The following is a 57,671-nucleotide window of genomic DNA, read 5'->3' as shown; positions in this document are numbered from 1 at the left end:
GGGCAGGGAAAAGGCCACTTCCAAGGGAGTATTATATACACTTCAAATGATTTGTGATTTAAAGGGGATTCCTATTGAAGGCATGCGGGTAATCATTCAGGGATTCGGGAATGTTGGCAGTCATTTAGCGTTATATTTACATGAAATGGGAGCTAAGGTTGTCGGAATTGCGGATGAGCTTGGAGGCTTATATGATCCGGATGGCTTGGATATTCCTTACCTTTTGGAGAATAGGGACTCTTTTGGGGTTGTTTCGAACTTATTCAAAGATTCATTATCCAATCAAGAACTGTTGGAAAAAGAGTGTGATGTGCTGATTCCCGCAGCTATAAGCGGAGTGGTGAATAAAGATAATGCAAAACGATTAAAATGTGAAATCCTGATTGAAGCAGCAAATGGGCCGACAACAAAGGAAGCGATTAAGATTCTCGATGATAAAGGTATAGTGCTAGTCCCGGATATTTTGGCGAATTCAGGAGGGGTGATAGTCTCGTATTTTGAATGGTGCCAGAACAACCAAGGTTATTACTGGACGGAAGAGCTTGTGGATGAACGATTGAAGGAAAAGATAACGGCCAGCTTTTTGAATGTCTACCATACTTCACAAAAATATTCCGTGAACATGAAGGTGGCTGCTTATATTGAAGGGATTCGCAAAATAGCAGAAGCATCCCAGCTTCGAGGTTGGGTCAGATTCTGAGCGAATTAGGGCTTACAAGAAAGGAGGCAATCCGTTGAATTTTGATATTCTTTCCGAAAATAAAGAAAACCAGGCTATTCATCATTATTGCTTATTGTCACAAGATTATAGATATGATGTGACCATTGTATACTCGGCCCAGTTTTTCGGTAAAGCAATGGTGACTTCCATGCAAAGCGGAAGAATGATCCTGCTTTGTGCCAATGATATTAATTTAGATCAGTACTGGGCTCCGACCCTTGGGATTGAACAAGAAGATATACATGAGTTCCAAAACTTTCTCAAGTTGGTCTTACAAACCCCATTTCATTTAGAAGAATACTGAAGGAAGGAATGATGTAAATGTACGTTGATGTGATTCTTAGCCCATGTGAAGGCAGGATTGAAAAAATTTCAATATCCAAAAATTCCAGATTTTACGAATGGGAACAATTATTTCAGATAAAGAAGGCAGATGGACGTGTGGAAATCATTGATATTGGTGTCAGCGGGAAAATAGAATCATTGGAGGTATTGGAGGGTGAACCAGTCGTGGCCGGCGAGGTCCTCGCCTATTTTAAAGAAGATTTATTTGTGACCGGCAGCGATTAATATAAAAACGAAAAAGAAGATGAAATGATTCATCTTCTTTTTCGGCTAATCCGATAATCCTCCACTGCTCTCTTATTCATGTTCCCCTATACCCCAATTTTGCAGAAACCCGATTGCCAGTTTCCATAACATTCTTAATGAGGAAATCAAGTCTTTCATCTGTCAGGTTAAAACTGACAAAACCTATGCTCACCGCACCGTGAACTTCCCCAAAATGGTTCAGTATCGGCACGGCAACAGAACATGTTCCCTCTGTTCTTTCACTGTGGCTGATTCCATGTCCCTTCATTTTAGTCTCTTGCAATATATCCCAAAAATCTGCTCTTTCTTGAATTGGCAGAAGAGCATCCACGATTTTTTTGGCTTGATTATATGGCATATAGGCGAGCATCGCTTTATTGGCAGCCCCAATATGCAAAGGTACTCGTGAGCCAAGCTGGTCATAAACCCGGATTTGGCTTTTTTCACTGTCGATTCGTTCGATTACGAGTGATTCCATTCCTATTGGCTGGCTAAGATAGACGCTTTCCTCCACTTTGTTCATCAGCCTTTCCAGTTCAGGCCTTATTTGGCTGATGTAATCCATTTTGTCATACATACGTAAACCATATTCGAGCCAAATATTCCCCAAACCATATTGTTTGGATTGCCCGTCCTGTTGGATTAATCCATGCAAGGACATCGCTTTTAACAAACGATGCATGGAGCTGACAGGAAGATCACATTCTTGGGAAAGTTCCGTAATTGACAGCCAGTTTTCCGATGAATTGGAAACCAGCACTTTTATAACGTTCATGGCACGGTCGATCGATTGCATAAACAAACCACCTATCTTTCATTACAAGTTGAATAAAACTTTGATTTATTTGAATATTTAAAACATATTGACATTATACCAAAGTTAATTTTATAATAAAAGAAAAATTCCTATTAGCGGAAACGTTTTCCACTATGCGGAAAAGGAGGAGGAGGCAGTGACATATTGTTCGTCCATGTACAAACCATTGGAACGTGTCATTGTAAAACATCCGAAAGAAGCGTTTATTAGTCAAGAGCATTTAAGCCAAGCATGGCGGAACTTCAACTTTGCGGAAGAGCCAGATTTCAACGAAGCACTAAAAGAGTATGGTGACTTTATTTCCATTTTGGAGAAATATGTTCCAAACATCGATTATTTGCCAGCATCTTCGGTAGTCGGCATTGACTCCTTATATGCGCATGACCCGGTCAAATTCACTAGCCAAGGAGCCATCATTTTAAAGTCCGGGAAAGAATTGAGACAGCCTGAAGCTAGTGTATACAAGGAATTTTGTAAGGAAAAGAACATCCCGATTATTGGGTATTTAAAGGGTGATGCGGTCGCGGATGGCGGTGATATCGTTTGGCTTGATGATAAGACTCTGGTTGTCGGACATGGTTATCGTACAAATGCTGAAGCCATTCGGCAATTAAAAGAAATGACCGCTCATCTTGTGGATGAATTCATCGTAGTTCAGCTTCCGCATGATCAAGGAGAGGGAGAGTGTCTCCATCTTATGTCTTTCATCAGCATGGTCGACAAGGATTTAGCAGTGGTTCACTCCCGCCTTATGCCTGTCTTTTTCAGAAAACTGCTGATTGAACGAGGCATACAGCTTATCGAAGTGCCGGTTGATGAGTACTTGACCTTGGGCTGTAATGTTCTTGCCATTGCTCCGCGGGTTTGCCTGTTATCTTCTGGTAACGCTTACACGAAGCAAAAGCTTATTGATGCGGGAGCAACGGTTTATGAGTACAAAGGAACTGAGATCAGCTTCAAAGGCACTGGCGGTCCAACTTGTTTAACCTGCCCGGTGGTGCGTACAAATATTAATGAAGGGGGATTGGAATGAGTCAATTACTATGGGGTACTCCAGAAACGCTCCGTGCCTTGTTATGTGAACTTGTTAGCTGGGAAAGCCGTACTCTTACATTAGGGGAACGGATGTTTCCGTATAAGGTGCAAGATAAATTGAGGGAGCTTGATTATTTTAAAAGGAATCCGGCGCACCTATCGCTTCACGAGGCTGATTTAGGGAGGAATTTTGTCAATGCCTTTTATAAACATCCCGATAGCAAGGAAACCGTTGTATTAATTAGCCATTTTGATACGGTTCATACTGAAGAATACGGTGACCTTGAGACTCTTGCATTTCAACCAGAGGAGCTCACGAAAAAACTTTATGACAGGAAAGATGAACTACCGGAAGAAGCGCGCATTGATCTTGAATCAGGAAAGTACTTGTTTGGTAGAGGAACGATGGATATGAAAATGGGGCTTGCCCTTCATATGGCTATCATCGAAAAGGCAAGCATCGAACAATGGCCGATCAATCTCCTGCTGTTAACGGTTCCTGATGAGGAAGTGAATTCTGCGGGAATGAGGGCTGCAGTTAAAGAACTTGTAGCTTTACGTGATAAACATGACCTTTCCTATAAAATGTTTTTTAATAGTGAACCGTCCTTTTCACAGAAACCGGGCGATAATAGACATTATATTTATTCCGGAACTTTGGGGAAAATCATGCCCGCTGCCCTTTTTTATGGGAAAGAAACTCATGTAGGTGAGCCATTAAAGGGCATGACGGCTAACTATATAGCCTCGTTCCTCACGCAGCTCATGGAGTGGAACACTCTTTTTCTGGAAAGTGATCTTGGTGAGGAAACACCATTACCGGTATCGCTTCAGCAAAAAGATCTAAAACTTCAATATTCAACACAGACACCTTATCGGGCAGCCGCGCTTTATAATGTGTTCATTATGAAAAGAACAGCTGCAGAAATAATGGACCTATTCGAGCAGGTTGCAAACGAAGCAGCGATGAAATGCAATGAATCTTATAAAGAGCTATGTCTGCGTGAACAAATTGAAGGTGTAGGTGAAGTACAAGTATTGCGCTATGAAAAGTTGCTTTCATATGCCGAGGGCAAATTTGGCGGCAGTTTTGTTGAGAAAATAAAGAGTGAAGTTAAAGGAAACATGGATTTGGATGAGCGGGAAAAATCAGTGCGGATCGCTGAAAAATTGATGATACAATGTCAGGAGCTTTCACCCGCCATTGTATTGCTGTTTGCACCGCCATATTATCCAGCCGTCAATACGTCCGATGATCCGCTTATCATGGAATCTGTGAAATTAATGAAGGAAACTGCCATCATGCTTGGTGAAGAAGTCAGCCAAATTCATTATTTTAATGGCCTATGCGATTTAAGCTATGTTCAATATAGTGATGAGTCTGATGGCTGGACGGCTTTTGAAAAAAATACACCAGTCTGGGGCGATACTTACAGCATTCCTTTCTCGGATATGCAAAAACTTCAGGCACCCGTACTTAATGTGGGTCCGTTCGGCAAGGATGCCCACCAGCGTACTGAGCGCCTTCACATCGATAGCGCCTTCGTTCATACGCCCGTCATGCTGGAGAAGTTAATAAAGAGTATGTTTAAGTGTTTGGTTGAGAAGTGATGGTCCGACAGGAGAACAGGATTAAAAGTATAAAACTTTAACTGGGGGTATTTATATGAATGACCTGCCTAATGGTCAAATTACTTCCGAGCCGCTTAATCAGAATAATAAGCCACTTAACCAATTGACGGAGTTACCTGAAAAAGGGATAAATCCTTTTGTATTAATGTTTATCGTAATTGTAATAGTGACGGTTTTAACCTATATCTTACCCGCTGGCCAATATGAAAGAATTGAAAAGGATGGACGAAGTGTAGTCGATCCCACTTCTTTTGAATTCATTGAATCAACACCAGTGGGATTATTGGAAATGTTCAGCAGCATTCACGCAGGGATGATTGAAGGAGCGTCAATTATCTTGTTCGTCTTTTTGTTTGGCGGAGCACTGGGAATCATGCAGGCAACGGGAGCACTGGATTCTTTCATTAAGTTTGTGGCCGTCCGATTCGGAACAAAAGAGAAATTGCTTATTCCGTTGATGGTATTAATCTTCGCATCATTAGGGACACTGATCGGCTCTGCTGAAGATGCATTAGTTTATATCGCAATCATTGTCCCGATGACGATTGCATTAGGCTTTGATGCACTTACAGGTTTTGCGATCGTCATCCTTGGAACATTGGCGACTGGATTCATTTCTGGCATTACGAACCCTTTTAATGTAGGAGTTGCCCAAAGCATTGCAGAACTGCCCATGTATTCGGGAATGGGATTGCGGATCGCTCTTCTTGCAGTGTTTTATGTCGTTACAGTATTGTACATCTATTTCCATGCAATGAAGGTTAAAAGAAACCCTGAACTGGGGGAGTATGGGAAATTCAGGCGTGAAGAACATGCACATATTGATAAAAACTTTAGGATGAGTAAAAGACATAGCGCTGCTTTAATTATTTTATTGGTGAATTTCATCCTATTAGTATATGGAGTTATTAAGTTAGGATGGTATATAAGTGAAATTGGCGGCTTGTTTTTATTAAGCGGGATCATAATGGGCTTAATTGGTGGCTTGACTCCATCAAGGATGGCTAATGGTTTTATTTCAGGGGCAGGCGATATGGTTTCCGGGGCATTGATAATAGGCATTGCACAGACAATCTTGGTCATCATTACAAGTGGTGGATTGCTGGATACGATTTTATATTATGCTGCAGGATTGGTTGAGCAGCTTCCTCCCGCCATAAATGCAATCGGAATGTTCATTGTCCAATTATTTCTTAACTTCATAGTTCCATCCGGAAGTGGACAAGCAGCATTGACGATGCCGATTATGGCTCCATTGGCGGATTTAATGGGTGTGACAAGACAAACGGCAGTGTTAGCTTTCCAATTAGGGGATGGGATCTCGAATATGATATTTCCGACTTCTGGAGTGCTATTGGCTGGACTTGCAGTGGCAGGCATATCATTTACGAAATGGGTAAAATGGGTGTTTCCGTATCTTTTGATTCAGGTTGCGGTAGCGATTATCTTTTTGATCATTGCACAAAGCATACAGTATGGCCCTTTTTAAAGATCTCAAAAGTCTGAATATTGGCACTAAGTGATCGAGGAGGCATTTATGATGAAGACAATACAGGAGACAGTTGTCGATGAAGTGATTTCATGGAGACGTCATTTTCACGAAAATCCGGAGCTCTCTTATCAGGAGCACCAGACTTCTGAATTCATTTATAGGAAATTAAAAACCTTTACAGGATTAGAAGTGACGAGACCTACCGAAACGAGCGTTTTAGCGGTTCTCAAAGGAGCTAAAAAATCTGCCCGAAAATCAAATACCATCACCTTTCGTGCGGATATTGATGCACTCCCGATTCAGGAAGAAGCAGAAATTGAATATAAATCAAAAAATCCTGGGGTTATGCATGCATGCGGACATGATGCACATGCTGCGATGTTATTAGGTGCTGCTAAAGTTCTCTCTGAAAAAAAAGAAGAGATTAATGGAGAAATCAGGTTTATTTTCCAACACGCTGAGGAAGTTCTGCCTGGGGGAGCCCAGGAATTGGTGAAAAGAGGAATCATGGAAGGAGTGGATTATGCATTTGCACTGCATGTTACTCCTTATGAACGAACAGGAACAATATGTTTAAGGGAAGGGGTATTCTGTGCAGCAGCCGATGATTTTGAAATTAAAATTATTGGTCAGGGCGGTCATGCCTCGACTCCGGAATTAACGGTAGATCCGCTACTCATTGGTGCAGAAATTACGACGAATCTTCAACATATCGTTTCTAGAAAAATTTCAGCTCTTAGGACACCCGTCATTTCAGTCACTCAGTTCCATTCAGGTAGTGCGCTCAATGTCATACCTGAATATGCGGAAATCGGTGGTACCATTCGTTCCTTAGACTCTGATAGCCGAGTGAAAGCAAGGGAGTATCTAGAGCAAATCGTTAAGGGGATTTCAGAAACGCATGGGGCAAAATGTGAAATTACTTGGTATTTAGGGTATCCAGCCGTGGTAAATGATAAAGCAGCTGTCGATATTTCAAGAACGGTCATGGAAGGGGTTTTTGAAGAAGATAATATCATCCAGGTTGATGACCCTATGTTCGGGACGGAAGATTTTTCGGCTTTTTCCGAAATCGTACCCTCTTCCATGCAATTTCTAGGCGTTCATAATGATGAGTTTGGAAAAGCTTACCCTTTACACCATCCTAAATTTAAAATCGATGAGAAGGCTTTAGGGTATGGAGTAAGATATTTTGTAGGAATAGCGGATAAACTATGCGGTCATTAAAATATTTGAGAAAGCATTTGGCTGGAAGAGACACCCGTTATAGATTAAGAGAAGCCTTCGGTTGTCTCTTCTCCCTATCATGACTATATTTCTATGGCTTCCACTTCTGGAATAGTTATGTGCAGCAAAGTGATGAAAAGATAATTCATTTAAAGAACAGCTGGTACAAAAAGGTTAATTTCCTACATTTTTAAAAAAATAATCTACCTATTTAGGAGGAATATATATGTTTAAACACGCGATTGTAAGGAAGATTGGAAAAAGTTTTGTAAATGGCTTAACAACATCGGATTTAGGAAACCCGGATTATGAAAAAGCGCTTGTACAACACGGGGCTTATGTAGAAGCATTAAAGCGCTGCGGTGTGAAGGTGACCGTTCTCGAATCGGATGAGAGACACCCTGATTCTACGTTTGTGGAAGATACAGCCGTGTTGACGCCAAAATGTGCCCTTGTAACCAATCCTGGTGCAGAAAGCCGGAATGGTGAGATTAATGAAATGAAAGAAGTTTTAAAGGACTTTTATGACACAATCGAATATATTCAATCTCCAGGTATGTTAGATGGCGGAGATGTAATGCAAGTTGAAGATCACTTCTATATTGGTCTTTCAACGAGAACAAATGAAGCAGGTGCTCTTCAGTTCAAAGATATTATGGCTAAGTATGGTTATGATACGACCATCATTCCCCTTAAGAAGTTCTTTCATTTAAAAACGGGTGTCAATTACCTGGGAGACAATAATTTATTAGTGGCCGGGGAATTCATTGATCACGAGGCTTTTTCTGGCTTCAATCAAATAATCGTAAAACAGGAAGAAGAATATTCGGGTAACTGCGTCAGAATGAACGACTGCGTTATTGTCCCTAAAGGGTTTGAGGGTACAAAGAAAAAAATTGAAGATTTGGGATACATAGTGATTGAAGTGGAGATGACTGAATTTCAAAAACAAGATGGCGGACTTAGTTGTCTCTCTTTGAGGTTCTAAGATAGTTTAGGAGAAGGCAAGGCATAGGCTAATAGATAAGATAAGGAAGTGATTACATGGGGTATGGACTGGAGAATAATAATCAGCTGCAACGCTCAATGAAAAGACGCCATTTATTTATGCTTTCACTCGGCGGCGTAATTGGTACAGGTCTTTTTTTAAATGCAGGCTATACAATTAACCAAGCAGGGGCAGGGGGGGCCCTGGTCGGTTATCTAGCCGGCGGTCTTATTTTGTATATGGTAATGGTCTGCCTTGGCGAGCTAGCCGTTCATATGCCGGTTACAGGTTCTTTCCAGAAATATGCTACCGAATATATAGGGCCTTCCGCTGGTTTCTCTCTAGGATGGATGTATTTCGTAGGTTCAGCCGCAACAGCAGGAGTTGAGTTCACGGCTGCAGGAATATTGATGAAACAATGGTTCCCCAATAGTCCTACCTGGATTTGGTGTGCTGTGTTCATAGTGCTTTTATTTACTTTGAATGCATTAACGACAAGAGGTTTTGCAGAGGCGGAATATTGGTTCGCTGGAATAAAAATCGTTGCAGTGATTTTGTTTATCTTGATTGGAATCGCGGGCATCTTTGGTTTTGTCTCTTTATCTGATCGTCCAACCCCATTCTTTGAGAATTTGGCTCCTTCTGGTCTATTTCCAGCAGGGGGGATTACAATCATCTTTGTGACAATGATGAATGTAATATTTTCTTATCAAGGCTCAGAACTAATAGGAATAGCGGCAGGGGAAAGTGAAAAACCTGAAGAGAATATCCCTAAAGCCATACGAAACATACTATTTAGAATCATTATTTTCTACATTTCGTCCATTATCATCCTTTCCGCCATATTCCCTTCTTCGGAATTAGGCTTATTGGAAAGTCCTTTTGTAACTTTGATGAAGATAGCCGGGATACCTTATGCAGCAGGTATCATGAATTTCATTATTTTGACAGCCATACTTTCTGTGGGGAATTCATGTCTTTATGCATCCACAAGGTTACTTTGGTCGATGGCTCATGACGGAATGGCACCCAAGGTGTTTGGTCTATTATCCAAGAGGAAAGTGCCATTGAATGCCCTTCTTTTTACGATCTGTTTTTCGCTCCTATCGTTATTGACTAGCTTCATTGCGGCGGATACAGTGTTTGTGATACTTATGTCCATAGCGGGTATTTCCGTAACGATCTCATGGATGGGAATTGCTTTATCGCAATATATGTTTAGAAGGAAATTTATAAAAGCGGGTGGTAAAACGGAAGATTTACAATACATAGTACCCTTTTACCCATTTGTCCCGTTGTTTTGTTTAGGCTTTTGTTTGCTGATTCTAGTATTCCTTGCCTTTGATCCTACTCAACGAGTCGGACTGTTTTATGGGATAGGATTTTTGATAGCCTGTATATTATTCTATAAATTTAAATTGGCTAAGAAAGTAGAGTCAAACACTAACTTTGAAAATGAAAAAATATTGTAATAGAGTTACACCAAAGGCTAGCCAGTTTTTACTGGTTGGCCTTTTTAAATCTTGTAATTGCGGTAACTTGGATGATTATTTACTGAATCGGAAGGATAATACTGACATTTTTACGAAAAAGAAGGAATACCTTACAAAATAGGAAGGGAGAATTAACAAGTCTGATTACAAAGTGACTAACAACATCACAACGAGCATGCGGAAAATTAACTTTTTTACGGAGAGACGGAAAGAAAACAATAATATTTAATTGGGGGAAGTAATGAAGATCAATCATATAAATTTAACAGTTAATGATGTTACAGCATCAAGGGAGTTTTTAGAAAGATACTTTGGATTGTCATGTGCAGGAAGTCGAGGCGATGGGTTCGCCGCAATGAAAGATGATGATGGATCCATATTGACACTAATGAAAGGAAGCGATGTACAATACCCCAAGACTTTTCATGTTGGATTCATACAAGAAAATGAAGAGCAAGTTAACAGGATCAATCAACGGTTGAAGGATGATGGATTCATGGTAAAACCTCCAAAACACTTACACAGATATACGTTCTATGTAGAAGCGCCTGGAGGATTTAACGTTGAAGTACTGTGTTAACGAGTTACTTGGAGATAAATCGTAAAACTACTATAAGACAGGATTGTGGAAGAACAAGATATAAAATTGCCTATATAAGTGTGGTCAATATGACAAAACCAGTTGGATTAAAAACGGCTGGCATTAATTCCATTTTAATTCCTTCATAACGGTCATGATGTATATGGAAGAAAATAACGAAAAAGCTGACTGCAAAAGCCTGTTCAAGCCGGCTCTTGTTCATCAGCTTTTCTTTTTTTTGCTTTAGTCCCCAAACGGTTTGATCCTGCATGACTGCATCCTGAAATCAAACATGTATATTGAGTTGCTTACGAAGACGTTGCATTTCCGAATTGAAATAGGCTTTGCTGTAATCACATCCTACAATAGCAACGATATTGCCGTCATCATCAATAATTGGCGCAAAGCTTGTTTTCCACTCACCGTACCTGTCTTCGTATATGGGAGTCACACCAGCTTTACCATTAAACGCCTGGTAAGCGACATTAACCATTTCAGGGGGCCCAATATATTCTTCCCCCGGTTCAATTACAAAGCCTTTGTCTGCAACGAGGTGAATCAGACGTCCATCCTCCGTCATGATAAATATAAAGACCCATTCAATTACCCCTTCCTTTTCTTGAATCATGGTAAGTTTTTGTTTTAATTTCTGGGAATAGGAAGTTTGCCGGTTCATATTTTTTTGTAGACTGATAACCTCTTCAGCTGGAATGATAGCTGCGGTTACAACGGCAATGGAACGAAGCCGTTGATTTATTTGTTCTTCTAAAATGGCCCGTTTATCCACTGGTGAAAAGCGTGCCTCTTCAATTTTATTACGTAATTTTTTATATTTCCTGCTCATCGTAGGCTGGCTTACTTCCAATACCTTCGCTGCTAGTTTTAATGATTTGTATTGTTCCATCGCCATGTTGATAAGCTGTTCCTCCACAAGGTCGACTGCTTCCTGCATAGGCATCAGAAAATCGATAACAGGTATTGAAGTGGGTTTGGGCCCTTTAAAAGGAAGGACCTCTTTAACCAACACCACATCTACTTCCGGCATTCCGCTAGTAATCACAAGCCTTTCAACTGTATTTTCAAGTTCGCGCACATTACCGGGCCATTGATAGATACATAGCAAGTCGATTGCATCCGGGGTGAAAGCTACATTTCGATTGTATAGTGTATTGTACTTTTGTAAAAAAAACTGAACCAGATGGGGGATTTCATCTACACGATTCCTAAGCGGTGGAAGATGGATAGGTACGACATGAAGACGATAATATAAGTCTTCTCGAAATTCACCTTTTTTCACCATTTTTTCGAGTGATTTATTTGTTGCGGCAATCACTTGAATATCAACAGGGTGTGATGTCATACTTCCAATTGGTGTGACAACGCGTTCCTGAAGGACGCGAAGCAGTTTTACCTGTACGTTAAGCGGTAATTCGCCAACCTCATCCAAGAATAAGATACCTTTATGGGCGAGTGTGAATTTCCCTTTGGCACCGTCTTTCCGTGCGCTGGTAAAAGCCCCTTCCACGTAGCCAAAAAGTTCGCTTTCAATCAAGTTTTCCGGGATTGCACCGCAATTGACAGGTATAAACGGACCGTCACATCTGTTACTCATATTATGTATGGCCCTGGCGGCCATTTCCTTTCCTACACCGGATTCCCCCAATAAAAGGACTGTTGCGCTAACATCAGAAACCATTTGCATTTTATGCAGAACATCAAGCATCGGTTTACTGCGTATCACAAATGGAAAAGATGGCTTCTTCGATTCCAACAAAGGCCCCGATTGCCCCCTTGATGTATCTGGATAAGAGTCTTTAATTTCTTTGTAGGCCCAAACCCATGCCCCAGATTCAATCGGGTATGCCGTCATCAGCATCTCTGGACCCTGCCATGAGGACTGCATGAAAGATCTTTTTTCATTTTTGCCCATTATCTCTTCTGCCAAGCTTGTGGAAAATAAATCTTGTTCAACATCTTTGATGGAACCGCCGACATTAGCGGATTTGACTGTTTGGAATAAGGAATTCCCTGTTCCGGTCGATTTCAGTATGGTGCCATTTTTATCTGTCACAATAAGCTGATCGTAAATAGACAAGAGTGCAGAGGTGAAGTGATCCATTTATGTCTACCTGCCTTTCATTTAACTTCCTAGTTTTTATATTACAGAAATTTCACAATTGTTCAATAGTTTCAAAAATGAATATTCTTCCTTTTGAAAACCCAGTAAGCATGGTGTTTTCTGATTGGCATGTTTATTGCATTAAAGTAAAGAGAAGGGACTAGAAAGCATGATTGCAAAGGAGGGAGAAGCTATTTTGAATAAAGAGAATCAGTTCCAACAGAATATCAATTCTGAAGATCCCTTTATTAAAAATCTATATTCAGATTTGAATGAGCGGATCAATGCGTATGAGCAGGAAGATGCCGTGAAAATCGACAAAATGAAATGGAAGGATGCGACAGGTTCTATTTTTCTCATGATTTTAATCATCTTTTACCTGGTCTATACACTTTTCTAAAGTAGTTTTGTTTAGCTCACCCAAAACAAATACAGCCTTATTTCCAAGCGATACAATCATTATTTTATAGTTGGGAGAGAAGCGAGTGAGTAAAGAGAATTCCTCCATTTCAAAGGATGTGGCCTTTGGCTTTTTACCGGCAAGTAAAAGTGACCGGATTTTTAACCTTCGGGATTTAATTTTAGTTCAGGTTGTTATTGGCCTCTCATCTTTTGGGCTGTTAACTGGTGGATACACAGGTACAATGCTTGATGCGAAGCAGTCACTTGCAGCGATTTTATTCGGTAACGCCTTCCCTTTGCTGTTGATTGTTCCCATTACACTTTATTTTGCAAGGTATGGCATAGATACTTTTGTAGGGTTTCGAAGTTCACTAGGGTATCTAGGATCCAATATCTTTTTCTTTGTTTTTCTTATTTTAACTCTCGGCTACATTTCCATTGCGCTTTTCATGTCCGGCCAGGCGTTAGCAGAGGCTGCTAATTGGATGGGGATGCCCGACATTTTCTCAAGCCAAGCAACTGGAGCGCCGTTTTTCTCGATTTTACTCTTCATCTGTGCATTCCTTGTAACGGTGAGGGGACCGATAGCGATTCAAAAATATACCGCAGTAGCCGTTCCGGTATTTATGGTTCTCATGTTTGGCCTTCTCGCAATAGTCTTGTTTGGCCAGGGATTCACTAATGTTGCTCATATACTTCCTTCCGAGCCATTTGAATCGACTTCTCGTTCATTCGCGACAGCCCTGGAATTAAATGTCGGTCTCGGCTTCTCATGGCTTCCATACCTTGGCCAATACAGCCGTTTATCTAAAACAGAAGGAGGAGCATTTAAAGCAGGATTCTACAGCTATGGAATCATCGTCTGTATCGCTGCTTTAGTTGGGGCCCTTGCTGCATTAGTCGCTGGTTCACTTAATCCTTCTGACTGGATGTTTTCCATCGCAGGAAGTTGGGGTGGCTTCATTGGCTTGATTTTACTTTCGGTTGGGAATGTCGGTGCAGCCATTTTCCTTATGTACTCACAAGCTGTCAGCTTTAAAACTGTATTCCCGAAAAAGTCATGGATGATTGCGATGGGTACAACCGTACCGACTATATTCTTACTTCTAAGCTCGACGTTCTACGATGCATTTGGTTCATTCATTGCTGTCATTTCCTTTATTATGGCTGTTCTTGGCGGCATTGTCGTTGCAGATTACTTTTTTGTAAAACGACAACGCATTTCAATAAGGGATTTGTATGACACACAAGGCTCTTATACTTATTGGAAAGGCATTAACCCGTCGGCAGTTCTCACGATGGTCATTGGAACGATCGTTTACTGGGCACTCTATAATCCATTGACTTTTGAAGCAAGTGACTTTTTCCTTTATACAGCTGCCGGAATTCCAACATACTTTGTCGCTTTAGTCACCTACTATGTTTCATCTAAATACATTTTCCGTTTTGAAGTTGACATGGAGCGTCCATCCGTTGAATTAAAGGAAGCTAAATAGAAAAATCGCAATTTAAAGAATCTAGGGAACGAGAGGAGATTGCTTAATGTTTACACAAAGTTTAGATTTCAAAACAACCGATTTAGATACATTCCCATTTCCATTCACTTCAGGTAACTATCGTTATTCAAACGATTTGAAAAGACTCTCAAACATTAACTGTATTGAAGTTACACCAGAATACAGACTCCAAGTGGAAACGAAGCGTCGTCTCCTTCAAGAACAGCCGCATATAAGGTTTCAATCTTTTTCACACACAATGGAAATGCAATGGGAAGTGTTGGAAATGCTCATCGACATGGCAACTGATCGCTATCCGGAGCATTTCGAGGTCATTAAAGATGGAGACAACTGGACTTTCAAGAACCACATATTCGGGGAATCAGATTCATTCGTGTATGGCGATGCCACCACGCTTCCAAATGAGCCGCTTGATTATATAGGCCGCCATTTCCATAATGATTTTGTTTTAATGGTTCATCGCGATAGTAATTTCTATTTGGAAGTGGGACAAGTTTCATACGCCGCACTCTTCTCAGCTAACTGGAATAAAGGCATGTCCTTTGATGAGATCCATGCACCTGTTCCATTTGTATCGCGGAAAGGCGATGAACTGGCAGATCGCGTTCGTAAGTTTTTATTATCCATTGAGCCAGGAAAGCCATGGACACGCATTAACTGGAACCTGATGGCGGACCGTTGGGATGTCAACTATGAAACGATGGATGTCTGGGGACCACAGCGTTCTGGGATAACACCGGAAAATGGAGGTAAACTTGTTCGTTTGCGTGTTGAAGAACAAAAATTTTATAGCATGCCACGAAGCAACGCCATTCTATTCGTATTGAATACGCAGTTCCTGCCACTGGAGGATTTGACATTGCGCCAGGAGTGGTTTGATCTGACATATAGCGTACTGCAGGATATTCCTGAACCTATGGCTGCATACAAAGGAATTGCCCCGTTTCTTCCGCAATCGGTTGAATATTTGAGGCGTATTGATGAAAAACAAAAAAGCGAAGATAACAATAAGTAGGAGGATAGGGCCTTGTACAATAGTCCAGTATTGTTTGATAAATCAATTACGATCGTAAATCAATTTACTCCTCGGAATGATCGAAGAAAGTTTGTCGTCATTTCTGATCAAGCCGGATATGAAAAGGCGAAAAGTTTCACTTCTGAACTTGCAGGTACAGTGCCTTTTGAATGTATTTCCATTAATGGAATGGAAGATAAAGAGGAGATTAAGAGAGTCATCTTGTCACAAAAGATGGGCACCCAATTTTATATTGCGGCTGCATGGAACAATGCCGTAATGATCTTCTCGCTCGGGGTGGAAGCTGGCCTATCTGAAGCTGAGATCCAGACTGTGATTATCGGGCCTAAACGGCGGTACGTATATTGCATGAAATGTTTCGAAGTGTCGGAAGTCGCAGAAGAAGCAGAGATTGCAGAATGTGACCATTGCAGAGCAAGTCTTGAAATAGGACCTTTTTATTCCATAGTACGGGAAGGTTATATTGGTTACCCATTCATCTCAATCGGAAAAGAAGAAGTAGGGAGCTGATCATCATGCGGGTAGTAGGAAATATTCAAATGAAAGTAAACAAGATCATTCAAGAAACAGCATTCGTAAAACAGTTCGAGTTGATTCCAGTTGATGGAAACACATTGCCTGCATTTACTGGCGGTTCGCATTTGACCACATTCATACCGGCCGGGGATACGATATTCGAGAGAGAATACTCCCTTATCAGCAACCCAAGGGACCGTAAAAAATATGCAATTTCCATTCGGCGTGATGAGGCGTCACGCGGAGGTTCCGCTTTCTGGCATGATCATGTACAGATAGATTCCAGGTTGGAAGTCAGTTTCCCTAAAAACAACTTCCCTCTCAGCTTTCGAGCAAAGCATCATGCCTTTTATGCAGCTGGAATCGGCATCACCCCATTTCTGGCAATGATGGAAGACATGGCTGCCGAAGGCCAAACCTTCGAACTCCATTATGCAGCACGCACACCGGAATTATGTGCTTTTTATGATCAGTTGAAAGCCAAATATCCTGATCAATGCACCTTTTATTTTTCGCAGGCAGAAGACAAACGCAGAATGATGCCTGAGACGATGAAGGATCATCGCATTGGCACGCATGTATATTTTTGTGGACCAATCGAGATGGTACAAGAGTATCGAAAAGCCGCCAGTTCCTATGGTTATCCGGAACATGCGATCCACTTCGAATTATTTGCGACAAAAAATGATGGGCCGAAAGATCCTTTCATTGTCGACCTTTCAGACAGCGATCGGTCCATCCAAGTTCATGAAGGCGAAACACTGCTTGATGCGCTTTTAAGGGAAGGAATTGATGCACCTTATTCTTGTAAAGTGGGCGGGTGCGGAAGTTGTGAGGTAGATGTTGCAGAAGGTGAAGTGGATCACCGGGATTTCTTTCTTAGCGAACAAAACCGTCAATCACGTAAGTCAATCCTGACATGCTGCTCACGTGCAAAGGACAACAGACTTGTTTTAAAACTTTAACGATTCCGTACAGGCTTACAAAAAAATAATGAAAACCGGAGGAAAAAAACATGACAATTTTAGAAACGGCAGTTATAGAGCTTAAAAATTACATCGACGGTAAGTGGCAGTCCTCATCTTCAAATGAAGTTATCCCGGTCATCAATCCTGCAACACAGGAAGTCATTGCAAGGGCTCCGCGTGCCACCAAGGAAGATACAGAAAATGCAATCTCAGTTGCGAAAGCAGCTTTTGAAAGTGGAATCTGGTCAGGACTGACGGCACAGGAGCGAGCTTCCTACCTATATAAAATAGCTGATAAAATTGATGAACGTGCGGAAGAGTTAACGATTCTCGAAACAATGGACAACGGGAAACTTAAAGCAGAGGCAGGTTTCGATATTGCCGATGCCGCTGCGTGTTTCCGTTACTACGCTGGTTTGATCCTTCATCCAGAAGGGGAAACCTATCAGGTTCCCGCTCCCGTGCAAGCGATGGTCGTTCGTGAGCCAGTAGGTGTAGCCGGTTTGATTGTACCTTGGAATTTCCCTCTTCTAATGAGTGTCTGGAAAATCGCACCGGCCCTTGCGGCGGGTAACACCATTGTATATAAACCGGCTGAAGTGACACCTGTAACAGCAATGAAATTATTTGAAATCCTAGAGGAAGTCGGCATCCCTAAAGGTGTGGCTAATATGGTGATGGGGCGCGGCACAGTTGTCGGTCAAACCATTGCAGAAAGCAAGGACGTTGACATCGTTTCATTTACGGGAAGTACGGATGTTGGCCGCACTATCATGAAAGCGGCAGCGGGCAACTTAAAGAAAATCTCCCTTGAGCTTGGCGGTAAATCACCTAACATCGTTTTTGCTGATGCAGATTTAGAGACAGCCATCGATTACGGATTATTTGGCATCTTCTTCGGTGCCGGCCAAGTATGTTCATCAGGTAGCCGCATCCTGGTTGAAGAAAGCATTTATGATGAATATGTAGAACGCTATGTGGAACGCGCAAATAAAATCAAAGTTGGACCTGGCCTTGCAGAAGACAGCAACATGGGGGCAATTGTCAGCGAAGCGCAAATGAATAGCATTTTAAATTATATTGAAATCGGCAAACAGGAAGGTGCGACACTTGCAGCAGGCGGTTACCGTCTTGTTGATGACGGCCTTGACAAAGGATACTTCATTGCACCGACTGTCTTCACCGATGTAACACCTGACATGCGCATCGTACAAGAAGAAATCTTCGGCCCAGTCGTTGTCATTCAAAGGTTTAAAGGTGAAGAAGAAGCTATTAAACTTGCAAATGATACAGACTACGGCCTTGCAGGCGGCGTCTTCACTAACGATGGCGCAAAAGGATTGCGTGTGATCAAGAAAGTGCGTGCAGGGATTACATGGGTAAATGATTATCATCCAACATATGTCGAGGCGCCATGGGGCGGCTACAAACAGAGCGGGATTGGACGCAGTTTAGGAAAATACGGCTTGGATGAATACCAGGAAATTAAGCAAATCAACATTAATCTCGATGTAAAACCGGTAGGCTGGTTCCCAAATTAAGCATATGATTAGAGGTGAAGCAATCAACATTCTTTAATCAAACAAAAAAACCTAATCCAAATGGATTAGGTTTCAGTTTGTAACAAAAGTGGTGCGGAAATAAAAAATCCGAACCCCTTTTTAAATTTCCTTTGAAATTTTGGCCCAAGGTCAATCAATGGCAGCCTTAATTTTACGAACCAATTGGTTCGCTTGCATTAGTTGGTCTAAAGTAATATTTCAAGTTGCTCTAGCTGATTAGAAATATGTTAAAAAAGTATCCTCATTATCTCAGGTTTTAATCCTTCTATTTTAAAAAGATAATAGGCAAAAGAGTTCTATCTAAATGTTAAAACAAAGTTGATTGGAGAGGAAGGTACGAGACTCCTGCGGGAAAAACGCGTCCAAGGGAGAACCCCAGAGCCGCAAGCCGAAGAGGCTCCCGGACCGCCCGCGGAAAGCGAGTGCCTGGAGCGAAATCAACGTTCAAATTGTTCAAGCCAAAAAACTATAGGCACACTCGATTTTCATCGAGTGTGCCTACAGTCTGAAACGTAATTCTAAATACGGATTGGAATTTTGCAGAAAAACTTTTAAAAACATCAAAAAATTTTTCTTAAGCTATAAATAATGGAGGGTTTTTCGCAGTTTTTCTTCCTATAGGGGGAGTTTTCCTTTGGTGAGTGAAAATGGATTTGAGCATAAAAAACACCATTGGTATGATAAAAGTGTCATTCCGATGCATATTTATCGCTGTAATCAGAAATAGCATATATGGATTGATTTGTTTTACCGGTGCAGCATTTATACATAGTATTATAAAGGGATCAGGTTAGGAGTGAATATTGATGACTAAGTTTTATTCGGATATGACCGTGGAGGAAGCAATATCATATTTCCCCATAGGAAGCACTGAAGTGGAAGTTTTGGATGATTCAGAAGATTTCATCGGATTTTTGACAATAGAGGCGTTATCTGCGGCAGTGCAGCAGAGTGATTTGACGAAGCCTATTTCCCATTTCATTACTGTGAATGCACCGCTACAAAATCTACGCAATTACTCAATACCATATGAACAATTTCAAGCATTCTTTGAGAGTGATTTATGCAGGGTTGTATTTAATGCCCTGTATGATGGCGTATATATCACGGATGGTGCTGGAACGACATTATTTATCAATCAAGCTTATCAGCGTATTACCGGAATAAGAGAAGAGGAAATTATCGGAAAATCGATGAGTTATTTAATTGAGCAGGGTATGATATCCGTTTCTGCTTCATTGGACTCAATCCGGACGAAGAATCATGTTACTTTGACACAAAGAATCCGAAATGGAAGAAAGATTATTGTATCGGCCACACCTATTCTATCGCCACAGAATGAAGTCATATTTGTCATAAATAGTGTAAGGGATATAACTGAATTAATCCGGATGAAGTACACGATCGACAGCCAAAAGCTATCTTTCCAACCTATTTCTCAATTATTGCCTGGCTCGGAACAGGTCAATTTACAAGAAATAATCATTGGGCCTTCTACAACTCCCTTATTCAAACTGGCTGATAAAGTAGCTAAAACGGATGCGAAGATCTTGTTACAGGGGGAAACGGGAGTAGGGAAAAGTTTAATCGCCAAGTACATACATGCCAAAAGCTCCAGGAAGGAAAAAATCTTTCTTGAATTAAATTGCGGAGCCATCCCAGCGAACTTGGTGGAATCTGAACTTTTTGGATATGAACCAGGGGCATTTACCGGATCCCTTAAGAATGGGAAAATGGGGATTTTCGAGAAAGTGAATGGTGGCACGTTATTTTTGGACGAAATTGGGGATTTACCTTTAGAGTTACAGGTAAAACTTTTGAAAGTGGTAGAAGAAAACAAGTTTATGAGAGTAGGATCTACCGAAATGAAAGAGGTGGATGTCAGGTTAATTACAGCCACTCATCGGGATCTTGCCTCCCTCGTTCAAGAAGGGTCTTTCCGCGAAGATCTATATTACCGGCTTAATATCGTATCATTTGAAGTCCCGCCCCTACGCCAGCGAAAGGAAGAAACGATCCCACTTTTAGAAATGTATTTAAAAAAATTCAATGAAAAATATAATGAAAAGAAAAAGATGACACCGGAATGCTATGAATGGCTGACGAACTATTCGTGGCCTGGTAATATACGTGAGCTCGCAAGTCTTGCAGAGCGACTGGTCGTCACGACTTATGATGATACGATTGATTTGCCTAATTTACCATCCTTCATCCAGCCGGTCTTATCAAAAAAACCTACAACACATTCATTGAAGGATGCCGTTTCCGAGCTGGAGCAATCCCTGATCCTGAATGCGATGAAAAAATATGGGACTACAAGGGCTGCGGCGATCTCTTTGGATATTAGTCAAAGCGCTTTGGTGCAAAAAATGAAAAAATTTCACATTCGATTAGAAAACGAATCAAAATAGTTTTATTGATTTGATTTCTACTCATTATTTCTATTGTTATCCACGAAAAAAAGGTTATTCCCCTTATAAATTAAGCGTTTTCAATTTGGCATGATTCCTGCATTAGAAAATACATGAAGGGGGAGATAACCATGAATATTTCTATTTTTTCAATGGCTAACAAATTGGTGACAGGATCAGATTCTTTACAGCAGCTGACTGATGAGGTTAAGCGATTAGGGATGAAGAATCCGTTGATAGTTACAGATAAAGTATTACTGGATGCCGGGGTAGTGCAAAAGGTTGAGGATCTACTTTCATCACCATACGGTATTTTCTCGGATGTGAATCCTGAACCGGAAATTGAAATCGTTGAGCTATGTGTACGGTCTATCAGGGAGGGAAATCATGATGGACTGATTGCGGTAGGCGGGGGAAGTGCGATGGATATTGCGAAAGCCTCTTCCGTCATGGCTACAAATTCAGGTAGCATCGAGACATATTTCGGTACGAATTTGATTGAAGTTCCGGGTCTGCCTTTAATAGCCATACCGACGACGGCCGGAACCGGGTCTGAAGTGACGAATATTTCGATTTTATCGGACAAAAAAGAACAGGTGAAGAAGGGAATTGTTAGTTCATATCTTTTACCGGATGTAGCGATTGTATCGCCTGTGATGACGCTGACTTGCCCGCCAAGTGTGACGGCTGCGAGCGGAGTGGATGCACTTGTCCATGCGGTAGAGGCTTATATTTCCAAATTTGCTTCGCCCGTTACTGATGCTTTGGCAATTGGGGCCATGAAGTTGATCGCAAAAAATTTACTAAAGGCTTATGCTGCACCAGATAATCTGGAAGCACGGGAAGCTATGATCACGGGAAGCCTAATGGCAGGGTTAGCTTTTGGAAATGCCGGTGTTGGAGCTGTCCATGCCTTAGCTTATCCGCTTGGAGGACGCTTCCATTTATCACATGGAGTCAGCAATTCATTATTACTGCCATTTGTCATGAAGTGGAATAAAATTGCATGTTTGGAAAGGTTCCGAGACATTGCTGAAGCACTTGGAGAGAAAGTCAATCATTTAAATGATGATGAGGCAGCGGATAAAGCTATAGAAGCGATGACCAGAATATGCCGGTACGTTGATATTCCTAAGTCACTAAGTGAATTTGACATTCCTGAATCGGCTTTAAGTGAAATGGCTGCTGAGGCGATCAAACAAGTCCGTTTACTTCGCAATAATCCCCGTGCATTAAACGTTCGGGATATCGAAAAAATTTACCGTTCAGCCTATGGCTTTTAAGTGGAGGAAACAATATGAAATGGAAAAACCGTCGCTACGGAGATGAGACATCATATATACCTGCGGGACCTTTTAAAATTAGACTTCCATTTGTCCATTATCGATTTGAGTGGCCTGACTATGTTCAAGGGTTATTGATGTGTGCAGTTGACCTTGGAGCGATTACACTGCTTGCAGACCATCTTGGGATGCCTTTTGATGTAGCTCTAGCCGTCGTTGTCTTGAATGGATTATTGTATTTAGCACATCATTTACTCGGGGACCCAGTAATACCAGGTTGGATTACACCTGCGGTTCCATTGCTTGTATTGTTCGTCGGGCAATTTCCGGAAGGACCTGATCGGGTCTATGCACTTGTTGCATTTCAATTAACATTAGGTATTTTATCGATAGTGCTTGGAATGACCGGACTTGCCAGTAAGGTCGTACGATTAGTGCCGAATGCAATTAAATCAGGCATCATTTTAGGGGCAGGAATAGGTGCTGTCGTATCCATTTTCGAAGTGGGTGGAAAGTTTGATTTATTTCCTTATACAATAAGCATTTGTATCGGATTTGCCTTTTACTTACTTTTTTCGAAAAAATTCGGAAAGTTAAAAATGCGAAATAAAGTTTGGGTATTCATAGGCAATTTAGGGATATTGCCAGCAATCTTGCTTGCGGTCTTTGTAGCCCCTATTTTTGGTGAAGCAAAATGGCCTGATATTCAATGGGGATTCAGCAGTCCGGACTTTGCTACGCTTTGGTCGGACTATACTGTGTTCGGTTTAGGTTTCCCTGCCTTGACCTTCTTTTTAAGTGCGATTCCAGCTGTTTTTGCCACTTATTTAGTTGTATTCGGGGATGTGCTGAAAACAAAAGCGTTGCTTTCTGAATCCGATGAGGTCAGGGAAGATGAAAAAGTGGACTATAATCCAAACAGAGCTCATTTAATTTTTGGCGGCCGAAATGTGATCATGAGTTTTATCGGACCTGATATAACAATGTGCGGTCCGTTGTGGGCAGCCATGCAGGTCGTGATTGTAGAACGGTTCAAGAATGGCAAGAAAGCCATGAATTCTTTCTTTGGCGGTGCTGGCTCGTTCCGTTGGGGTACGAATACAGGGTTATTCTTATTGCCGGTAGTCAGCTTGGTTGAACCAATTCTCGGTGTGGCCTTGGCCCTAACGCTTTTGGTTCAAGGATATGTTAGCGTACGCGTCGGTGTGATGCAGGCGAAGAGCCAACGCGACCTGGGAATTGCAGGGGTCGTCGCTGCCATCCTTGTTATAAAAGGTGCTGGAATGGCGTTTGCAGCGGGAATTCTATTATGTGTCCTTCTATATGGCAAGGACTTTTTCAAAGGTGAGAATGATAAGACTTTTACAGATCATGCAGAAGAAGAGGAGATTAAAGCAGGATGAAAAAAGTAGTGGAAAAATGGCCAATTTATATAAACGGCGAACCTGTTCATACAGAGCGTCATTTTGTAGTGGAAAATCCAGCAACATTAGAGCCTGTGGGTTATGTTCCGGACGCTAACGAAAAAGAGGCAAAGGCTGCTGTGGATGCGGCTCAAGCTGCTTTTCTGACTTGGTCGAAAACCAGTGCATATCATAGGGCGGAATTACTTGAGAAGTGGTACACGATCATTGAGAACAGGCTGGATGAAATCGCAACGATCATGACACTGGAACAAGGAAAGCCATTGGCCGAAGCAAAAGGTGAAATGAAATATGCTTCAAGTTTCGTGAAATGGTTTGCTGAAGAGGCAAAGCGTAACTATGGGGAAATCATTCCAGCCTCTGTTGCTTCAAAGCGTATTTTAGTGCAAAAGCAGGCAGTCGGTGTCGTCGCTGCCATTACCCCGTGGAACTTTCCTGCTGCCATGATCACGAGGAAAGTGGCACCAGCCCTTGCTGCAGGATGTACCGTGGTCATCAAACCAGCGGAACAAACGCCTTTGACCGCTTTGCTATTAGTTGAAAGTGCCCAGGAAGCAGGCATTCCGGCCGGTGTGATAAATATTGTGACAACACAAAAACCGGGAGATGTGTCGGACGTGTGGATGAATGATTCACGTGTTAAAAAGATCACATTTACTGGCTCCACTCCTGTAGGAAAACATCTAATGAAAAAGGCGGCAGAAACAGTAAAAAAAGTCTCGCTTGAACTCGGTGGATTGGCTCCGTTCATCATTGCTGAGGATGCGAATATCGAAGAAGCAGTAAATGGTTTGATTCAATCGAAATTCAGGAATGCTGGACAAACATGTATTTGTGCGAACCGAATATATGTCCATGAGACAATTGAACAGCCGTTTTTAAAAGCTTTCGAAAAAGCCGTTTTAACTTTGAAGGTTGGAAATGGAATGGAAGGAACCGATCTTGGTCCATTGATAGATGGTGCCGCAGTAAAAAAAGTTCAGCTTCAATTAGAGGATGCTGCAAGTAAAGGGGCTATCATCCATAAAACCTCAAAAGTCGATGAAAAACAAGGATATTTTATCGCACCAGCCATACTTTCCAATGTGACGGATGATATGCTGTGCATGCTGGAAGAAACGTTTGGGCCAATTGCGCCAGTCAGTACATTCAAAACCGATCAAGAAGCGATCAATCGTGCCAATAACACGAACTTTGGCTTGGCAGCATATGTGTATACCGAGTCATTAAATAAGGCAGTTGCCTATTCGGATAGTCTTGAATATGGGATTGTCGGTATTAATGACAGTGCCCCATCCACTGCCCAAGCACCATTTGGAGGCATGAAGGAAAGTGGTTTAGGCAGGGAAGGGGGACACTACGGCATAGATGAATATTTGGAAGTGAAGTATGTATCCATGCAGCTTGGTAAGTAAATAAAATAGAAGAGTCCGCCATGATTCTTCAGGCAAAAAAAGAGCAGGAGGCACATCAAATATCGATGTGCCTCCTGCTCTTTTCCAATGGTTAAAAAGCATACGTTCCTTCAATGGAAATCCAAATATGACGTTATTTTCTTCAAATAGCTGCTTCAGAATAAATACTCCAAGTGGGTGGTACGTTTACGGTTATGTAAGGGGGACATCGCTATCATACTGGGTGGATGCATTAAAGTGAATTTATGACGGGTCAAATGAAAAAACCCCCTAAGAAATCAAAGGGGGAAGGGAGGCTTTTATTCAACATATTTTATCTTATGTTTACTTACTAATTCGATGTAAAGGAGGGAAGGTCATGTTTCCAAGGATGACATCGAAGTCAGCACCGGTAGCCTTGGGAACGTTACTTGTATTACCATGGAAAGTCTCATTCGCAAGTAATGCAAAGGCCACCGCTTCTTTCGCTTCGGAAGAGTATCCCAAATCTTCTTGAGTCAAGACTTGAATAGAATTTCCAAGCAGTGATTGAATCATATTTAATAACGTTTTGTTATAGCTTCCACCGCCGCCAATAACCACTTCTTCAATATTGGTTTTTGGAAAGATGAAATTTCGATAGTTCTCCACAATGGACTTTGCTGTAAACATCGTTACTGTTGCTAAAATATCTTGACTTGGAAGTGATTCAAACATCTTTAATAGTTTTACTACATATTCCTTGCCAAACAATTCCCTGCCAGTTGATTTTGGTGGAGGGCTCATAATAAAAGGATGACTGATGCAATAAGATAAAAGTTCGTCATTGATTTTTCCTTGTTTAGCTATGTTACCACCTTCGTCATAGCTTATATTGAACAATTGGCGGCATACTTCATCAATGATCATATTTCCAGGCCCTGTATCAAAAGCATACATGTCATCAAGAGATGCTTGCTTGGGTAAGACGGTTACATTTCCAATGCCCCCAATGTTTTGAAGTAATCTTCCCTTCCCTTCACTTCTATAAAGAATGTATTCGGTAAAAGGAACAAGAGGAGCTCCTTGTCCACCAGCTGCCATGTCCATCGTACGAAAATTAGAGATTACAAGTGTGTTTGTATTGTGAGCAATTACTGCGGCTTCCCCAATTTGCAAAGTGGAGGGTATATAATTTTGGTCCTTTAAAGGCTGGTGGTAAATGGTTTGTCCATGGGATCCAATAAGATCCAGTTTATTAATGGGAAATCCAGCTTTATGACAAACTTCCTTTACCGCATTGGCAAATAATTTTCCTAATTTAAAATTCAAACTGCATATTAATTGAACATGGGATGTGTCTGCAGATAAAGACTGCATAATTTCTTTTTCAATATCTTTTGGGAAAGGGCATGTCATGAACTCAATCATTTCCATTTCAGTCTCGAGTCCACTATTATTCACCCGAACAAGTACGGCATCAATTCCATCCAGTGAAGTTCCGGACATTAATCCAACTATGTACATCGTCATTCCACCTACTTCGATTCTTTTATAATCCTGATTTAGCATGAACAGTATATGATACTAAGATAAGACCATTTCTAATATATTGTTTAATATATTGTTTAATATATACCTTACGTCCATTGTTCACTGACATACGCCACTTGAACCGTAAAGCTATTTCTTGAAGATTATTTTACTTTTATATTAATCTGTTTAGTTTGTTTACTTTCATTGTGGGTTCGGTCTAAGGCAGTCACAACATATGTGTAAGTCTTTCCTTTTTCTACACTGCCGTCAATAAACAATTGACGTTTATTTTCTTTATGCACTGTGGCAAGTAAGTTCGTTGAGTCTTCTATGTTTCCTTTTTTCTTTCCATCAAAACGATAAATGGCATAATAGGATGCATCTGATTGCTTGTGATCGTGAATTTCAAATTGTATTCCATCTCCTGCTTGTATTCCATCTCCTGCTTGTGTTGCCTTGCTCACCTTTGGAGCCTTTGGGGCATGATCATCAATCCAAGGCATGGCAGGAACCAATGCGGGATGCTTATAAATATCCTCGCTTAAGCGATCCGCTATCCCAAGGGGGTTTTTCCGTAAATCTTTGGCACTGAAATGCATGCTTCCATCAAATTCCTTATATGTTCGATTCAGTTTTAACTGGTTTGGCATTTCTTCAGGATTGAACCAGTTTTGGACACCATTGGACTCTGTATTAATTTTATAGTCTCCTTGTCCAATATAGAGTTGAACATTTTTACCTTCGACTTCTTTTGTCCACCAATCAAGAAGTTTGGCATAGTCAGCTACTGGCAATCCTATATTCCAATATAATTGAGGGGCAATATAATCAATGTATCCATTATTGATCCACGTTCTGGTATCCGCATATAAATCATCGTAATTCGTTTGTCCAGCGGCAGTGTCAGATCCTGTGGGATCAACTGCTTTGTTACGCCAAACTCCAAATGGACTTATACCAAACTTCACATATGATTTTTCTGCCTTGATTTCTTCATTTATATTCTTAACAAGGTTATTTACATTATCCCTTCGCCAATCTTCCACATTTGTAAATCTATCTGCTCCATATTTTTGATAGGAAATTTCATCTGGGAAAGGTACTCCTGCAATTTTGTAAGGATAGAAATAATCGTCCATATGGACTGCATCAATATCATAATTTTTAACAACTTCCATTATTCCATCGATCACAAACCGTTGTACGCCAGGAATGCCTGGGTCAAAGTACAACTGTTGTCCATATGGTATGACCCAATCAGGGTGCTTTCTAGCAGGATGAGATTCTGGAAGATTATCAATATCCGATAATTCAGCTGTCTTACCTAAAGGCATAGTAATGCGATATGGATTAAACCACGCATGAAATTCCATATTACGATCATGTGCTGCCTCTACCATGAATGCAAGAGGGTTATACCCAGGATCCTTTCCTTGGACTCCTGTTAAATATTTTGACCAAAGACCGTATTCAGAAGGGTAAAAAGCATCTGCAGTTGGTTTAATTTGCATAACGACAGCATTCATCCCCATTGCTTTTTGTTCATCCAAATATTTTATGAATTCTGCTTTCTGTGCTGATATGGATAAACCTGGTTTGGACGGCCAGTCAATATTTAATACAGTTGCAATCCAAGTTGCGCGCAGTTCCTGTTTTACATAAGTAGTTTGCTGAGGGATAGTCCCCGTTTCTGCATGTGCAATCAAATCGGATGGAAGGAGAAGTGATCCTCCCACCAAAGCGGCTAGCGCCAGTGAACCAAATCTTGTCTTTGTAATTCTTTCATTCATCAATAGTACAACCTCATTTCATTATAATATTTATATTTAATTATTTGTAAGCGTTAACAAATAATGAATATATGAATTTGTCACATATGAATAGTGAGATAAGATTTAAACAATACAAAGAATCGAAGGTTTGGATCATAAAATGGCTAGTCAATCATTTCTAATTTTTAATAGAAAGATAACAACCATTTAGCTATCTACCGTTTATTTTAAAATTAATTTTTAAAAATGTATACACAATATTGAAATTAATTTTTAATAGTGATATATTCTCTATAGCTAAAAAAGTTTCACCACTTTCACCACTGACATAAAAAAGGATGATATGTATGCTAGAGCATTTAACGACAGAGCGTCGTAATGAAAAGACCATGAGTTTGGATGAAATGGGAACACTTGAATTTTTAGAGGTAATGAACGAAGAAGACAGTAAAGTTGCCCATTGTGTAAAAAAAGAACTTCCGCAAATTTCTAAAGCCGTGGAGATGATCGGCGAAGCCATGAAAAAAAACGGCAGATTAATTTATATGGGTGCAGGAACAAGCGGGCGCATCGGCTTATTGGATGCAGTAGAATGTCCCCCGACATTCAATACCGATCCTAGTGAAGTAGTGGGTCTTATAGCCGGTGGGGAAAAGGCTTTCATTAAGGCAGTTGAAGGTGCTGAAGACAGTTTTGAATTAGGTCCTGAAGATTTGAAGAAAATCGAATTAACAAACAGGGACGTAGTAGTGGGCATTGCAGCTAGTGGACGCACTCCATATGTTATTGCTGGATTGGAATATGCCAATCAAGTTGGTGCAGGAACTGTGTCGATAAGCTGTAACAAAGGTTCTGAGATAGGTAAGATTGCAAAAGTTGCGATTGAAGTTGTAAACGGGCCTGAAGTCCTGACGGGTTCTACACGTTTAAAAGCTGGAACATCGCAAAAGTTAGTATGCAACATGCTTTCCACCGCCTCAATGGTCGGAGTTGGTAAAGTTTATGGTAATTTAATGGTAGATTTACAGTTAACTAATGAAAAGCTGGTTGAACGCGCAAAACGTATTATCATGGATGCTACTGACTGTAGCTATGAAATTGCAGATGAATTTTTAGAAAAGGCACATGCCCAGCCTAAAATTGCAATTGTCATGATTTTAACGAATGTTTCATATGAAGAAGCCTCAAATCGTTTAGTGAAAGCACAAGGATTCATAAGAAAAACGATTTAACGCTTTTTATAAAAAAAATAAAAAAATTGGAGGAAAAAAGAATGAAAGTATTATTCGTATGCTCAGGTGGAATGTCTAGTGCAATCGTTGTAAGCGCTTTAAAAAAGGAAGGGGAAAAACAGGGTGTAACCATAGAAGTATTGGCAGTCGGCACTCAAGAATTTGATGCAGAAGTACGAAATGGCTGGGATGTTGCAATGGTAGCTCCGCAAGTCAAACATCGTTTCGATGGCTTTAAGGCATCGGCGGATGAAGCGGGCGTCCCATGTGAAGCCATTCCAGCCCAAGCTTACAGTCCTCTTGGCGGACCTAAACTACTAAAACTGGTAACGGAACTAGCAAAATAATAAACTAATTACTATTTCTTTTCACTAAACGTAAAAGGGGAAAACACGAATGGACAAGTTTGTAGCTTTTTTAGAAAATAATCTTTCAACACCTATGGCTAAATTGTCTGAGCAAAAACATTTACGCGCGATTCGGGATGGTGTGGTTTCTGCGTTACCTTTCATCATCTTTGGCAGTTTATTCTTGATCATTGCATTTCCGCCCGTTGCAGCAGATACTGCATTAGGTGAATGGTCTGCAAAACATATCGCTGAAATTTTAATACCATATCGATTAACGATGTTTATCATGACGCTATATATTACTTTTGGTATAGGCTACAGTTTATCTCAAAGCTATAAACTTGATCCACTATCTGGAGGTTTACTATCATTAGCAGCCTTCTTGTTCACAATTGGTGTAAAGATGATGGATGATGTGGGGTTTGTTTTGCCAATGACAAATCTCGGAGGCCATGGGCTTTTTGTAGGAATGATTGTATCCATTTTTGCTGTCGAAATTTTACGTCTTTGTAAGACAAAGAATATCACAATTAAAATGCCTGATTCTGTTCCAACTTCAGTGGCCCGTTCATTCGAAGCATTAATACCAGTTTCAATTGTACTGCTTGTTATGACTTTAATTACAGTCGTTTTTGCTGTTGATTTACATTCACTTGTCGATAAAGCGGTTGCACCACTCATCAGTGCAGGCGATACATTGCCAGGTGTATTAATTCCAGTATTTTTGATTACATTCTTTTGGTCATTTGGTATTCATGGCGTATCAGTCGTAGGTGCCGTAGCTCGCCCGGTATGGGAAGTATATTTGGGGAATAACTCTGCAGCGGTTGCAGCTGGAAAGGCAATTCCCCACATCGCTCCTGAAACATTCTTCCAATGGTTTATTTGGATTGGTGGGTCTGGTGCAACATTGGGTTTAGTAATAGCCATGCTCTTAACGGCAAAGTCCACCTATAGTAAAGCAATGGGGAAAGCAACAATTGTGCCAAGCATTTTTAACATCAATGAACCTGTCATCTTCGGGATGCCAATTGTACTAAACCCGGTACTGATTATTCCATTTATCATTACGCCGCTAATTGGTGCAACACTTGCATATATAGCAACGTCCATCGGACTGGTGAACCCGACATATGTAATGGTTCCCTGGACATTGCCCGCTCCAATAGGTGCCTACCTTTCAACAGGCGGTGATTGGAGAGCCATTGTTCTAGTGATGGTGAATTTAACCATTTCCGTTATTATTTATCTGCCATTCTTTAAGATGTACGATAAAAAGCTTTTAGCGCAGGAAAACATGGTAGAAACAACGGATAATAAGAATATCGCTTTATAAGGAATACCTAAAAGGGAGTTTGGGACTAAATGCTCCAAACTCCTTTTATGAATTGAGAGGGGGGGAAAGGATATGAATTCAACTTCCAGAATCCACTTTTTTAGTTACAAAAGTGCCTTTCTATTTTTTAGCTTCATTCTTGTTTTTAATTTTATCTTTAACAGATTAATGGATGCCTTTGAGATAAATAAACAATTATCACTATACTTGGGAAATACCTTTGCCATAAGCGCAGGATTGACGATGGTTGTTTGTTTTGTTGAAGGTAAGTTTAAAAACAAGAAACAAGCAGCACTATTATTCTTGTCTTTATTAGCGGTAAGCGCACTGGTTTGTTATGCAATCATCTATAAATAAATGAAGAATTCAGATTAGCTTACAATGAGGTGTTAGGGGAATGGAAATGAAAAACGGGTTAAAGATTGCCACAATTGGTGGAGGCTCCAGTTATACACCAGAATTAATAGAAGGTTTTATTAAACGATATGATGAGTTGCCTATTAGAGAACTGTGGTTATTGGATATTGAGGCAGGAAAAGAAAAACTGGAGATTGTAGGAACATTAGCAAAACGTATGGTTGAAAAAGCAGGACTTCCAATGGAAATACATCTAACGTTAGACCGCCGTCAAGCCTTGCAAAATGCTGATTTTGTCACAACGCAAATGAGAGTGGGTTTACTTGATGCACGAATCAAGGACGAGCGGATCCCATTGGAATTAGGCTTAATTGGTCAAGAAACAAATGGTGCAGGAGGATTGTCCAAAGCATTACGAACTATCCCCATTCTTCTGGAAATTGCAGAAGAAATGCAGGAGCTCTGCCCTGATGCTTGGTTAATTAATTTCACAAATCCAGCTGGGATGGTAACGGAAGCCCTTCTCCGCTACAGCAAGCATAAAAAAGTCATTGGGGTATGCAATGTTCCATTTAATATGCATATGTCTATTTCTAACATGCTTGGTGTTGATATGAAGAGAGTGCACATAGATTTCGCCGGGTTAAACCATATGGTATTCGGGATGCATGTGTTCGTTGATGATCAAGAAGTCACAGATAAAGTGCTTGAAATGCTTGGCAATCCTGAAATTCAACTAACGATGAAGAATATTGCCCCATTGGCTTGGAACAGAAGATTTTTGAAATCTTTAGGAGTGGTGCCTTGCCCGTACCATCGTTATTATTACAAAACAAAAACGATTTTAAAAGAAGAGTTGGAAGCATTCAAATCTGGGGAAACTCGAGCAGAAGTTGTGAAAAAATTAGAAGAAGGTTTGTTTGACCTATACAAGGATGAAACCCTTGACAGCAAGCCTCCACAATTAGAGCAACGCGGTGGAGCTTACTATAGCGATGCAGCGTGTAACGTCATTTCTTCCATTTATAATGATAAAAAAGACATTCAAGTGCTAAATGTACAAAACAAAGGATCGCTTACTGATATAGATTATGATTCAGCAGTCGAAGTAAGCTGTATCGTCACCAAAAATGGACCAATTCCTTTGTCTATGGGTAAATTACCCATACAAGTGCTTGGCTTAATTCAACAAATCAAATCATTTGAAAGAATTGGTGCTGAGGCAGCCGTTACAGGTTCTTATGATAAAGCGTTATTAGCTTTAACGATTAACCCGCTTATTCCAAGTGATGACCTGGCGGAAATGGTTTTACAAAAACTTTTAAAAGCGCATCAAGAATACTTACCACGATTCTTCAGTGAAAATGCTGTACCGAACATCAAGTGAATGGTGTTTTAAACAGTAAATATGGATTACAGGAATCCATGAACCTTCAAAATCTAACAAAAAATAGGAGTGTAATGATATGTCAATTGAAATGAACAATAACGAAATGGAGATTTTTGAAATAATATCACATAGTGGAAATGCGAGAAGTTTAGCATTCGACGCACTGAAAGAAGCGGAAGAATTCAATTTTGAAAAGGCAGAGGATCTAATTAAACAAGGTCAGGAAGAATTGAACTTGGCCCATAAAACACAAACCAAACTGATTCAAGCAGAATTGAATGGAGTTCCAAGTGAGAAAACTCTACTAATGATTCATGCTCAGGATCACTTGATGACGGCAATGAGTGAACAAAAGCTAATTGAACATATGATTCGCATTGTAAAAAAGCTAGCTCCACAACAGTAAAGAGGTGATTAAATAATGGGTAAACTCGGTATTTCTATCTATCCAGAGCATTCAACCGTTGAAAAAGACATGGAATACATTGCACTTGCACACAAATATGGATTCAAAAAGATCTTTACTTGCTTGCTATCTGTCGAAGGTGACAAAGAGAAGATTTTAAAAGAATTTAAAGAAACTATTCGTTATGCCAATCAATTGAATATGGAAGTGATGGTCGATATTGCTCCCCGAGTATTCGGTTCGCTAGGCATTTCTTATAATGACTTATCGTTTTTTGCAGAATTAGGTGCGTATGGGATCAGACTGGACATGGGCTTTACAGGTAACGAAGAGTCGATTATGACACATAATCCATATGGTCTCAAAATTGAAATAAATATGAGCAATGCAACAAAATATTTAGAAAATATTATCGATTACAAACCAAATATAGAGAATTTAGTCGGATCGCATAACTTCTATCCTCATCGCTATGCAGGATTGAGCTATCCTCATTTTATAAAATGCTGTGAGTCATTCAAAAAGCATAATATCCGCACGGCAGCTTTCATAAGCTCACATGCAGCAACGTACGGACCTTGGCCTATAATGGAAGGTTTATGTACATTAGAAATGCACCGGGAATTGCCCATTACAACACAAGCAAAACACTTGTATGCGACAGGATTGATTGATGATGTAATTATTGCAAATGCCTACGCATCCGAAGATGAATTGAAGCAGCTTAGCCTGTTAAATAGCGGTCTGTTAACATTTAATGTTAACCTTCACGAAACCATAACAGCTTTAGAGAAAAAAATAGTATTGGAAGAATTCCATTTTTACCGTGGTGATGTTTCCGATTATCTTATTCGCTCGACTCAATCACGCGTGAAATATAAGGGCGAAGAATTTAAACCAACATATACGCCTGACATTAGACGCGGTGATATTTTAATTGAAAATGAGCTCTATGGACAATATAAAGGGGAATTGCAGATTGCATTGAAGGAAATGAAGAATTCGGGGAAAACAAATGTAGTTGGCCGAATAGCGGAAGAGGAAATTTTTCTCCTCGATTATTTGGAACCATGGGGTAAATTCCAATTCAATGTTAATTGAGAATCTTCAGGGAAGGAAAGGTGAGATTCCTTCCCTTTTTTTACTGAATAGGAGAATGATATGAATTATATTATCGGTGTTGACGGCGGTGGCACCAAAACTGAAGCAGTGGCCTATGATTTAGAGGGAAATAAAATAAGTGAAGGCAAAGCGGGGTATGGTAACCTGCTAATAAATGAAAAACAAGCGATCGCTAACATTATACAGGCAATTGAACAATGCATAACACCTATTGATAAGGGAAGCTGCCGTTACATTTGCTTAGGTTTAGCAGGGTATGGAGGAGTTGAAAATCCGCAGGGCATAAAACGTGCATTAAGCAGGGCATTTAATGCCCCGATCACGATCGTAAATGATGGAATTATCGCTCATGCTGCTTTACTAAAAGGAAATGATGGCATTTTGACGATATCCGGAACTGGATCTGTAAGTATCGGCATCCATAAAGGTATCGAGAAATCGGCTGGTGGCTGGGGACACATTCTTGGGGATGAAGGAAGTGGCTATTGGATTGCCATGCAGGCTTTTATAAAAATGACGAAAGAAGAGGATGAGGGATATGAATATAGCCATTTAACTGAGACAATACTTAAAAAACTTGGGCTTCATAGTGTAATGGAACTGAAGAAATTCATTTATTCAGCCACGAAATCCGAGATTGCCGCGTTTGTTCCCCTAATTGTCCAACATGCGGAGAAGGGCGATGGTTTCTCGCAAAATGTGTTGAATCAGGCCGGGTACCACCTTTCAAAACAAACGCTTGAGGTTATCAAGAAGTTAAAGTTAAGTGAGAATGTTACAATTGCAATAAAAGGTAGCATATTGACAAATATACCATTGGTGCAAAGCTCTTTCATCAATCATATTAAACTTGAAAAACCAAATGTGAAATTTGTTTTGGATGAGGTATCAGCTACCTTGGGTTGTTACTACATAGCAATGAAGCAGTTAAAGTAAGTAAAGATCAAGGAGAGTAAACCATATGCACGTTGAAAATATTTTATTGAGAATTGAAAGTTTATTGAACCAGTTGCCTAATTCAGAAAGGAAAATTGCCCAATATATCTTAGAAAATCCACAAGATATTATTAGAATGACGATACATGAATTAGCTGAACATGCCAATGCTAGCAGTTCTGCAGTAACGAGATTCTGTCATTCTATAAAGGTTAACAGTTTTTCAGAACTGAAGGTATCCCTATCATCACTGATTTCCCAACCGGAGAAAAAAGGTTTCCATGACATTCAGCCTAATGAAACAATAGCGTCCATTAAAAATAAAATAGTGTCCAACTCTGTCCAAGCTATACAAGAAACGGCACATTATTTGGATGAGACCGTTCTTGACAATATCATTGAAACCATGAGGAGTGCGGATGTAATTTATGTCTATGGATTAGGGGCGTCATGGCTTGTTGCTGAAGATATTACACAGAAATGGTTACGGTTAGGAAAGATTGTAAGTGCTAATCAAGACCCGCATATTACGGCCACTGCACTCGCTGCATCATCAAAGAATACGGTTTTTTTCTGTATTTCCAATAGTGGCGAAACTGAAGAAGTTCTGGAACTCGTTGATATTGCTAAAGCATATGGAATTAAAACAATTGGTTTATCACGATTGGGGAACAATGGGCTAACTAAAAAAGTTGATATGTCCCTAAATCATGTACGTGCACCGGAGGCAAAATTCCGAAGTGCTGCAACAAGTTCGCTTTTTGCACAATTTCTAACGGTCAGCATTATTTTCTATGCGTACGTTTCAAAATTCTATGATGAAAATAAAAATGAAATTGAACGTTCAAGGGAATCGGTATTGAAATTCACAAAAAGGAATTTGGATACTTAAATGTGAGTCTTATCTTATCGTGTTTATTAGCATGGATAGGGTCAACGAACGGAATTTTAGCTTGAGATGATTCCGAACAGGATGCCTTGTGAAATTTACATCACAATGAAAGGAAGATGTAGGCTAAATGATCCAAAAGAATTCCTCGAGTCCCATTTATCATCAACTTGAAGAGGAGATTAAAGGAGCGATTCAAAGTCTTGAATTGGTGCCAGGAGAGATGATTTCTTCAGAAAAAGAATACACTGAAAAATATGGAATAAGCAGGATGACGGTGAGACAGGCCATTTCTAACCTCGTAAATGGCGGTTATTTATACAGGCAGCGCGGAAAAGGAACATTCGTTGCCCAACAAAAATTGGAGCAACCCTTGCAAGGATTAACAAACTTTTCGGAGGTTATGATTTCAAGAGGACTTAAACCAAGTACAGGAGTCATCAGTTTTACAGAGGTCAATGCTGATCATGAACTTGCTGCAAAGCTTGAGGTTGAAGAAGGAACTTCTATTTTCGAACTGGAACGTGTGAGGCTTGCTGATCAGTTGCCGATGGCATATGAAAGGCTATACATCTCAAAAAATCTTGCCCCGGATCTAACGGAAGAAATAGCCGTGAGTTCCATTCATGACTATGTTGAAAAAAACTTTGGCTTACAAATCGAGCATGGCAGACAGGTAATTGAAGCCGCCATTGCTCAAAAAAAAGAGGCGGAAATGCTCGAGGTAGCCGAAGGTTCCCCTATATTGCTGATAGAACGAAGAATTATCCTAGATACCAATCGACCCCTTGGGGTTGTCAGATCTGTCTACCGTGCAGGTCGATATAAATGCAGGATTAATTTGGAGCGTATATCATCAGCAATGAAAAACAGAATCCCACTCTTAAATAATGATAGCAAAAATAACTTATCTGGATAAGTTAAACCCCTTGCCAATATGGACAAGGGGTTTTTTAGTAGAATATCACTTTTCAAGTTTGAGAGTTTTCCAGCTCGAAAAGAAAGGGTACTTTGAAAAATTAAGGAATTACAATCCGGGACATTAATATTTCGCTAAGCTTTCTGTCAATCGGTTTTCTTTCCAAATGACTGTAATGCCTAGGCCAATGACGATAATGACAGCAGCAAAAAGATAAGGGTAGTGGATGTTTACGTCAAACAGCAATCCTCCAATAGATGGCCCTGCGATATTCCCTAAGCTCGTATAGGTGGAGTTCATTCCAGCAACGAATCCTTGTTCTTTCCCGGCAGCTTTTGATAAAAATGTCGTCAATGCCGGACGAAGCAGGTCAAATGCAAGGAAGATGAAGCAAGTTACCACTAGAACTGCCAAAAAGCTAGAAATCATAGTGGACGCTACCGCAAAAATGGCACCGACGATTAAACATAATTGGATAAGCTTCTTTTCGCCGAGAATATCCACCAGTTTTCCAAACATAAATACTTGCACAACAACTCCGAAAATAGAGCTTATTGTAATGATAATTGCAATATCCTTCGGTGTGAAGCCGAATTTATGATCAGAAAATAGGCTAAACACAGTTTCATAGGCTGATAAACCAAAAGCGAGTACAAATACGATGATGAACGCAATAAAGTAAAGCGGATCAAGTGATCTTTTTAAATCGCCAATAAAGTTTGTTTGCTTTGTACTGGCAGAAACTTTTGCAAGCTGTTCCTTTGAAAGCGGCTCTTTTAAAATGAATATTGATGAAAGGCAAGCTACAAAAGCAATGGCCGCCGCAAGGAAGAAGGGCAATCGTATACCATATTCTGCAATAAAGCCACCGATACCGGGACCTATTATAAAACCTAAGCTAATGGCAGCTGAAATATAGCCCATTGCTTTTGGTCTTTCCTGGACGGATGTAATATCTGCAACATATGCAGTAACACCTGGCATGATAAAGGCGGCACTGATTCCCCCTAGGATCCTTGATAAATAAAATACCGATACGTTTGTCCCTACACCGAAGATAAGTTCTGAAACACCAAAAAAGAATAAGCCGATGATGATGATTTTCTTTCTGCCGTAACGGTCAACCCAACGACCTGCGAATGGTGACATAACAAGCTGTGATACCGCAAATACGGCAACCAGATAGCCCATCGTACTTCCTGATAAATGCATGATATTCATAAATGACGGCATAACGGGGATGATGAGTCCAATTCCCAGAAAAGCAATGAATATATTGCTTAGAAGAATAATTAATACCGCCTTTTGTTCTTTAATTGGTTTATTCATGTGTTAACACCACTTTCTTTGTGAATCATTCTTGTGAAATACCTCTCCAAAACACTTTCCAAGAGGCTGCCAATTTATCCTTCAGCCGTTTCTCATCATTGCCGTATACAAGCTCAAGCAAAATGGAATCCACTACTCCCAAGAAAGCATAGGTCGGAGTTATGGCTGCATCTTCGACGATTAATTTGGCATTGATCCAATCCTGGAATTTACATTCCAGAATTGCCTGCACCTTTTCCTCGATATCTATGACTTCCTGCCCGATTTCTTTTTCTAGATGCGCAGGCGGAAAAAAGGACATACGCAGCCAAAACTTTATATGCTCATTTTTTTGGAAAAGATCGATGACCAATTGCAGGAATCCGTATAAATCTTTTTCAGGATTTTTTGAATCGACTTTACTGAAATATTGGAGTTTCGAAGATAGCTCCGTCTCTTTCGCATCACGTAAAACTTGCAGAAAAAGATCATCCTTGCCTTTAAAATGGGCGTAAATGGATTGCTTTTTCATGCCCACTTCTTCAGCTATTAGAGAAAGGGACGCTCCTTCATAACCATGAATCGTGAAAAATTTTAGAGCGGCTTCCTTAATTTCATTACTTTTCAATAATATCACCTCATAATTTAACGAACGTTCGTCAGTTATAATAGCAAATTAAATAAATATATGCAAGCAAAAAAAGTTCATAAAAAGGTATTAGGCAACAGAAATCATTCTAATAAGGGCGCTATATTTGAAAAAGACATTATTGTTGTTTCCAGTAATAGATATGTACTCAAGATTATTCACTAAATTCCCGCATATAATTCATATGGATAATAAAGAGGCAGGGGGGATTAAGCTGGATACGTATGACATCAGAAAAGTGATCCATTACTATTACACAAAAATACAAGAAACGAATGACCCCTATTATTGGTACTGTTTGGCTGAGACTCAAAGTAGGGCCGGTTTAACAAGGGAAGCGATGCAAACGATTGATAACGTCTTGTCGTTTCCAAATCCTTATCCTTCAAAGCAGGAACTGCTAGACATGCAATTGAGCCTCCAATCTGCTCTTTCAAGGGAAATGAACTTATACAGAACAGTCACAGTGACCTCAAAGCAAGGCGATATTGATGGGGATGGGACAAAGGACAATGTTTTTCTTACCGCAAACAAAGCCCCTGATAGCCCCTTTTGGGAGAATGTAACTTTGGTTATCCATAATGGGAGGACTAATCAATATGAACAAGTTCCCATGAAAAATAACGCAGGATATAATCCGACCCTTTTTCTGGGTGATTTTACAGGTAACAAAGGGGATGACATTTTAGTGGTCATTGATACAGGAGGAAGCGGTGGTTCCATTTATGCGTATGTTTTTTCATATCTTAACGGTCAACTCATGACCATTTTTAATTCAGACGCATTCAATGAAACCTATAAATACGATGTTAATTATGAAAACCAATACAAAGCAAAGGTGAACAGTTATTACCTTAAAGAAAGGTACATTCTTGACCTTACTTATAAAGATAAGGAATATTTATCTGAAATTTATAACAAGGATGGTGTATTGAAGGCGCCGATAGAAGGATGGGTCAATCCTTTATCTGGTTTATATCCGGTTGATTACAATAGGGATGGCATATATGAGCTCGAAGCGTATCAGAGGATCGCAGGGAGATATAATGCCGACTCACTGGGGTTTGTACAGACTGTATTGAAATGGAACGGGCTGGCGTTTGCTCCTGACAGGCAGAATGTGGCTATTTTTGGAGGGGAAATATAGCCCATTGGAATAGAAAGTTCATGAACAAGGTAATGGAGAATTCTTCTTTCGTCCAAAAGAAACCGGTAAATACGTAGGACAGACAATAGTCCATTGAAGTGTTGATTGTTTAAGTATTTCGTAAACTTTATGATGTTCTTTCGCTGCGCGGGTAGACCTACGCTTTGAATCACTTGACTGATAACGCAGAGTATTTGGGGTTGTTCTACTTTGCAGGATTCCTGCTGTTCCAATGGTAATAATTCGTTGGATACCTTCTTTTTCCATTGCTTCGATAATTAGTGGCATACTTGCTGATAAAGTGGTTGCCCCATCAGTATTCAGTGCACTAATAACTACATCAATCCCATGCATGGCACGTCCGATATCATCTTTAATTAGTACATTACCTTGAATAATGGTTAAATTGGCATCGTTCATTCCAATCTTTTCTGGAGTGCGAACCAAAACTGTAACATGATGTCTGTCTTGCAGACCATAAGTAACTAAGTGCTCCCCAACTCGACCAGTTGCACCCAATATTAAAATGTTCATAGAAACGAACCTCCTTTTGCTAATACAATCATTCCACTAACATTATATCGTCAATTTCAATTAATGGGAGCTTTAGTGCACTAAGACATCATAATTCAGCGCTTGCTGGCGGTACACCAAGAAGAAAAAAATGTTCGTTGATAAAGATAAAAAATGGGCCGCTCAAAAGCTTCATGAGGGCCCATTTGAATTGGGAAAAATATAAAAACGTTTTAAAACAGGACAATGGCGACCACAATTCCTCCTCTAATATTCCTGTCCTTCTTTCGATTTTAGAAAAGAATCAAATGATTCATCTAATAATTTTTCCCGATTAGGATCTTCATTGACATCAGTATCCACTTCCATTCCGTTGTAATTTAATTTACTAACCTGACTTTTATGTTGAGCTGGATAATGGTTATTATTTTTTTTGTTTGGCATATAAACTCCTTCTTTAACAGATATTTTTCTTTAGTATGAACAATTGATCCAATATGAAATCCAATATTCTGTAAGATTATTTCAGCTTGAGTCCTGTTGTCTTGATGGAAGGTTGAATTAGTATACATGATTTTACTTTGAGTGTTATTGACTGAATATTATAAATATTGTAACATTCAGTTTGTGGAACTATTTACGAAACTATGTTTTACATTCAAAACAGAAATTTATTCTTCTTTGTGTAAAGAAAAAATAATCTGACAGGAGGTTTTTGTTATGAAGAAAAGAATAAGGAATACTTCTTTTGTTTTTTTGTTAGGGGTTTCAATAATTCTATCATTATCATTATTTCTTCCTTCTTTTGGCCAAACAGCTGAACAGCAAACGGACTTTAAAGTAACTCTATTAGGAACAGGTTCTCCTCTTTTAAGTACAACCCGCTCCGGTCCATCTACACTTGTAGAAGTTGGTGATGAAAAACTCCTCTTTGATGCAGGACGTGGTACTGCTTTACAATTATATAAAGCGAATATGTTACCAGGCAGTGTTGACCAGTTATTTCTTACTCATTTGCATTCGGATCATACAATCGGCATACCAGACGTATGGCTTACAGGTTCTTTACCAACAGGAGGGAAAAGAGAGCAGGCATTTAAGATTTGGGGACCTAAGGGAACCGAGAAAATGATGTTACATATGAATAAAGCATTTAAAGCCGATTTGGATGCAAGAGATGATTCTGGAAATGGAAACGTTGAAGGAGCAAGTATCGTCGCAAATGATATCAAGGAGGGGGGTGTCTATAAAAAAAAGGGAATTGAAGTAATAGCCTTCAAGGTTGACCATAAATCAATCGAGCCTGCTTTCGGTTATCGGGTTAATTACAAAGGACATTCAGTAGTCATCTCAGGTGACACCCGCTATAATGAAAATTTAATTAAATTTGCTAAAGATGCTGACGTAGTTATTCATGAGGTTGCAGCTGCAAGACCTGATAATGAATCAGAATCAATAGCCAATATACTTGATCTTCACACTACACCGGAGGAAGCAGGTAAAGTCTTTAGCCAAATACAACCAAAACTTGCTGTGTACTCACATATTGTATTATTGGATGGATTAACAGAAGAAAAAGCTAATTTGCTCGAAAGAACAAAAAAAACATATGATGGAAAAGTTATAGTAGGTGAGGATTTGTTGTCCATTGAAGTAGGGGACAAGGTACAAGTAGAACAGCGGGGAAACGAGGCGAACTCGGGGAACTAAAAACAGACCAGCTTCAGCTATATAATGAAAGCGAGGAACTCTTCCTAAAAGAAATAAACGTTTCTATTCTACCTCAGCTAGGGGGATAAATCATAGCTCCTTTCTAGCTTTTTAACAAAAGGACGGATTGATTGAAGAAGCCGACCATTAAAAGGTCGGCTTTTTCATATACTATTTTTAGCAGAAACCGCAATAGCCTATAATGGGGGGAGGACCGCCACCGTAAACTCCAAAATCACAAAAAATATGACCTTGAGCAGTCGGTGCGAATGGAAAAATCTCGTACAGACCTGATCAACTTTATAGCTAGGCAAGTAGGAACTTTATAAAGTGGGGTCCTGACCAACTAATATAGGAAGACTAAAGACACACACATGTCTATTTTCGATACGTTATTATATGGTAACACTTCTCGTGATATAGCTATTTATGGTAAATAGGGAAACAGGGTTATGATTGTTATGATATACGAGACCTGGTTAGAATGGAAAATGGCTACCGGACCTGTTCTAATCCTATTGAGTGGAAGGTTAAAGTGGAGTGAGAATCCTTTGCTTGTTAACAAAGTAAGCCCACTCAGAAAAGCCGATTTCCTTTAGTCTTTTTTTAACTTGTTCAAATTCATCGCCAATACGTTCAGGTGTATGCGAATCTGATCCAAATGTTACCTTCACATTATAGAAAAGAGCTCGTTCTAAAATGTCATCTGCTGGATACCACCCACCACACTCTTTTGTTTTACCAGAGGTATTAATCTCAATGGCGATATCTTCTTGACTAATGATTTTTAAAGTTTTTTCAATACTGTCTGTTTCAATGGATGAAAAGGCAGGATAAAACCCTTTCATTGCATCAATATGGCCTAAGATTTGAAACACTCCGCTTTTAGCAGATTTCTGTATTAATTCATAGTATTCATTCTTTAATCTTGCCTGTTCTTTAGAAGTTAAACCATTCCAACGCCCTTTTTTAAAAATGCTAATGTCTTGAACATAATGAACAGATCCAATTATGTAGTCAAAAGGGTGTAAAAGATATTGATCACGATAGACTTCAATGTGGTCAGGGAAGAAATCACTTTCCATTCCTAATAACACGTGAATTTTATCTTTATATTCCTCCTTTAAGCGAAGTACTTCCTCAATATAAGGGACAAGTTCACTTTTTGCCATTGCAATAGTTGGGTAGAGATGGTCGTCCTCACTATAAAAATATGGAGAATGATCAGAAATCCCAATATATTGCAAGCCGTATTCAATGGCTTGCTTTACATAATCCTCAATTGTGCCGATAGCATGTCCACATCGTTCATGGTGAGTGTGCAGATCAAATTTTATTGAATTCGTCATTTCCTTAAGCCTCCTAAAAATAACCGGTTTGTTTTGTTATATCATATCCAAAATTCACACTCTTTCTCACAACTTGAAAGAAGATTTATACCTTCATTAAATCTGCTGTTTTATGGGCGGGTAACGGATAATTTTATACATATCAATTAAAGATATTTTAGTTCGAGCAATTGTATAAATGTTGACTTTCCAAGACAAAATAGAATGTTCAAATATGTAAAAAGAAAGGAAAGATACAGAATGACTAAAGTATTGTACATTACAGCTCATCCTCATGATGATAAACAATCTTACAGTATGGCCGTTGGAAAAGCATTTATTGACACTTATAAAGAAGTAAATCCTAGCCATGAAATTGTGAATATTGACCTTTATAAAGAAAATATTCCTCAAATTGATGTAGATGTTTTCAGTGGTTGGGGGAAACTTCAATCTGGAAAGGGCTTTGAAGAACTTTCGGCAGAAGAGAAAGCAAAAGTTAGTCGACTCTCAGAGTTATGTGAGCAATTTATAGCTGCCGATAAATATATATTTGTAACACCTTTATGGAATTTTTCATTCCCGCCAGTAATGAAAGCATATATAGATTCCGTAGCTGTTGCAGGTAAATCATTTAAATACACCGAACAAGGCCCAGTTGGTCTTTTAACTGATAAGAAAGCCTTGCATATCCAAGCTCGTGGTGGTATTTATTCAGAAGGACCAGCAACAGAAATGGAAATGGGTCACCGGTATCTAAATATCATTATGCAATTCTTCGGAGTGCCTTCCTTTGAAGGTATATTCGTTGAAGGACATGCAGCAATGCCTGATAAAGCTCAAGAAATAAAAGAAAATGCTATAGCACGTTCAAAAGATTTAGCTTCTACTTTTTAAGCTAAGAGTCAAAACTGTAGACAAAACTCGAGGAAAAGTAAGGTTGCCTACAGTTTTTATTTTAAAAAAGTTGTTGATTTCAGAAATCCGCTCCCTTTCCGCCGACTGTCTGCCAAGCCTCATCAAAGCAAGCGTCTGTGGGGTCTTGGCTAGCCAGTTATTCGGCAGGAGTGTCACAAATTTCTTCAATCCAGTGAGGTTCATTTCAAATAGGTAAAAATTCATGAAGGATAACCAAGTTTTCTAATATAATCATGGTTCGGGGTGAGACCATTCCGAACCTCTTTTTGTTTGTCAAAATAAAAAATAATATGTGGAATTTTTCTTACTTCACCAATCAAGGGCAAATCTAATAATGGATTATGGTTTTTTATTTTGTGCGGGTATTCATTATTGTTGCTTTTGTATTCTTGATTGGTTTAAAGATGCAAACGATATACCAATGCTTTTCTGTAAATGCTAGTAGGGTAGAGGGTGGGCTTTATAATTACTCTACTCAGTGGGATGAAATCCTTAATTAACTGAGGGAGCTTCTATAAGAAGAAGAAAAAAATCGATTCCTTAACATAGTGGAGATCGACTTTGGAATTCTCTGTACTTTTTTTGTTTTAACTTCCATACTTTTATGTATGTAGTATATTTTTATAAAACTCTGCTATTGGATAAGCAAGTCAATAATTGTATCTGAAAATGGAGTGATACGATGAATAAGATGTATGACGTCATCATTCCCGGTGCTGGATGTGCCGGCTCTGCACTGGCAATTTATCTTGCTAAGGCAGGTTTCCATGTGTTGTTAGTGGACCGATCGACTTTTCCAAGGGACACATTATCAACCCATACCTTTTTCAATAATACTGTCGCTCTTCTTCGAGAAATAGGTGTCCTGGACAAGCTGCTGGAAACAAAAGCACCACCGGTACGGGAAATTAAATTTCAATTTGAGGATACCGTGATAGAAGGTCTCATCCCTGTGGTTTACGGAGAGGACAGTTGTTATTGTATTAGAAGGACTTATCTCGATCATATCCTACTTGAACACGCCAAATCTCAAATGAATGTAACCGTTTTAGAAGGTTTTCGTGTGACGGATGTCATCCGTGATGACGAAACAGTATTAGGCGTGAAAGGTTTAGACGGCAACTACGAGAAACAAGAATTTTTAGCTCGCCTGGTAGTGGGGGCAGACGGCCGATCCTCTATTATTCGCAAGCTGGTAAAAAGTGAACTCAAAATAAGTATTCCGGCAACAGTCGGTATTTATTTTGGGTATTTTTCTGGATTTCGCCACGATGATGTCCCTAAATTTGAAGTATACAAGATAAAAGATAACACAGCCATTCTCTTTCCAACGAATGATGATTTATATGTTATTGTCGGCATTTTCCCATTAGAAAATAAGGAATTGATAGAACGGTTGAAATTAAATCCGGAAAACGGTCTACGCAATTTCTTGACAGATAACTTTCCTAATACAACAATTGGTGCTCGCTTGAAAAATGCTGAAATCGCAGAACCGGTCAAAGGCATACTAGGATATGATAATTACTGGTATAAAGGAATGGGAAAAGGATGGGCGTTGGTTGGTGATGCGGTTTGTTTTAAAGATCCTGGCATGGCGCAGGGGATCCATGATGCTATATGTGGAGCACGTATATTATCGAATATCTTATTAAAATATAAGGGACAATCCGATCAATCGAATCAAATGTCTGAGGAATATCAAAAGGCAATAGAATATGAGTTTATGGTCCGGTTTCACATGGGATGCCAAATTTCAAAGAATGAATGTATATCTGAACAGCAGGATGCTGTCAATAAGCTGATCAGTTCCCATCCAGAGGCTATAGAGAAGTTTTTAGGGATTTACAATTACGCAAACGAGCCCGCTGTTTTAGAAAAAGAACTCGCACGAATTATGCAGTCTATCTAGCAATGATTCAATGATCCAATTACAAAAATAATTCACTATAAACATAGAGCAACAATATGCTGTTAATTTTAAGGTAGGACAACTAATTCAAAAAAATATAAATCAGTTCAATCTCATTTTGGATAGCGTTTCCTCTTTGGTGAAGTTGCCCAGGTTACACAAGACAGCTTACTATTGAGCTTAGACTTAGTATAGGGGTAGCGCGTCAGTGGAGCTGCCCTTAATATGGGGTTTACGAGGATCATTTAATCAATCTTTGTTTCAAAGCTGTAGTTAGTACTTTTTTAACAGATCTATAACCCAATAAGTGAATAAAAAAAACAGTTCCTAACGGCAGGAAACGGCTTTTTCGCCGGGATTTGCTTGCGTACAAAATACAAAAGTTTGGCGATCCCCCTTCTATGCGCCTTCGATAAAAAAAGCGACAATTCCCAATGAATGGGACGATGTTATTTGTGTAAATAAAGAACTGGTTCTGAAAATCTGGTTTATGTTCCACCAAAGAATGTGAAAAATTTCATTATAGTTATTCTAATCCGTTATAATTATTTTTGCATATTGTACGAACATGAAATTATGTTTTCTAAATAGATTTTCTTTTAACAGGTATAACGGTTGTATAAAAAGTCAGAAAAATATAAAATATACTTAAATCGGAGGATTTATTCTTATTTACTGTAACAATTTGTGATTATTAATCTGGCTGACTATTAAACCACGATTGTCATGACTAGAGAAAGTTGCAATCATTTCTTAATATTTACCTTTTACTATTCATTAATTTTTATTTCTAAAAAGAAAAGAGTGAGTTTTATGATGAAAGACATTAAAAATATCTATTGTGTAGGTCGAAACTATGCTTTGCATGCAAAAGAGTTGAATAATGAAATACCAACTTCCCCTTTTTTATTTTCAAAACCAACTCATTCACTTGTGGAAGCAAAAGGTCAATCAATTACTTTGCCGAGTAATCAGGGTTCCGTTCATTTTGAAACTGAACTTGTCATACATATCGCAAAGCAGTACGAATCAGGAATGAAAGTAGATGAAATGGTTGATGCGATGGCCATTGGGTTGGATTTAACACTTAGAGATGTTCAATCACAGTTAAAACAAAAACAGCACCCTTGGCTTTTGGCTAAAGGATTCAAAAATTCAGCTGTTGTTAGTGATTTTATTCCGTTTCCAGGTGTCGAAGCATGTGAACAATTAGATTTTTCCCTGTTAAAGAATGGAGAGCGTGTACAAGTCGGAAATATTAAAGACTTACTATTTGATTTGCAAACCATTATAGAATTTACAGAAGAGCATTTTGGGCTTGGGAAAGGAGATATTATTTTTACCGGTACTCCAAGTGGCGTAGGACCACTTTCAGATCAAGACAAGCTTTCACTAAACTGGGGTGGAAATGAAATAGGATCCTGTTCAGTTACACTGAATTCATGAAAAAAGAGCAGTCATTTTGACTGTTTTTTTTATGGAATAATTCAATCTTAGACAAAAGGAAGAAACTCGTCTAAAATGAAGAGAACAATATATCATCTTTAGAACAAAGTCCCGAGCACTAAAATTAAATCCATGACGATGATCATTTAAAGTGCCATATATTAATTATAAAGGATAGAACAGGGTGGAATGGGCATGACAAACAACCAAGAAAAGAAGTATTTAGATAATTGGCTATCTCTTACTAATATTCAAATGAGCATTACTAATGAGCTGGAAAGTGCTTTACAAAAAAATCATAACCTGTCGTTAAAAGAATTTTACGTTCTATACTTTTTATCCAAAACAAGCGATAAACAATTGAGGCTACAACAATTACAGGAGATGGTTGGATTAAGTCAAAGTGCTATTTCAAGGCTGGTAGGCAGGCTGGAGGCAAAAAGCTGCGGAGCATTACAAAGGCATATATGTGAAGATGATCGAAGAGGTATCTACACACGATTAACTACATTAGGTGAAGAAAAACTACAAATTTCCTTAAATACTTTTCATGAAATTCTGCACGCTGCTTTTTCAAAAGGAAAGCTTCAGGATGAATTACAATCTTTAATCCAGAAATTGTAATATGGTTCTTACATCTATTAAGCTGTAAGTGAAGTCTGTTATTTATATATATATTAGCTAGGAATACTTCCTTTGCACAGAGAACTGATATTATTTAAAGCTGAGTGTTGACTTTCGCTTTTGTTGACAAAAGGGGAAGTGTAAATGCGGAATTGAATGTAAGCGCATGCATTTAAAGAAGATGGAAGCTATTAAAGTTATGGGAAATGGAGAATTTGACCTTTATAAATAGTTAATAAAGATGATCTTCTTGTTATTAAAGTACTTTCAAAAAAATGCCAGGGGCAGAAGTGTTAGCCTCTGGCATTCTCTTTTTCATTTAATTGTGTTTTAACTCTCTTTAGAAGGTGAGACGTGCGAATCAAATTGCTGCTGCCATTGATCCGCCACTTTATATCCTTGCTTCCTCAAATAAGCATCTTCGCCAATAGTCCATCACCAGCATTGGAAAAAAGATGACGTACGCCATTATCTTATATAGATCACCTACTGCAGTAAAATCATTTGAAACAATTTTCATTTTTCGCCGTATTACTATCAAAGGTAATTTAGAAATTTCCTGAAATACGAATAGTTTTCTTGTCATTTCTTATTACGCCCAATTTTACTTACATATTCTTAAGACGGATTGAGATAATTTCGAAAGGAAGAGGAAGCATGTTCAAAAAAATTTTAGCAAGTTTAGGAAAAGGAGCCGCAACTGTAGATTTACAATGTGGTAATCGTAATTATCAAGCGGGAGAAAGCATTCAAGGGGAGGTTGTCATTCAAGGTGGTGAGGTGGAACAGAAAATTAATCAATTGACTGTCCGGTTTATGATGAATGTGGTATTAAAACAAGGAAGCGTTTCTAGGGAAGTTGCCCATATACCATTAATTAATCGAGATTGTATTCACCCTAAAGAACGTAAGGTCATTCCTTTTCATTACGTCCTACCTACGAATATACCTATTTCTAGTGGAACTGTCTCATACTATTTGGATACACATCTTGATATTGAGGGTGGGGTTGACCGCAAAGATGTAGACCGGCTAGTCATCCAATCCTCAAAATCTATCCAATCCATTTTTAATGCAATGGCTCAATTAGGTTTTCGCGAGACAGCTGATTCGGGTAAACTTGACCAATATGGACAGGAATTTGCTTTTTTTCCCACTCAACAATTCATGGGACAAGTAAATGAAGTTGAAATGCGGTTTGCCAATGAAGAATCAGGTATCCGGGTCTGGATGGAAGTTGACTGTAAAAGCGGCTACAAGGAAATTGAAGCAAAACGTGAGTTTCATTTAAATCAAAATGTTCTTGAACATGAAGCCGGACTTGAAAAACTATTAGGAAAATATATATCGGAAGCTATTGATCAGCCTTATGCTTTTACACAGCCTTTCTCTTATTCCGTTAACCATCATCATGGTCGCGCTTCCCAATTAAACGCTATACCTGGAATGGTTGGTGGATTAGCAGTGGGTGTTTTAGGGACCATGTTATTTACTGAGATGATGGAAGGTTTTGATATTGAGGAAATGTTTGAAGAGGCAACAGAGGATTTTGATGGGGGATTTGATTCATTTTTTGATAATGGAGATGGGGAATCCTAATAAAGCCATTAGACAGTCCTGTGTCAACCAATATTATTAGTTTGTTTTTTGTAGAAAAGAAAAAGTACCCACTAATCATTACTTAGGTAAGGATTGGTAGACAAGCGTTACTTACTTTGATCAACAGCCGGAAATCTCTATTATTCACCGTAGTAAAGCGTTCATCTCCTGAATATAACCCATCGGTTTTTGATTTGGCGTGAAAAAAATGAATAAACAATCATATAAAGCCAATTCTATATACAAGAATGATAAGAAGGAGATTATATCGTGAAGCCATATGAAATAAAAAATATGATTATTGATGACGAGTTTGATGGTGAAGAATCGGTTACAGCTGATTTTACTCACAATGATAAAGATTATAGCATTACTTTTAAAAAAGAAGATCTTGAAATAATTAATACATGGGTTTTTGAGGATGGTTCATCTCTTCCAGCAAATTTATCAGGTACTATCATTGAATCGATAAGGGAAGATATTAAAAAGAAAATCTAGTCATTTGCACTAGATCTTTTTTGTGGTCATTTTCTTAATCGAAGAAAAATTTAGCCTTGTTTATATTGATGAAAAAAGATAATGAAGAATTATTGCTTGTGGTGCAATACCAATAAGAGTGGAATAAGCATTAAATAACTAAAATGTTTACTTCAGAAAACTATCGTGGACAAGGAATTTTAACTGTTTTGTTAACTAAATTAGTCGATGTAGCAAAAGGTAAATGGGAAATATGACTTTATGAACAAGAGACAAGCCCTTAATTGATGAAAAAAGGGCTTTTTCTTAGTTAATTACCTAAAAGATCCATTAAGGTAACTAACTAAAGATTCTCTTGAGGATCTTTAATGTTAAAAATACGATGCGAAAGTTAATTCACTGGTATTTTTTTAAAACGATTGCTGCATTATGTCCTCCAAAACCAAATGAATTGGACAGACCAGTACTTATTTCCACCTTACGGGCAATACCCGGTACATAATCTAAATCACATAATGAATCAGGCTTTTCTAAGTTGATGGTTGGAGGAATAATTCCTTCCTGTAAACTTTTTGCCAAAGCAATTGCTTCCACGCCTCCGGCTGCTCCTAACATGTGACCAAGCATAGATTTATTAGCTGTTATTGGGATTTGATAAGCTTTTGATTCAAATAGTTTTTTAATTGCCAGTGTCTCAGAACGATCTCCAACTTCTGTACTTGTTGCATGAGCGCTAATGACATCAATCTCTTCAGGAGAAATTTTTGCGTTTTTCAAAGCCATTTTCATTGCAAGATAGGCTCCTTTACCTTCTGGGTGTGTAGCTACCATATGATAGGCATCAGAACTTGCACCATACCCAATGACTTCTGCATAAATTTTTGCATCTCTACGTAAAGCGTGAGACAAAGATTCCAAGATTAAAATTCCTGCTCCTTCTGACATGACAAATCCATCTCGATTTACATCAAAAGGACGGCTAGCTTTAGTTGGATTATCGTTTCTCGTTGATAATGCTTTAGCATTACCAAAACTAGCTAAAGATAAATCTGTTATAGCTGCCTCGGCTCCTCCTGCAAAAACGGCATCAGCTTCTCCAAAGCGAATAAGTCTGAACGCTTCACCAATAGCTGTATTACCGATCGCACAAGCAGAAACAGGTGACATAGTAGGCCCCATTGCGTTCCACTTGATACTAATTTGGGCTGCGGCAGCATTTGAAATCATGGCTGGTACCAGGGTTGGACTAACTCTTCTTGGACCTTTCTCTCGAAGAGTATCCACATTATCAATCAATGTTTCAATTCCTCCTATCCCAGAACCAACATATACGCCAAGTCTTTCCAGATTGATATCATCAATATCTAAATTAGAATCAGTCCAAGCTTGTTCGGCAGCAGCCAAAGCAAATTGAGTAAAGCGATCTAGACGTCGTGCTTCATTTTTTCCTAAAATATCATCTGCATTAAAATCACGAATAATTCCTGCAATTTTTGCTTTATGATTGCTTACGTCAAATGTATCAATAGAGGAAATGCCCGACTTCCCTTCAGTCAGATTTCTCCAAAATTTTTCTACGCTGTTTCCAATAGGAGAGACTACTCCCATTCCTGTAATAACGACTCTTTCCATTTTTCATCACTCCAAATGAATAGTATACTTGTATTATACTTCGTGGCTATCCTATTACAAGTGAGTGTTTATCCTGGTATAATAACTACTAGGTTAAATTGTTATGAAGGGGGTTTTAGAAATGAATGATAAAACGAGACTTGAAGCATTGTCTTCATTTTTGAAAACGAAGCGATCCCAAATAAAGCCTGAATCTATAGGTATACCTGCTGGTACACGGAGAAGAACACCTGGCTTACGAAGAGAAGAAGTTGCACATTTGGCGGGAGTCAGTACTACTTGGTATACGTGGCTAGAGCAAGGTCGGGATATAAAGGTCTCTACAAGCGTATTGAATTGCATATCTACAGCCCTACAATTAAATAATGATGAACGGGAGTATCTATATGATTTAGCTTTAGAAGTGAAATCATCCATTATTCATCGAAAGAAGGATCAGCCAAAACTTAGTCCTTCTTTGGAAAGAATTTTAGCTGAGTTAACATATTGCCCTACTATCATTACAGATCGACATTGTCATATTGTAGGGTGGAATAATGCTGCTTCTCATGTATTTTTAGATTTTGAACAACTCCCGGACGACCAACGAAATTTGATCCATCTAATATTTACAAGAAAAGAATTAAAAACATTAGCTGTGAATTGGGAGCATTTTGTTAAAGGATTTCTTGCCATTTTTCGTGCCTATTATGGTCACTACTTAGGGGATGAATGGTATAACCTATTTATTAATGAAATGAGTAATTCTCACCCGGAATTTCAATCTTTATGGCAAGAAAGTCAAGTGAGCAAAGCTCCAGAAATGATGATTGAATTTAGACATGCTAAAGCCGGAAAGATGCTGTTTAATTTAACTTCTCTCCAAGTCCAGGGGGACATGGATTTAAGGTGCAGTATCTATACACCAGTAGAGGGAACAGCTACAGAAGATAAATTAAAACGATTAATGAAGAAAATCTCCATTGAAAGTTCATAAACCAGCATATTCACTGTCTTTTATAGATAGATTATCATGGTCAAACCTTACCCAAACTGATCAACAATTAGTAAAGCTCTTTTTGCCTATTAATCTTTAGGACAAGTTTTATATTCGGCCTGATATTCCCGATCTTCGCCGAAGTATAGCAGTCATTTCATGCTTTTCCGGAACAGTTCAAATTTAGTAATGAAAACCAGAATTTCAATACTCTGTTTAAATCTTCCGCTTCATTTTCCTCGTTGATCCATCAATGTTTATAGAGGGAGGTTAGTAGAAGAGGGATTTAAAACACAATCATACTTAGATTCTGTTTTGAAAAAAATTGAGATCGGACTGGAAGGGCTTTTGTAATCTCTCAGAATTACCAATAATATTCTGGATTGTTTGGCGGCAAAAAGGAAAGAGGCAAGCATATTTTTCCACAAAACTTTATGGGGATATATGGATATGCAAAAAGGTACACTTTAAACTGAGTGCACCTTTTCTTGAGCGGGGTTTGAGGTTAGAAGCTGATAACTTCTCTATTACCTTATCCCGTAGGAATGGGGCTTTTTCTTTATTTGCTTTTTCCAATACTTTTGTTATTTCTGTGCAGTATGCAGGAGTTCCTGGCTGTTGTCTCCACGAATCACTTAAAGAACCACTATCTACTGTGTCAACGCCTAGCTGGTTTACTTCAAAAACTAGGGTTGATGCGGCAGTCTTTTTTATGGAACTAAGGGGGGGAACTTCCCTAGGTGTAGAGTGACAACTTTGTTCATTTAATTCCTCTAAATTTCAGAATCCTCTGGTTGGATACCTCCTATATTTCTCTCTTCGACTACCATGCGCAATCCACGCTTCGGTCTGAGTGTAATAGACGGAAGTGGCTTTACTTCATGATGGTCAGGAGCCAGCCTTATCCGATATCGTTGAGCAATGCATGCTAGGACAAGCACAGCTTCCATCACTGCAAAATGATTACCGATACAAACTCTCGGACCACCGCCAAATGGAAAGTAAGCGAATGGAGGTAGGGTTTTCATAAAATTGTTTTCAAATCGCTCAGGTTTAAAGGAATCTGGATTATCAAAATACTCAGGCTTGTGGTGCATCACATACTGACTTAACAGGATCATATCGCCTTTTTTTAAAAGATACCCTCCGATTACCACATCCTCCGCCACTTCCCGTTGTATGATATAGGCAGGTGGGTATATGCGCATTGATTCATAGATAACATTTTGTGTGTATGTTAATTTCATAAAATCGCCAGGTGTTAGATTACGGTTGCCGATTACGCTATCTATTTCATTGAAAAGTTTAGTTTCCACATCAGGGTGTTGGGAAAGCAAGTATAAGGTCCAGGAAAGCACGTTTGCTGTTGTTTCGTGACCGGCAAGGAAGATGGTCATTAACTCATCACGTATCTGCTTGTCTGTCATAGCTAAGCCATCCTCATCATCTCGAGCATCCATTAGAATCCCAAGCATATCCTCATGTCTTTCTGCCTCTGTTCTGCGTTTTTCAATTAAGCTATAAATCATCTTATCAAGTCTCTGTTTCGCCATTTTATATTCACGGTTGTTTTTAGTTGGTACCCATAATGGCATTTGAAGTGTTCGCATTCTTTTAACGGCAATTCTCATGAGGGCTTCTATAGGTTCTCCGAGGATGCCATATCCTTCTTTGAGTCTCATGCTGAACATGGTCTTGCTGATAATACCCAGTGCAAGGCTCATCATATCCTTCGTAATAATCCTTTCTTCTCTGTTTTTCCAAGTGGAAATATAGTCCATTGTTATATCAATCATATCCTGACCATAATTGCTAATATGAGACTTTTTGAAAGAGGGTTGAATAAGCCTTCTTTGGCGCATGTGAAATTCTTTTTCACTTGTAAGAAGGCCTTCTCCGATTACTGGTTTTAAAGCAGAGAAGTCCTTTGATTTCAAGAAGGATTTGTGTTTTGTTACAAGTACCTGCTTAATTAAATCTGAATTTGAAATAAGGTAAACATTATGAAAAGGTCCAAAACGAATTTTAGCAACTTCTCCATATTCTTTTGCTAAACGGGTAAGAAAGCCAAGTGTATCTGAAATAAACTCCTTTGAATGGCCAGTAATTAATTTTCCTTTTGGGCCTAGAGAATCTTTTGAAAAATCTGTGTCACTCACTGGTTTGTTTCCTCCATTTCGGTATTATTACTTGTATTCATTCTATGAGGAAAGTATTGATTGGTTTGGACAGGTTGTTAATATGAAGACCAACAAATACAATATTTTTTAAAGATAGTTAATCAATTTGAATTCAAAGTGTTTATGAATTTGTAAAGGCACCCATCCCTGGTTGTCACTTTCTTTTACTAATGAAAGCAGGTATGTATGGAACTAACTTACTTATAGGCTGTAAAGCTCCTTGAATAACATATCTGTCACTCTCACTAAAATGCATACTTGTCCATTCTTCCCAATCCTTTATGGTCCCAGTAACAGTAAAGGCTTTATAAATTGGTCTTACAATCTTTGCGCCCAGCTTCCAATGAGTTCGAATCCAAGGGTCAAATGGTGTATTATCCTCTCGTTTCCAATGGACGTAGTTATCAAAAGGTGTAAGTGGATAATCCACTTTAAAACTAGGCCGAACGGGTACAATTTTTTCTAACCCTTTTTTAGTTGTTAACTTTTTAAATTCCGATAAGAGTCTTTGGCTTAATCCAGATTTCTGATAGTCGGCATGGATAGCGATATTCATGGCAAACAAAGTATTTACTGAATCTGGCTCTATGTTCTCAACTGCTTGAATCAATGTATCTGTCCATTTAACAGGAGAATGAGATTTTATTCTTACTGAACTAACGGGTGTTTTACTTCATTAAGGGAGTTGCTTTGGCAGCTCTTTTTCTTAGAGAGCTAATGTGGCAGTTTGTCCGATTCCTTAGTGCTTTAAGAAATTAGTTTTTCATTTGGGATTATCAAAGTCACCATTGATTAATGGGAGATAGAATCAAATATGGGAGAAATCATAATAGAACTATGCTTTTGAGGCACAATAAATTGAAAAGATATAAAAAGGATGCAAAGCGAGGGATTTTATGAAAAAGGTTGTAATGTTTTTCCTATGTCTTCTTATCTTAATTCTTCCATCACAAGTTTTTGCTCAACGAAAAGTACCTATTTTAATTTATCATTCGATTGACGAGTTTACTGGGCAGGGCTCTAAGGAGCTATATGTAACTCCTGATAATTTCCAGAAACAAATGATTTATTTAAAAGACCATGGCTACACATTATTAACTTTTGATCGTTGGCAAGACATTTATAAAGAAAATAAACCCATTTTCATTACCTTTGACGACGGATACAAAAACAATCTGAATGCATTTGCTATCTTTCAAAAACTTAAAAACGAACGTTTTAAACCAAGTGGTACCATTTTTGTTATTTCTGACTTTATCGGTCGTTCAAACCGATTATCTAAATCGGATTTAAAAATGATGGCTGATTCGGGTATAATCTCAATCCAGTCTCATACTGCTACACATCCTGATTTGACGGAAATAAAAAATTATGAATATGAACTGAAAGGGTCCAAAGATAAAATTCAAAAAATAACAGGCAAACCAGTTATTGCTCTTGCGTATCCATACGGAAATTTCAATGACAAAGTCGTAGAAGAAACGAAGAAATATTATTTATTTGGAATTACGACAACTCCTGAACTATTTTCTGAGAAGGGCATTAAAGACGAACTTTATCTTTTACCACGAATTTATGTGAAGTATTCAACTACTCTTGATGACTTTGCAAAGATAGTTGAAGGCGGTTCCTATACCAGGTAATCGCTTTTTCTTTTGGAGCAAAGGGAAAAGTACTTAATTTTGTTTATAAGCAAATGGGTACGGAAAATAAGGAAAACATCAAATATAATTCAAAAGTTTAAGGAGATAGATATTGAACTAATTGGGTGATTTATGATTGAAGTTCTTTAAAAACAATGGAGCTGTCTTTAAGGCAGC

At 39.1% G+C, this 57,671-nt stretch carries 54 protein-coding genes and 1 pseudogene (1 of these 55 running past the window's edge); 41 read left to right on the top strand and 14 right to left on the bottom strand.

Annotation, left to right across the window (positions count from 1 at the left end; translation table 11 throughout):
• The 3 genes in view from J7J00_RS06620 to J7J00_RS06610 are tightly spaced (at most 34 nt apart) and all read left to right on the top strand, a layout consistent with a single transcriptional unit that may run on beyond the window.
• Positions 1-700: the 3' portion of a Glu/Leu/Phe/Val family dehydrogenase gene (locus J7J00_RS06620; protein WP_214789066.1), read on the top strand. 578 nt of this gene lie to the left of the window's left edge; 700 of the gene's 1,278 nt are visible here — the last part of the coding sequence; its start codon lies off the left edge, out of view; it ends in the stop codon at positions 698-700.
• 34 nt (positions 701-734) lie between these two features.
• Entirely contained in the window at positions 735-1,025 is a 291-nt protein-coding gene (locus tag J7J00_RS06615; protein ID WP_076365856.1) for an SAV0927 family protein, read from the top strand.
• A 17-nt stretch (positions 1,026-1,042) separates the two neighbouring features.
• Positions 1,043-1,291, top strand: coding sequence for a biotin/lipoyl attachment domain-containing protein (locus tag J7J00_RS06610; protein ID WP_141993502.1), 249 nt, complete (start codon positions 1,043-1,045; stop codon positions 1,289-1,291).
• Positions 1,292-1,367: 76 nt separating this feature from the next.
• Here J7J00_RS06610 and J7J00_RS06605 read toward each other — a convergent pair whose 3' ends face one another.
• Complete coding sequence (locus J7J00_RS06605; RefSeq protein WP_214789063.1) at positions 1,368-2,108, bottom strand: IclR family transcriptional regulator; 741 nt, start codon at positions 2,106-2,108, stop codon at positions 1,368-1,370.
• Between the two features lie 175 nt (positions 2,109-2,283).
• Between J7J00_RS06605 and J7J00_RS06600 the strand changes: the two genes are divergently transcribed.
• The 7 genes from J7J00_RS06600 (at position 2,284) to J7J00_RS06570 (ending at position 10,576) form a co-directional block, all read left to right on the top strand.
• Complete coding sequence (locus tag J7J00_RS06600; protein WP_141993610.1) at positions 2,284-3,162, top strand: dimethylarginine dimethylaminohydrolase family protein; 879 nt, start codon at positions 2,284-2,286, stop codon at positions 3,160-3,162.
• The gene (locus J7J00_RS06595; protein WP_214789060.1) at positions 3,159-4,775 is read left to right on the top strand and encodes a M20/M25/M40 family metallo-hydrolase; all 1,617 of its coding nucleotides are present in this window, start codon (positions 3,159-3,161) and stop codon (positions 4,773-4,775) included. The genes J7J00_RS06600 and J7J00_RS06595 overlap by 4 nt, the downstream gene beginning before the upstream one ends.
• A gap of 166 nt (positions 4,776-4,941) precedes the next feature.
• Positions 4,942-6,285 (top strand): YfcC family protein, encoded by a 1,344-nt coding sequence (locus J7J00_RS06590; protein ID WP_377397789.1) that lies wholly within the window; start codon positions 4,942-4,944, stop codon positions 6,283-6,285.
• Positions 6,286-6,336: 51 nt separating this feature from the next.
• Positions 6,337-7,515 carry an amidohydrolase gene (locus J7J00_RS06585; RefSeq protein ID WP_214789054.1) on the top strand — a complete coding sequence of 393 codons (1,179 nt, stop codon included), beginning with the start codon at positions 6,337-6,339 and terminating at the stop codon, positions 7,513-7,515.
• 226 nt (positions 7,516-7,741) lie between these two features.
• Positions 7,742-8,503 carry a dimethylarginine dimethylaminohydrolase family protein gene (locus J7J00_RS06580; RefSeq protein WP_214789051.1) on the top strand — a complete coding sequence of 254 codons (762 nt, stop codon included), beginning with the start codon at positions 7,742-7,744 and terminating at the stop codon, positions 8,501-8,503.
• Between the two features lie 56 nt (positions 8,504-8,559).
• The gene (locus tag J7J00_RS06575) at positions 8,560-9,975 is read left to right on the top strand and encodes an amino acid permease (RefSeq protein WP_214789048.1); all 1,416 of its coding nucleotides are present in this window, start codon (positions 8,560-8,562) and stop codon (positions 9,973-9,975) included.
• A gap of 262 nt (positions 9,976-10,237) precedes the next feature.
• The gene (locus J7J00_RS06570; protein WP_063233316.1) at positions 10,238-10,576 is read left to right on the top strand and encodes a VOC family protein; all 339 of its coding nucleotides are present in this window, start codon (positions 10,238-10,240) and stop codon (positions 10,574-10,576) included.
• 70 nt (positions 10,577-10,646) lie between these two features.
• On the opposite strand, the gene J7J00_RS06565 is transcribed toward J7J00_RS06570, so the two are convergent.
• Both J7J00_RS06565 and J7J00_RS06560 read right to left on the bottom strand, forming a co-directional pair.
• On the bottom strand, positions 10,647-10,847 hold the full coding sequence (locus tag J7J00_RS06565; RefSeq protein WP_214789045.1) for a hypothetical protein: 201 nt from the start codon (positions 10,845-10,847) through the stop codon (positions 10,647-10,649).
• Positions 10,848-10,862: 15 nt separating this feature from the next.
• Positions 10,863-12,671 (bottom strand): sigma 54-interacting transcriptional regulator, encoded by a 1,809-nt coding sequence (locus tag J7J00_RS06560; protein ID WP_214789042.1) that lies wholly within the window; start codon positions 12,669-12,671, stop codon positions 10,863-10,865.
• A gap of 193 nt (positions 12,672-12,864) precedes the next feature.
• On the opposite strand from J7J00_RS06560, the gene J7J00_RS06555 reads away from it, so the two are divergent.
• The 10 genes from J7J00_RS06555 to J7J00_RS06510 all read left to right on the top strand — a co-directional run bounded on the left by J7J00_RS06555 (position 12,865) and on the right by J7J00_RS06510 (position 25,229).
• Positions 12,865-13,095 carry a hypothetical protein gene (locus J7J00_RS06555; RefSeq protein ID WP_098370673.1) on the top strand — a complete coding sequence of 77 codons (231 nt, stop codon included), beginning with the start codon at positions 12,865-12,867 and terminating at the stop codon, positions 13,093-13,095.
• Positions 13,096-13,180: 85 nt separating this feature from the next.
• On the top strand, positions 13,181-14,593 hold the full coding sequence (locus J7J00_RS06550) for a purine-cytosine permease family protein (RefSeq protein WP_214789039.1): 1,413 nt from the start codon (positions 13,181-13,183) through the stop codon (positions 14,591-14,593).
• A gap of 46 nt (positions 14,594-14,639) precedes the next feature.
• Positions 14,640-15,629, top strand: a complete 990-nt coding sequence (locus tag J7J00_RS06545) for a heme-dependent oxidative N-demethylase family protein (protein WP_214789036.1) — start codon at positions 14,640-14,642, stop codon at positions 15,627-15,629.
• A 12-nt stretch (positions 15,630-15,641) separates the two neighbouring features.
• A complete protein-coding gene (locus J7J00_RS06540) occupies positions 15,642-16,160 on the top strand; it encodes a hypothetical protein (RefSeq protein WP_214789033.1) in 519 nt (172 codons plus the stop codon).
• A gap of 5 nt (positions 16,161-16,165) precedes the next feature.
• Complete coding sequence (locus tag J7J00_RS06535) at positions 16,166-17,131, top strand: PDR/VanB family oxidoreductase (RefSeq protein ID WP_286201213.1); 966 nt, start codon at positions 16,166-16,168, stop codon at positions 17,129-17,131.
• Positions 17,132-17,181: 50 nt separating this feature from the next.
• Positions 17,182-18,675, top strand: a complete 1,494-nt coding sequence (locus J7J00_RS06530; RefSeq protein WP_214789030.1) for an aldehyde dehydrogenase family protein — start codon at positions 17,182-17,184, stop codon at positions 18,673-18,675.
• Positions 18,676-19,502: 827 nt separating this feature from the next.
• Positions 19,503-21,107: a sigma-54 interaction domain-containing protein gene (locus tag J7J00_RS06525; RefSeq protein ID WP_214789027.1), complete on the top strand. Its 1,605-nt coding sequence runs from the start codon at positions 19,503-19,505 to the stop codon at positions 21,105-21,107.
• 131 nt (positions 21,108-21,238) lie between these two features.
• A complete protein-coding gene (locus J7J00_RS06520) occupies positions 21,239-22,390 on the top strand; it encodes an iron-containing alcohol dehydrogenase (protein WP_214789024.1) in 1,152 nt (383 codons plus the stop codon).
• A gap of 14 nt (positions 22,391-22,404) precedes the next feature.
• Entirely contained in the window at positions 22,405-23,793 is a 1,389-nt protein-coding gene (locus J7J00_RS06515) for a DUF3360 domain-containing protein (protein ID WP_214789021.1), read from the top strand.
• The gene (locus tag J7J00_RS06510; RefSeq protein WP_214789019.1) at positions 23,790-25,229 is read left to right on the top strand and encodes an NAD-dependent succinate-semialdehyde dehydrogenase; all 1,440 of its coding nucleotides are present in this window, start codon (positions 23,790-23,792) and stop codon (positions 25,227-25,229) included. Before J7J00_RS06515 ends, J7J00_RS06510 begins: the two co-directional genes overlap by 4 nt.
• Before the next feature lie 324 nt (positions 25,230-25,553).
• Here J7J00_RS06510 and anmK read toward each other — a convergent pair whose 3' ends face one another.
• Positions 25,554-26,714: an anhydro-N-acetylmuramic acid kinase AnmK gene (gene anmK, locus J7J00_RS06505; protein ID WP_214789016.1), complete on the bottom strand. Its 1,161-nt coding sequence runs from the start codon at positions 26,712-26,714 to the stop codon at positions 25,554-25,556.
• 170 nt (positions 26,715-26,884) lie between these two features.
• On the bottom strand, positions 26,885-28,513 hold the full coding sequence (locus tag J7J00_RS06500) for a glycoside hydrolase family 10-like protein (protein WP_214789013.1): 1,629 nt from the start codon (positions 28,511-28,513) through the stop codon (positions 26,885-26,887).
• A 329-nt stretch (positions 28,514-28,842) separates the two neighbouring features.
• Between J7J00_RS06500 and murQ the strand changes: the two genes are divergently transcribed.
• The 10 genes from murQ (at position 28,843) to J7J00_RS06450 (ending at position 37,432) form a co-directional block, all read left to right on the top strand.
• Positions 28,843-29,727 carry an N-acetylmuramic acid 6-phosphate etherase gene (gene murQ, locus J7J00_RS06495; protein WP_214789010.1) on the top strand — a complete coding sequence of 295 codons (885 nt, stop codon included), beginning with the start codon at positions 28,843-28,845 and terminating at the stop codon, positions 29,725-29,727.
• 41 nt (positions 29,728-29,768) lie between these two features.
• Complete coding sequence (locus J7J00_RS06490; RefSeq protein WP_061463755.1) at positions 29,769-30,074, top strand: PTS sugar transporter subunit IIB; 306 nt, start codon at positions 29,769-29,771, stop codon at positions 30,072-30,074.
• A 49-nt stretch (positions 30,075-30,123) separates the two neighbouring features.
• On the top strand, positions 30,124-31,413 hold the full coding sequence (locus J7J00_RS06485; RefSeq protein ID WP_098370661.1) for a PTS sugar transporter subunit IIC: 1,290 nt from the start codon (positions 30,124-30,126) through the stop codon (positions 31,411-31,413).
• Between the two features lie 72 nt (positions 31,414-31,485).
• Positions 31,486-31,770 (top strand): hypothetical protein, encoded by a 285-nt coding sequence (locus J7J00_RS06480; protein ID WP_214789006.1) that lies wholly within the window; start codon positions 31,486-31,488, stop codon positions 31,768-31,770.
• Between the two features lie 40 nt (positions 31,771-31,810).
• Positions 31,811-33,157, top strand: a complete 1,347-nt coding sequence (locus tag J7J00_RS06475; RefSeq protein ID WP_286201212.1) for a 6-phospho-beta-glucosidase — start codon at positions 31,811-31,813, stop codon at positions 33,155-33,157.
• A 79-nt stretch (positions 33,158-33,236) separates the two neighbouring features.
• On the top strand, positions 33,237-33,566 hold the full coding sequence (locus tag J7J00_RS06470; protein ID WP_214789000.1) for a PTS lactose/cellobiose transporter subunit IIA: 330 nt from the start codon (positions 33,237-33,239) through the stop codon (positions 33,564-33,566).
• Positions 33,567-33,581: 15 nt separating this feature from the next.
• The gene (locus tag J7J00_RS06465; RefSeq protein WP_214788997.1) at positions 33,582-34,667 is read left to right on the top strand and encodes a DUF871 domain-containing protein; all 1,086 of its coding nucleotides are present in this window, start codon (positions 33,582-33,584) and stop codon (positions 34,665-34,667) included.
• A 60-nt stretch (positions 34,668-34,727) separates the two neighbouring features.
• Positions 34,728-35,624, top strand: coding sequence for an N-acetylglucosamine kinase (locus J7J00_RS06460; protein ID WP_214788994.1), 897 nt, complete (start codon positions 34,728-34,730; stop codon positions 35,622-35,624).
• 25 nt (positions 35,625-35,649) lie between these two features.
• Entirely contained in the window at positions 35,650-36,516 is an 867-nt protein-coding gene (locus J7J00_RS06455) for a MurR/RpiR family transcriptional regulator (RefSeq protein WP_214788991.1), read from the top strand.
• A 127-nt stretch (positions 36,517-36,643) separates the two neighbouring features.
• Positions 36,644-37,432, top strand: coding sequence for a GntR family transcriptional regulator (locus J7J00_RS06450; protein ID WP_214788988.1), 789 nt, complete (start codon positions 36,644-36,646; stop codon positions 37,430-37,432).
• A gap of 123 nt (positions 37,433-37,555) precedes the next feature.
• On the opposite strand, the gene J7J00_RS06445 is transcribed toward J7J00_RS06450, so the two are convergent.
• Both J7J00_RS06445 and J7J00_RS06440 read right to left on the bottom strand, forming a co-directional pair.
• Positions 37,556-38,761 (bottom strand): MFS transporter, encoded by a 1,206-nt coding sequence (locus J7J00_RS06445; RefSeq protein WP_214788985.1) that lies wholly within the window; start codon positions 38,759-38,761, stop codon positions 37,556-37,558.
• 25 nt (positions 38,762-38,786) lie between these two features.
• Entirely contained in the window at positions 38,787-39,368 is a 582-nt protein-coding gene (locus J7J00_RS06440; protein ID WP_098370652.1) for a TetR/AcrR family transcriptional regulator, read from the bottom strand.
• A 427-nt stretch (positions 39,369-39,795) separates the two neighbouring features.
• Between J7J00_RS06440 and J7J00_RS06435 the strand changes: the two genes are divergently transcribed.
• On the top strand, positions 39,796-40,536 hold the full coding sequence (locus J7J00_RS06435; protein ID WP_286201246.1) for a VCBS repeat-containing protein: 741 nt from the start codon (positions 39,796-39,798) through the stop codon (positions 40,534-40,536).
• Positions 40,537-40,554: 18 nt separating this feature from the next.
• Here the strand turns inward: J7J00_RS06435 and J7J00_RS06430 are convergent, their stop codons facing one another.
• Together J7J00_RS06430 and J7J00_RS06425 are read right to left on the bottom strand one after the other, a co-directional pair.
• Positions 40,555-41,070, bottom strand: a complete 516-nt coding sequence (locus tag J7J00_RS06430) for an NAD(P)-dependent oxidoreductase (protein ID WP_214788982.1) — start codon at positions 41,068-41,070, stop codon at positions 40,555-40,557.
• A gap of 246 nt (positions 41,071-41,316) precedes the next feature.
• Entirely contained in the window at positions 41,317-41,493 is a 177-nt protein-coding gene (locus tag J7J00_RS06425) for a hypothetical protein (RefSeq protein ID WP_214788979.1), read from the bottom strand.
• 276 nt (positions 41,494-41,769) lie between these two features.
• On the opposite strand from J7J00_RS06425, the gene J7J00_RS06420 reads away from it, so the two are divergent.
• Entirely contained in the window at positions 41,770-42,759 is a 990-nt protein-coding gene (locus tag J7J00_RS06420; protein WP_214788976.1) for an MBL fold metallo-hydrolase, read from the top strand.
• 530 nt (positions 42,760-43,289) lie between these two features.
• Here the strand turns inward: J7J00_RS06420 and J7J00_RS06415 are convergent.
• A complete protein-coding gene (locus J7J00_RS06415; protein ID WP_214788972.1) occupies positions 43,290-44,108 on the bottom strand; it encodes a histidinol-phosphatase in 819 nt (272 codons plus the stop codon).
• A gap of 240 nt (positions 44,109-44,348) precedes the next feature.
• Here J7J00_RS06415 and J7J00_RS06410 point away from each other — a divergent pair, with 240 nt between their 5' ends.
• The 7 genes from J7J00_RS06410 (at position 44,349) to J7J00_RS28840 (ending at position 51,320) form a co-directional block, all read left to right on the top strand.
• Positions 44,349-44,984, top strand: coding sequence for an FMN-dependent NADH-azoreductase (locus tag J7J00_RS06410; protein WP_214788969.1), 636 nt, complete (start codon positions 44,349-44,351; stop codon positions 44,982-44,984).
• Between the two features lie 703 nt (positions 44,985-45,687).
• The gene (locus J7J00_RS06405; protein ID WP_214788966.1) at positions 45,688-46,917 is read left to right on the top strand and encodes an NAD(P)/FAD-dependent oxidoreductase; all 1,230 of its coding nucleotides are present in this window, start codon (positions 45,688-45,690) and stop codon (positions 46,915-46,917) included.
• An 816-nt stretch (positions 46,918-47,733) separates the two neighbouring features.
• Complete coding sequence (locus J7J00_RS06400; protein WP_098371727.1) at positions 47,734-48,363, top strand: fumarylacetoacetate hydrolase family protein; 630 nt, start codon at positions 47,734-47,736, stop codon at positions 48,361-48,363.
• Positions 48,364-48,558: 195 nt separating this feature from the next.
• Positions 48,559-48,987: a MarR family winged helix-turn-helix transcriptional regulator gene (locus J7J00_RS06395; RefSeq protein ID WP_214788963.1), complete on the top strand. Its 429-nt coding sequence runs from the start codon at positions 48,559-48,561 to the stop codon at positions 48,985-48,987.
• A gap of 657 nt (positions 48,988-49,644) precedes the next feature.
• On the top strand, positions 49,645-50,586 hold the full coding sequence (locus tag J7J00_RS06390) for a sporulation protein (RefSeq protein WP_214788959.1): 942 nt from the start codon (positions 49,645-49,647) through the stop codon (positions 50,584-50,586).
• Between the two features lie 270 nt (positions 50,587-50,856).
• Positions 50,857-51,084 (top strand): hypothetical protein, encoded by a 228-nt coding sequence (locus J7J00_RS06385; RefSeq protein ID WP_214788956.1) that lies wholly within the window; start codon positions 50,857-50,859, stop codon positions 51,082-51,084.
• 143 nt (positions 51,085-51,227) lie between these two features.
• On the top strand, positions 51,228-51,320 hold the full coding sequence (locus J7J00_RS28840) for a hypothetical protein (protein WP_396020496.1): 93 nt from the start codon (positions 51,228-51,230) through the stop codon (positions 51,318-51,320).
• A gap of 139 nt (positions 51,321-51,459) precedes the next feature.
• Here J7J00_RS28840 and fabF read toward each other — a convergent pair whose 3' ends face one another.
• The gene (gene fabF / locus J7J00_RS06380) at positions 51,460-52,695 is read right to left on the bottom strand and encodes a beta-ketoacyl-ACP synthase II (protein ID WP_214788952.1); all 1,236 of its coding nucleotides are present in this window, start codon (positions 52,693-52,695) and stop codon (positions 51,460-51,462) included.
• A gap of 121 nt (positions 52,696-52,816) precedes the next feature.
• Here fabF and J7J00_RS06375 point away from each other — a divergent pair, with 121 nt between their 5' ends.
• Positions 52,817-53,671 (top strand): helix-turn-helix transcriptional regulator, encoded by an 855-nt coding sequence (locus J7J00_RS06375; protein ID WP_214788949.1) that lies wholly within the window; start codon positions 52,817-52,819, stop codon positions 53,669-53,671.
• A 432-nt stretch (positions 53,672-54,103) separates the two neighbouring features.
• Here the strand turns inward: J7J00_RS06375 and J7J00_RS27925 are convergent.
• The 3 genes and pseudogenes from J7J00_RS27925 to J7J00_RS06365 form a co-directional block, all read right to left on the bottom strand.
• A pseudogene (locus J7J00_RS27925) lies at positions 54,104-54,346 on the bottom strand (hypothetical protein); the annotation flags it as partial.
• A 98-nt stretch (positions 54,347-54,444) separates the two neighbouring features.
• Entirely contained in the window at positions 54,445-55,830 is a 1,386-nt protein-coding gene (locus tag J7J00_RS06370) for a cytochrome P450 (protein WP_214788946.1), read from the bottom strand.
• Between the two features lie 175 nt (positions 55,831-56,005).
• Entirely contained in the window at positions 56,006-56,461 is a 456-nt protein-coding gene (locus J7J00_RS06365; RefSeq protein ID WP_214788943.1) for a GNAT family protein, read from the bottom strand.
• Positions 56,462-56,747: 286 nt separating this feature from the next.
• Between J7J00_RS06365 and J7J00_RS06360 the strand changes: the two genes are divergently transcribed.
• Positions 56,748-57,494 (top strand): polysaccharide deacetylase family protein, encoded by a 747-nt coding sequence (locus tag J7J00_RS06360; RefSeq protein WP_214788941.1) that lies wholly within the window; start codon positions 56,748-56,750, stop codon positions 57,492-57,494.
• Positions 57,495-57,671: the final 177 nt, after the last annotated feature.

The organism is Bacillus sp. ISL-4, from assembly GCF_018613275.1.
GTDB lineage: Bacteria > Bacillota > Bacilli > Bacillales > DSM-1321 > Peribacillus > Peribacillus simplex_E.
This window is presented reverse-complemented; position numbering and strand designations above follow the sequence as displayed.

Bases quoted from the DNA above. Each gene is read 5' to 3' on its own strand.
- J7J00_RS06610 (WP_141993502.1), top strand. From the start codon at position 1,043: ATGTACGTTGATGTGATTCTTAGCCCATGTGAAGGCAGGATTGAAAAA.
- J7J00_RS06605 (WP_214789063.1), bottom strand. From the start codon at position 2,108: ATGCAATCGATCGACCGTGCCATGAACGTTATAAAAGTGCTGGTTTCC.
- J7J00_RS06600 (WP_141993610.1), top strand. From the start codon at position 2,284: ATGTACAAACCATTGGAACGTGTCATTGTAAAACATCCGAAAGAAGCG.
- J7J00_RS06595 (WP_214789060.1), top strand. From the start codon at position 3,159: ATGAGTCAATTACTATGGGGTACTCCAGAAACGCTCCGTGCCTTGTTA.
- J7J00_RS06590 (WP_377397789.1), top strand. From the start codon at position 4,942: ATGTTTATCGTAATTGTAATAGTGACGGTTTTAACCTATATCTTACCC.
- J7J00_RS06585 (WP_214789054.1), top strand. From the start codon at position 6,337: ATGAAGACAATACAGGAGACAGTTGTCGATGAAGTGATTTCATGGAGA.
- J7J00_RS06580 (WP_214789051.1), top strand. From the start codon at position 7,742: ATGTTTAAACACGCGATTGTAAGGAAGATTGGAAAAAGTTTTGTAAAT.
- J7J00_RS06575 (WP_214789048.1), top strand. From the start codon at position 8,560: ATGGGGTATGGACTGGAGAATAATAATCAGCTGCAACGCTCAATGAAA.
- J7J00_RS06570 (WP_063233316.1), top strand. From the start codon at position 10,238: ATGAAGATCAATCATATAAATTTAACAGTTAATGATGTTACAGCATCA.
- J7J00_RS06565 (WP_214789045.1), bottom strand. From the start codon at position 10,847: ATGCAGGATCAAACCGTTTGGGGACTAAAGCAAAAAAAAGAAAAGCTG.
- J7J00_RS06555 (WP_098370673.1), top strand. From the start codon at position 12,865: ATGATTGCAAAGGAGGGAGAAGCTATTTTGAATAAAGAGAATCAGTTC.
- J7J00_RS06545 (WP_214789036.1), top strand. From the start codon at position 14,640: ATGTTTACACAAAGTTTAGATTTCAAAACAACCGATTTAGATACATTC.
- J7J00_RS06535 (WP_286201213.1), top strand. From the start codon at position 16,166: ATGCGGGTAGTAGGAAATATTCAAATGAAAGTAAACAAGATCATTCAA.
- J7J00_RS06530 (WP_214789030.1), top strand. From the start codon at position 17,182: ATGACAATTTTAGAAACGGCAGTTATAGAGCTTAAAAATTACATCGAC.
- J7J00_RS06525 (WP_214789027.1), top strand. From the start codon at position 19,503: ATGACTAAGTTTTATTCGGATATGACCGTGGAGGAAGCAATATCATAT.
- J7J00_RS06520 (WP_214789024.1), top strand. From the start codon at position 21,239: ATGAATATTTCTATTTTTTCAATGGCTAACAAATTGGTGACAGGATCA.
- J7J00_RS06515 (WP_214789021.1), top strand. From the start codon at position 22,405: ATGAAATGGAAAAACCGTCGCTACGGAGATGAGACATCATATATACCT.
- J7J00_RS06510 (WP_214789019.1), top strand. From the start codon at position 23,790: ATGAAAAAAGTAGTGGAAAAATGGCCAATTTATATAAACGGCGAACCT.
- anmK (WP_214789016.1), bottom strand. From the start codon at position 26,714: ATGTACATAGTTGGATTAATGTCCGGAACTTCACTGGATGGAATTGAT.
- J7J00_RS06500 (WP_214789013.1), bottom strand. From the start codon at position 28,513: ATGAATGAAAGAATTACAAAGACAAGATTTGGTTCACTGGCGCTAGCC.
- murQ (WP_214789010.1), top strand. From the start codon at position 28,843: ATGCTAGAGCATTTAACGACAGAGCGTCGTAATGAAAAGACCATGAGT.
- J7J00_RS06490 (WP_061463755.1), top strand. From the start codon at position 29,769: ATGAAAGTATTATTCGTATGCTCAGGTGGAATGTCTAGTGCAATCGTT.
- J7J00_RS06485 (WP_098370661.1), top strand. From the start codon at position 30,124: ATGGACAAGTTTGTAGCTTTTTTAGAAAATAATCTTTCAACACCTATG.
- J7J00_RS06480 (WP_214789006.1), top strand. From the start codon at position 31,486: ATGAATTCAACTTCCAGAATCCACTTTTTTAGTTACAAAAGTGCCTTT.
- J7J00_RS06475 (WP_286201212.1), top strand. From the start codon at position 31,811: ATGGAAATGAAAAACGGGTTAAAGATTGCCACAATTGGTGGAGGCTCC.
- J7J00_RS06470 (WP_214789000.1), top strand. From the start codon at position 33,237: ATGTCAATTGAAATGAACAATAACGAAATGGAGATTTTTGAAATAATA.
- J7J00_RS06465 (WP_214788997.1), top strand. From the start codon at position 33,582: ATGGGTAAACTCGGTATTTCTATCTATCCAGAGCATTCAACCGTTGAA.
- J7J00_RS06460 (WP_214788994.1), top strand. From the start codon at position 34,728: ATGAATTATATTATCGGTGTTGACGGCGGTGGCACCAAAACTGAAGCA.
- J7J00_RS06455 (WP_214788991.1), top strand. From the start codon at position 35,650: ATGCACGTTGAAAATATTTTATTGAGAATTGAAAGTTTATTGAACCAG.
- J7J00_RS06450 (WP_214788988.1), top strand. From the start codon at position 36,644: ATGATCCAAAAGAATTCCTCGAGTCCCATTTATCATCAACTTGAAGAG.
- J7J00_RS06445 (WP_214788985.1), bottom strand. From the start codon at position 38,761: ATGAATAAACCAATTAAAGAACAAAAGGCGGTATTAATTATTCTTCTA.
- J7J00_RS06435 (WP_286201246.1), top strand. From the start codon at position 39,796: ATGCAATTGAGCCTCCAATCTGCTCTTTCAAGGGAAATGAACTTATAC.
- J7J00_RS06430 (WP_214788982.1), bottom strand. From the start codon at position 41,070: ATGAACATTTTAATATTGGGTGCAACTGGTCGAGTTGGGGAGCACTTA.
- J7J00_RS06425 (WP_214788979.1), bottom strand. From the start codon at position 41,493: ATGCCAAACAAAAAAAATAATAACCATTATCCAGCTCAACATAAAAGT.
- J7J00_RS06420 (WP_214788976.1), top strand. From the start codon at position 41,770: ATGAAGAAAAGAATAAGGAATACTTCTTTTGTTTTTTTGTTAGGGGTT.
- J7J00_RS06415 (WP_214788972.1), bottom strand. From the start codon at position 44,108: ATGACGAATTCAATAAAATTTGATCTGCACACTCACCATGAACGATGT.
- J7J00_RS06410 (WP_214788969.1), top strand. From the start codon at position 44,349: ATGACTAAAGTATTGTACATTACAGCTCATCCTCATGATGATAAACAA.
- J7J00_RS06405 (WP_214788966.1), top strand. From the start codon at position 45,688: ATGAATAAGATGTATGACGTCATCATTCCCGGTGCTGGATGTGCCGGC.
- J7J00_RS06400 (WP_098371727.1), top strand. From the start codon at position 47,734: ATGAAAGACATTAAAAATATCTATTGTGTAGGTCGAAACTATGCTTTG.
- J7J00_RS06395 (WP_214788963.1), top strand. From the start codon at position 48,559: ATGACAAACAACCAAGAAAAGAAGTATTTAGATAATTGGCTATCTCTT.
- J7J00_RS06390 (WP_214788959.1), top strand. From the start codon at position 49,645: ATGTTCAAAAAAATTTTAGCAAGTTTAGGAAAAGGAGCCGCAACTGTA.
- J7J00_RS28840 (WP_396020496.1), top strand. From the start codon at position 51,228: ATGTTTACTTCAGAAAACTATCGTGGACAAGGAATTTTAACTGTTTTG.
- fabF (WP_214788952.1), bottom strand. From the start codon at position 52,695: ATGGAAAGAGTCGTTATTACAGGAATGGGAGTAGTCTCTCCTATTGGA.
- J7J00_RS06375 (WP_214788949.1), top strand. From the start codon at position 52,817: ATGAATGATAAAACGAGACTTGAAGCATTGTCTTCATTTTTGAAAACG.
- J7J00_RS06360 (WP_214788941.1), top strand. From the start codon at position 56,748: ATGAAAAAGGTTGTAATGTTTTTCCTATGTCTTCTTATCTTAATTCTT.